Source organism: Pseudomonas sp. FA117 (genome assembly GCF_057370475.1).
This window is the reverse complement of sequence record NZ_CM170675.1, coordinates 2150682-2206807: the sequence shown is the minus strand read 5'-3', so window position 1 is coordinate 2206807 and position 56126 is coordinate 2150682. Positions and strand designations below refer to the sequence as shown.

At 64.5% G+C, this 56126-nt stretch carries 53 protein-coding genes and 2 tRNA genes (1 of these 55 only partly in view); 31 read left to right on the top strand and 24 right to left on the bottom strand.

Features of this window, described 5'->3' with window-relative positions:
• Positions 1 to 901 carry the 5' portion of a sugar ABC transporter ATP-binding protein gene (locus AC1TXO_RS10285; protein ID WP_486406825.1) on the bottom strand. Its footprint begins 653 nt before the window's first position, so 901 of the gene's 1554 nt are visible here — the first part of the coding sequence; the start codon lies at positions 899 to 901; its stop codon lies off the left edge, out of view.
• 116 nt (positions 902 to 1017) lie between these two features.
• Entirely contained in the window at positions 1018 to 1971 is a 954-nt protein-coding gene (locus AC1TXO_RS10280) for a substrate-binding domain-containing protein (protein ID WP_486406202.1), read from the bottom strand.
• Positions 1972 to 2363: 392 nt separating this feature from the next.
• On the opposite strand from AC1TXO_RS10280, the gene AC1TXO_RS10275 reads away from it, so the two are divergent.
• From AC1TXO_RS10275 to AC1TXO_RS10265, 3 genes are all read left to right on the top strand, one after another.
• Positions 2364 to 3452 (top strand): asparaginase, encoded by a 1089-nt coding sequence (locus AC1TXO_RS10275; RefSeq protein ID WP_486406201.1) that lies wholly within the window; start codon positions 2364 to 2366, stop codon positions 3450 to 3452.
• Between the two features lie 140 nt (positions 3453 to 3592).
• Positions 3593 to 3832, top strand: a complete 240-nt coding sequence (locus tag AC1TXO_RS10270; protein WP_486406200.1) for a DUF1654 domain-containing protein — start codon at positions 3593 to 3595, stop codon at positions 3830 to 3832.
• A 59-nt stretch (positions 3833 to 3891) separates the two neighbouring features.
• Positions 3892 to 4857: an endonuclease gene (locus AC1TXO_RS10265; RefSeq protein ID WP_486406199.1), complete on the top strand. Its 966-nt coding sequence runs from the start codon at positions 3892 to 3894 to the stop codon at positions 4855 to 4857.
• A 3-nt stretch (positions 4858 to 4860) separates the two neighbouring features.
• On the opposite strand, the gene AC1TXO_RS10260 is transcribed toward AC1TXO_RS10265, so the two are convergent.
• Positions 4861 to 5844, bottom strand: coding sequence for an aldo/keto reductase (locus tag AC1TXO_RS10260; protein ID WP_486406198.1), 984 nt, complete (start codon positions 5842 to 5844; stop codon positions 4861 to 4863).
• A 104-nt stretch (positions 5845 to 5948) separates the two neighbouring features.
• Between AC1TXO_RS10260 and AC1TXO_RS10255 the strand changes: the two genes are divergently transcribed.
• Positions 5949 to 6407, top strand: coding sequence for a MarR family winged helix-turn-helix transcriptional regulator (locus tag AC1TXO_RS10255; RefSeq protein WP_486406197.1), 459 nt, complete (start codon positions 5949 to 5951; stop codon positions 6405 to 6407).
• A 24-nt stretch (positions 6408 to 6431) separates the two neighbouring features.
• Here the strand turns inward: AC1TXO_RS10255 and AC1TXO_RS10250 are convergent, their stop codons facing one another.
• Complete coding sequence (locus AC1TXO_RS10250; protein WP_486406196.1) at positions 6432 to 6857, bottom strand: GTP pyrophosphokinase; 426 nt, start codon at positions 6855 to 6857, stop codon at positions 6432 to 6434.
• A gap of 246 nt (positions 6858 to 7103) precedes the next feature.
• Positions 7104 to 7673 (bottom strand): SPOR domain-containing protein, encoded by a 570-nt coding sequence (locus AC1TXO_RS10245; RefSeq protein ID WP_486406195.1) that lies wholly within the window; start codon positions 7671 to 7673, stop codon positions 7104 to 7106.
• Positions 7674 to 7862: 189 nt separating this feature from the next.
• Between AC1TXO_RS10245 and AC1TXO_RS10240 the strand changes: the two genes are divergently transcribed.
• Together AC1TXO_RS10240 and AC1TXO_RS10235 are read left to right on the top strand one after the other, a co-directional pair.
• Positions 7863 to 9182: an NAD(P)/FAD-dependent oxidoreductase gene (locus AC1TXO_RS10240; RefSeq protein WP_486406194.1), complete on the top strand. Its 1320-nt coding sequence runs from the start codon at positions 7863 to 7865 to the stop codon at positions 9180 to 9182.
• A 10-nt stretch (positions 9183 to 9192) separates the two neighbouring features.
• Positions 9193 to 9969, top strand: a complete 777-nt coding sequence (locus AC1TXO_RS10235) for an NAD(P)-binding domain-containing protein (RefSeq protein ID WP_486406193.1) — start codon at positions 9193 to 9195, stop codon at positions 9967 to 9969.
• Positions 9970 to 9984: 15 nt separating this feature from the next.
• Here AC1TXO_RS10235 and AC1TXO_RS10230 read toward each other — a convergent pair whose 3' ends face one another.
• The gene (locus AC1TXO_RS10230; protein WP_486406192.1) at positions 9985 to 11037 is read right to left on the bottom strand and encodes a proline racemase family protein; all 1053 of its coding nucleotides are present in this window, start codon (positions 11035 to 11037) and stop codon (positions 9985 to 9987) included.
• A 225-nt stretch (positions 11038 to 11262) separates the two neighbouring features.
• Between AC1TXO_RS10230 and AC1TXO_RS10225 the strand changes: the two genes are divergently transcribed.
• Genes AC1TXO_RS10225 through AC1TXO_RS10215 form a run of 3 tightly spaced genes read left to right on the top strand, consistent with a single transcriptional unit; the run spans position 11263 to position 13357 of the window.
• Positions 11263 to 12645, top strand: a complete 1383-nt coding sequence (locus AC1TXO_RS10225) for an MFS transporter (protein ID WP_486406191.1) — start codon at positions 11263 to 11265, stop codon at positions 12643 to 12645.
• A gap of 11 nt (positions 12646 to 12656) precedes the next feature.
• Complete coding sequence (locus AC1TXO_RS10220) at positions 12657 to 13007, top strand: cupin domain-containing protein (protein ID WP_486406190.1); 351 nt, start codon at positions 12657 to 12659, stop codon at positions 13005 to 13007.
• A gap of 11 nt (positions 13008 to 13018) precedes the next feature.
• The gene (locus AC1TXO_RS10215; protein ID WP_486406189.1) at positions 13019 to 13357 is read left to right on the top strand and encodes a RidA family protein; all 339 of its coding nucleotides are present in this window, start codon (positions 13019 to 13021) and stop codon (positions 13355 to 13357) included.
• Positions 13358 to 13375: 18 nt separating this feature from the next.
• Here AC1TXO_RS10215 and AC1TXO_RS10210 read toward each other — a convergent pair whose 3' ends face one another.
• Positions 13376 to 14437: a GlxA family transcriptional regulator gene (locus AC1TXO_RS10210; RefSeq protein WP_065862505.1), complete on the bottom strand. Its 1062-nt coding sequence runs from the start codon at positions 14435 to 14437 to the stop codon at positions 13376 to 13378.
• Positions 14438 to 14637: 200 nt separating this feature from the next.
• Between AC1TXO_RS10210 and AC1TXO_RS10205 the strand changes: the two genes are divergently transcribed.
• From AC1TXO_RS10205 to AC1TXO_RS10175, 7 genes are all read left to right on the top strand, one after another.
• Positions 14638 to 16029: an NAD(P)/FAD-dependent oxidoreductase gene (locus AC1TXO_RS10205; RefSeq protein ID WP_486406188.1), complete on the top strand. Its 1392-nt coding sequence runs from the start codon at positions 14638 to 14640 to the stop codon at positions 16027 to 16029.
• A 10-nt stretch (positions 16030 to 16039) separates the two neighbouring features.
• Positions 16040 to 17008 carry an NAD(P)-dependent oxidoreductase gene (locus tag AC1TXO_RS10200; RefSeq protein WP_486406187.1) on the top strand — a complete coding sequence of 323 codons (969 nt, stop codon included), beginning with the start codon at positions 16040 to 16042 and terminating at the stop codon, positions 17006 to 17008.
• A complete protein-coding gene (locus AC1TXO_RS10195; protein ID WP_486406186.1) occupies positions 17005 to 18450 on the top strand; it encodes an aldehyde dehydrogenase family protein in 1446 nt (481 codons plus the stop codon). Before AC1TXO_RS10200 ends, AC1TXO_RS10195 begins: the two co-directional genes overlap by 4 nt.
• 134 nt (positions 18451 to 18584) lie before the next feature.
• Entirely contained in the window at positions 18585 to 19466 is an 882-nt protein-coding gene (locus tag AC1TXO_RS10190; protein WP_486406185.1) for a LysR substrate-binding domain-containing protein, read from the top strand.
• A gap of 118 nt (positions 19467 to 19584) precedes the next feature.
• A complete protein-coding gene (locus AC1TXO_RS10185; RefSeq protein WP_486406184.1) occupies positions 19585 to 20841 on the top strand; it encodes an aromatic ring-hydroxylating oxygenase subunit alpha in 1257 nt (418 codons plus the stop codon).
• Positions 20842 to 20844: 3 nt separating this feature from the next.
• Positions 20845 to 21966, top strand: a complete 1122-nt coding sequence (locus tag AC1TXO_RS10180) for an FAD-binding oxidoreductase (protein WP_486406183.1) — start codon at positions 20845 to 20847, stop codon at positions 21964 to 21966.
• Positions 21967 to 22106: 140 nt separating this feature from the next.
• On the top strand, positions 22107 to 23738 hold the full coding sequence (locus AC1TXO_RS10175; protein ID WP_486406182.1) for a BCCT family transporter: 1632 nt from the start codon (positions 22107 to 22109) through the stop codon (positions 23736 to 23738).
• Between the two features lie 104 nt (positions 23739 to 23842).
• Here AC1TXO_RS10175 and AC1TXO_RS10170 read toward each other — a convergent pair.
• Positions 23843 to 23919 (bottom strand) — tRNA-Val (locus tag AC1TXO_RS10170).
• 137 nt (positions 23920 to 24056) lie between these two features.
• Positions 24057 to 24133 (bottom strand) — tRNA-Val (locus AC1TXO_RS10165).
• 202 nt (positions 24134 to 24335) lie between these two features.
• Here AC1TXO_RS10165 and AC1TXO_RS10160 point away from each other — a divergent pair.
• A complete protein-coding gene (locus AC1TXO_RS10160; protein WP_486406181.1) occupies positions 24336 to 25619 on the top strand; it encodes an NAD(P)/FAD-dependent oxidoreductase in 1284 nt (427 codons plus the stop codon).
• A gap of 100 nt (positions 25620 to 25719) precedes the next feature.
• On the opposite strand, the gene AC1TXO_RS10155 is transcribed toward AC1TXO_RS10160, so the two are convergent.
• Positions 25720 to 26457: a peptidase C39 family protein gene (locus tag AC1TXO_RS10155; protein ID WP_486406180.1), complete on the bottom strand. Its 738-nt coding sequence runs from the start codon at positions 26455 to 26457 to the stop codon at positions 25720 to 25722.
• A 157-nt stretch (positions 26458 to 26614) separates the two neighbouring features.
• Here AC1TXO_RS10155 and AC1TXO_RS10150 point away from each other — a divergent pair, with 157 nt between their 5' ends.
• Positions 26615 to 26794 (top strand): hypothetical protein, encoded by a 180-nt coding sequence (locus tag AC1TXO_RS10150; RefSeq protein WP_186669065.1) that lies wholly within the window; start codon positions 26615 to 26617, stop codon positions 26792 to 26794.
• Positions 26795 to 26856: 62 nt separating this feature from the next.
• On the opposite strand, the gene AC1TXO_RS10145 is transcribed toward AC1TXO_RS10150, so the two are convergent.
• Positions 26857 to 27609: a TerC family protein gene (locus tag AC1TXO_RS10145; protein WP_486406179.1), complete on the bottom strand. Its 753-nt coding sequence runs from the start codon at positions 27607 to 27609 to the stop codon at positions 26857 to 26859.
• Positions 27610 to 27624: 15 nt separating this feature from the next.
• Positions 27625 to 27873: a hypothetical protein gene (locus AC1TXO_RS10140; RefSeq protein WP_486406178.1), complete on the bottom strand. Its 249-nt coding sequence runs from the start codon at positions 27871 to 27873 to the stop codon at positions 27625 to 27627.
• 134 nt (positions 27874 to 28007) lie between these two features.
• On the opposite strand from AC1TXO_RS10140, the gene nhaR reads away from it, so the two are divergent.
• The 3 genes from nhaR (at position 28008) to AC1TXO_RS10125 (ending at position 30941) form a co-directional block, all read left to right on the top strand.
• Positions 28008 to 28901 (top strand): transcriptional activator NhaR, encoded by an 894-nt coding sequence (gene nhaR, locus AC1TXO_RS10135; RefSeq protein WP_486406177.1) that lies wholly within the window; start codon positions 28008 to 28010, stop codon positions 28899 to 28901.
• A gap of 96 nt (positions 28902 to 28997) precedes the next feature.
• Positions 28998 to 30209, top strand: a complete 1212-nt coding sequence (sstT, locus tag AC1TXO_RS10130; protein WP_486406176.1) for a serine/threonine transporter SstT — start codon at positions 28998 to 29000, stop codon at positions 30207 to 30209.
• An 84-nt stretch (positions 30210 to 30293) separates the two neighbouring features.
• Positions 30294 to 30941, top strand: a complete 648-nt coding sequence (locus AC1TXO_RS10125; RefSeq protein ID WP_486406175.1) for a YceH family protein — start codon at positions 30294 to 30296, stop codon at positions 30939 to 30941.
• Between the two features lies 1 nt (position 30942).
• Here the strand turns inward: AC1TXO_RS10125 and AC1TXO_RS10120 are convergent, their stop codons facing one another.
• The 9 genes from AC1TXO_RS10120 to AC1TXO_RS10080 all read right to left on the bottom strand — a co-directional run bounded on the left by AC1TXO_RS10120 (position 30943) and on the right by AC1TXO_RS10080 (position 39689).
• Entirely contained in the window at positions 30943 to 31134 is a 192-nt protein-coding gene (locus AC1TXO_RS10120; RefSeq protein WP_486406174.1) for a hypothetical protein, read from the bottom strand.
• A gap of 106 nt (positions 31135 to 31240) precedes the next feature.
• Complete coding sequence (gene ahpF / locus AC1TXO_RS10115) at positions 31241 to 32803, bottom strand: alkyl hydroperoxide reductase subunit F (protein ID WP_486406173.1); 1563 nt, start codon at positions 32801 to 32803, stop codon at positions 31241 to 31243.
• 125 nt (positions 32804 to 32928) lie between these two features.
• Positions 32929 to 33492: an alkyl hydroperoxide reductase subunit C gene (gene ahpC / locus AC1TXO_RS10110; protein WP_004375926.1), complete on the bottom strand. Its 564-nt coding sequence runs from the start codon at positions 33490 to 33492 to the stop codon at positions 32929 to 32931.
• Positions 33493 to 33820: 328 nt separating this feature from the next.
• The gene (gorA, locus tag AC1TXO_RS10105) at positions 33821 to 35176 is read right to left on the bottom strand and encodes a glutathione-disulfide reductase (RefSeq protein ID WP_486406172.1); all 1356 of its coding nucleotides are present in this window, start codon (positions 35174 to 35176) and stop codon (positions 33821 to 33823) included.
• 102 nt (positions 35177 to 35278) lie between these two features.
• Positions 35279 to 36118 carry a UTP--glucose-1-phosphate uridylyltransferase GalU gene (galU, locus tag AC1TXO_RS10100; RefSeq protein ID WP_486406171.1) on the bottom strand — a complete coding sequence of 280 codons (840 nt, stop codon included), beginning with the start codon at positions 36116 to 36118 and terminating at the stop codon, positions 35279 to 35281.
• A 48-nt stretch (positions 36119 to 36166) separates the two neighbouring features.
• Entirely contained in the window at positions 36167 to 37528 is a 1362-nt protein-coding gene (locus AC1TXO_RS10095) for a UDP-glucose dehydrogenase family protein (protein ID WP_486406170.1), read from the bottom strand.
• 96 nt (positions 37529 to 37624) lie between these two features.
• On the bottom strand, positions 37625 to 38536 hold the full coding sequence (locus AC1TXO_RS10090) for a c-type cytochrome (RefSeq protein ID WP_486406169.1): 912 nt from the start codon (positions 38534 to 38536) through the stop codon (positions 37625 to 37627).
• A complete protein-coding gene (locus tag AC1TXO_RS10085) occupies positions 38533 to 39183 on the bottom strand; it encodes a c-type cytochrome (protein WP_486406168.1) in 651 nt (216 codons plus the stop codon). The genes AC1TXO_RS10090 and AC1TXO_RS10085 overlap by 4 nt, the downstream gene beginning before the upstream one ends.
• A 146-nt stretch (positions 39184 to 39329) precedes the next feature.
• Positions 39330 to 39689, bottom strand: a complete 360-nt coding sequence (locus AC1TXO_RS10080; protein WP_486406167.1) for a hypothetical protein — start codon at positions 39687 to 39689, stop codon at positions 39330 to 39332.
• 161 nt (positions 39690 to 39850) lie between these two features.
• Between AC1TXO_RS10080 and AC1TXO_RS10075 the strand changes: the two genes are divergently transcribed.
• Genes AC1TXO_RS10075 through AC1TXO_RS10065 form a run of 3 tightly spaced genes read left to right on the top strand, consistent with a single transcriptional unit; the run spans position 39851 to position 41443 of the window.
• Positions 39851 to 40153: a DUF1883 domain-containing protein gene (locus tag AC1TXO_RS10075; RefSeq protein ID WP_486406166.1), complete on the top strand. Its 303-nt coding sequence runs from the start codon at positions 39851 to 39853 to the stop codon at positions 40151 to 40153.
• An 8-nt stretch (positions 40154 to 40161) separates the two neighbouring features.
• On the top strand, positions 40162 to 40332 hold the full coding sequence (locus AC1TXO_RS10070) for a hypothetical protein (RefSeq protein ID WP_486406165.1): 171 nt from the start codon (positions 40162 to 40164) through the stop codon (positions 40330 to 40332).
• A 34-nt stretch (positions 40333 to 40366) separates the two neighbouring features.
• A complete protein-coding gene (locus AC1TXO_RS10065) occupies positions 40367 to 41443 on the top strand; it encodes an NAD(P)H-dependent flavin oxidoreductase (RefSeq protein WP_486406164.1) in 1077 nt (358 codons plus the stop codon).
• A gap of 20 nt (positions 41444 to 41463) precedes the next feature.
• Here AC1TXO_RS10065 and AC1TXO_RS10060 read toward each other — a convergent pair whose 3' ends face one another.
• A complete protein-coding gene (locus AC1TXO_RS10060) occupies positions 41464 to 43314 on the bottom strand; it encodes a polyurethane esterase (RefSeq protein WP_486406163.1) in 1851 nt (616 codons plus the stop codon).
• Between the two features lie 245 nt (positions 43315 to 43559).
• Here AC1TXO_RS10060 and AC1TXO_RS10055 point away from each other — a divergent pair, with 245 nt between their 5' ends.
• Positions 43560 to 45533, top strand: coding sequence for a DNA topoisomerase III (locus tag AC1TXO_RS10055; protein ID WP_486406824.1), 1974 nt, complete (start codon positions 43560 to 43562; stop codon positions 45531 to 45533).
• A gap of 102 nt (positions 45534 to 45635) precedes the next feature.
• A complete protein-coding gene (glsB, locus tag AC1TXO_RS10050) occupies positions 45636 to 46556 on the top strand; it encodes a glutaminase B (protein ID WP_486406162.1) in 921 nt (306 codons plus the stop codon).
• A gap of 91 nt (positions 46557 to 46647) precedes the next feature.
• On the opposite strand, the gene AC1TXO_RS10045 is transcribed toward glsB, so the two are convergent.
• Positions 46648 to 47982, bottom strand: coding sequence for an OprD family porin (locus AC1TXO_RS10045; protein WP_486406161.1), 1335 nt, complete (start codon positions 47980 to 47982; stop codon positions 46648 to 46650).
• A gap of 262 nt (positions 47983 to 48244) precedes the next feature.
• Here AC1TXO_RS10045 and AC1TXO_RS10040 point away from each other — a divergent pair, with 262 nt between their 5' ends.
• Positions 48245 to 48868: a glutathione S-transferase family protein gene (locus AC1TXO_RS10040; protein WP_486406160.1), complete on the top strand. Its 624-nt coding sequence runs from the start codon at positions 48245 to 48247 to the stop codon at positions 48866 to 48868.
• A 15-nt stretch (positions 48869 to 48883) separates the two neighbouring features.
• On the opposite strand, the gene AC1TXO_RS10035 is transcribed toward AC1TXO_RS10040, so the two are convergent.
• Positions 48884 to 49798, bottom strand: a complete 915-nt coding sequence (locus AC1TXO_RS10035) for a LysR family transcriptional regulator (protein ID WP_486406159.1) — start codon at positions 49796 to 49798, stop codon at positions 48884 to 48886.
• Between the two features lie 189 nt (positions 49799 to 49987).
• Here AC1TXO_RS10035 and AC1TXO_RS10030 point away from each other — a divergent pair, with 189 nt between their 5' ends.
• The 4 genes from AC1TXO_RS10030 (at position 49988) to AC1TXO_RS10015 (ending at position 56028) form a co-directional block, all read left to right on the top strand.
• Positions 49988 to 50218, top strand: a complete 231-nt coding sequence (locus AC1TXO_RS10030) for a hypothetical protein (protein WP_486406158.1) — start codon at positions 49988 to 49990, stop codon at positions 50216 to 50218.
• Positions 50219 to 50291: 73 nt separating this feature from the next.
• Complete coding sequence (locus tag AC1TXO_RS10025) at positions 50292 to 51419, top strand: efflux RND transporter periplasmic adaptor subunit (RefSeq protein WP_486406157.1); 1128 nt, start codon at positions 50292 to 50294, stop codon at positions 51417 to 51419.
• 15 nt (positions 51420 to 51434) lie between these two features.
• A complete protein-coding gene (locus AC1TXO_RS10020) occupies positions 51435 to 54614 on the top strand; it encodes an efflux RND transporter permease subunit (RefSeq protein WP_486406156.1) in 3180 nt (1059 codons plus the stop codon).
• Positions 54607 to 56028 carry an efflux transporter outer membrane subunit gene (locus AC1TXO_RS10015; RefSeq protein WP_486406155.1) on the top strand — a complete coding sequence of 474 codons (1422 nt, stop codon included), beginning with the start codon at positions 54607 to 54609 and terminating at the stop codon, positions 56026 to 56028. Before AC1TXO_RS10020 ends, AC1TXO_RS10015 begins: the two co-directional genes overlap by 8 nt.
• Positions 56029 to 56126 lie beyond the last annotated feature (98 nt).

Below are 56126 nucleotides of genomic sequence, written 5' to 3'. Positions count from 1 at the left end.
GCAGCAGTTCGGTGCGCCCGGCGCCGATCAGGCCGGAAATACCGAAGATCTCCCCTGCCCTGACCTCGAACGAGACATCACGCACCTTGTCGCCGCGGGTCATGTGCTCGACCTTGAGCAACGGTGCGCCGATTTCACGGCGCCCCAGGTCGATATGCTCGCCAACTTCGCGGCCGACCATCAGGTTGACCAGCTCGTTGCTGCCGTAGCGCGCGATGGGCTCGGCACACACCAGCTTGCCGTCACGCAGCACGGCGATGCGCTGCGACACGCGCTGCAGCTCTTCGAGCCGGTGCGAGATGTAGACGATGGCCACGCCACGCTGACGCAGACGCTCGATCTGGGTGAACAGCAGTTCCACCTCACGCGCGGTGAGCATGGCCGTGGGTTCGTCGAAGATCAGCACATGACAGTCGCCGATCAGGTTGCGGGCGATCTCGACCATCTGCTGGTGACCGATGCCCAGTTCGCCCACGGGCGTATCCGGGTCGATGGCATCAAGGCCGACCTGGGCCATGGCGGCGCTGGCCAACTGGCGCAGGCGCTTCTGGCTGATCCAGCCAGCGCGGCTGGGCAGGTTGTCGAGAAACAGGTTTTCCGCCACGGTCAGCGTGGGCAGCAGGTTGAGTTCCTGCATCACCATGCGCACACCGAGGCGCTCGGCCTCGCTGCGGCTGCCGGGGCTATAAGGCTGGCCGCGGTAGGTCATCTGCCCGGCAGTAGGGATTTCCAGGCCGCTGATGAGCTTGGACAGGGTGCTCTTGCCGGCGCCGTTCTCGCCGGTCAGGGCGAGCACTTCGCCGCCACGCAGTTCCAGCGTGACATCGCCAAGCACGGGCTGGGCGTAGGTCTTGCCCAGGCCGGTGACGCTGAGCACGGATTCTTGGGCCGACATGGCCACCTCTCTCATGGAACACACCACGACTTGCCGACAGACCGATGCCTTGCACCGCGGTGCCTGCTTCGCGGGCAAATCCCGCACGCGCATGGATCAGTCTTGCCAGCGAAGCCTGGCGATCATTGGGTGATCAGTTCTACCGGGGTCTGGATGACGTTGTCTGCGTCAACGTCGGGCTTCTCGCCCTTGACCATCTTCAGCGCCGCCTGGATACCGAACACCGCCTGCTGGCTGGCGGCCTGGTCGAGGGTGGCGAGCACGCGGCCATCCTTGAGCATCGGCTTGATGGCATTGATGTTGTCGTAGCCGACCACCTGCACCTGGCCGGTCTTGCCGGCGGCGCGCACGGCCGAGACCGCGCCCAGGGCCATGCTGTCGTTGCCGGCCAGCAGCGCCTTCAGGTCAGGGTATTCATTGAGCATGGAGGCTGCGACGGCGTTGCCCTTGTCGATCTCCCAGTTACCCGACTGCACCGAGACGATCTTCATCTGCGCCGCGTCCATCGCATCCTTGAAGCCGGCGGTGCGCTGCTGGGCGTTGGTGGTGGTCGGTACACCTTCGATGATGCCGACCTGATCACCGGCCTTGAGCTTCTCCTTCACCAGGTAGTCGCCCACCAGGCGGGCGCCCTTGCGGTTGTCGGGGCCGACGAAGGGCACGCTGATGCCTTTGCTCTTGAGCACATCGGGGTCGAGGCGGTTGTCGATGTTGACCACGGTGATGCCGGCGTCCATGGCCTTCTTGATCACCGGGACCAGGGCCTTGGAGTCGGCCGGGGCGATGATCAGGGCATTGGCGCCGGTGGCGATCATCTGCTCGACGATGCGGATCTGGTTGCCGGTGTCGGTCTCGTCCTTGATGCCGTTGGCGACCAGGTCGAATTCGTTCGGGTGCTCTTTCTGGTAGGCCTTGGCGCCATCTTCCATGGTGCGGAAGAATTCGTTGGCCAGCGATTTCATGACCAGCGCGACCTTGGGCTTGTCCTCGGCATGGGCCTGGGACAGCGGAACGGCAAGAGAGAGGGTGGAGAGAACGGCGACAGCCAGCAGACGACCGGGGAACGGCAGTTTCATGGGATTAACTCCGAATCTTGTGATTTTTATCGGACCGCAAACGTTTGCGCTGACTTACTATGGGAACAGGAACGGGTTTTGTCAAATGTCTTTCCGGGGTTCCTGGACCGGTCGTGCAGGCTGGAGATTATCCGGTATCCGGTCGGAAAACCGAATAGCTTTTACAAGAATTGTTCGGATTTCCGAATGAGCGGATTCACTGAATCGTCTCACTGACAAAGCCCGCTCCCTTACTACCGGGTACGCCACGCGCCCGCAGAAACGGGCTTGCCCGCGACGTATCCGACACGCCCACACCTGACACCTTACCGTCCTCGCAGGCTTGGTACGGAACCTGCCTACCACCCAGTGCGAAAAAACAAACATCTCATCTGGAAGAGAGAAGAAAACAAATGAACACCGCACTGAAAACCTTCACCCCGGCAGCCCTCGCCCTGCTGCTGGCACTGCCCCTCAGCCTTTCGGCCAAGGAAGCCGAGCAGCAACAGAAGCTCGCCAACGTGGTCATCCTCGCCACCGGCGGCACCATTGCCGGCGCCGGTGCCAGCGCTGCCAACAGCGCCACCTACCAGGCCGCCAAGCTGGGCATCGACAAGCTGATCGCCGGTGTGCCGGAACTGGCCGACATCGCCAACGTGCGCGGTGAGCAGGTGATGCAGATCGCCTCCGAAAGCATCAGCAACGACGACCTGCTCAAGCTGGCCAAGCGCGTCGCCGAGCTTGCCGACAGCAAGGACGTCGACGGCATCGTCATCACCCACGGCACCGACACCCTGGAAGAGACCGCCTACTTCCTCAACCTGGTCGAGAAGACCGACAAACCAATCGTGGTGGTGGGGTCGATGCGCCCGGGTACCGCGATGTCTGCCGACGGCATGCTCAACCTGTACAACGCCGTGGCCGTGGCTGGCGACAAGCAGTCGCGCGGCAAGGGTGTGCTGGTGACCATGAACGACGAGATCCAGTCCGGTCGTGACGTCAGCAAGTCGGTGAACATCAAGACCGAAGCCTTCAAGAGCGCGTGGGGCCCGATGGGCATGGTCGTGGAAGGCAAGTCGTACTGGTTCCGCCTGCCGGCCAAGCGCCACACCGTCAATTCCGAGTTCGACATCAAGCAGATCAGCAGCCTGCCCCAGGTGGACATCGCCTACGGCTACGGCAACGTGACCGATACCGCCTACAAGGCCCTGGCCCAGGGTGGCGCCAAGGCGATCATCCACGCCGGCACCGGCAACGGCTCGGTATCGTCGCGCGTGGTGCCGGCGCTGCAGGAACTGCGCAAGGAAGGTGTGCAAGTCATTCGCTCCTCGCACGTCAACCAAGGCGGTTTCGTGCTGCGTAACGCCGAGCAGCCTGACGACAAGAACGACTGGATCGTGGCCCATGACCTGAACCCGCAGAAAGCCCGGATCCTGGCGATGGTCGCCATGACCAGGACCCAGGACAGCAAGGAGCTGCAGCGGATCTTCTGGGAATATTGAGTCAAGCTTGAGTTGGAGCGGCCTCGTGCCGCTCCTGCTAGAAGCGCACTAGCCTTTGACTGCTTTTTGCCTGACATGCTGTTGCGAAAAAACTGACAGTGAAATACTGTACGCGCATACAGCAAAACAAGGAAAAGCCGATGGCCAGCCCCGCCGCAGCGCCCAGCAGCTATGAACAACTGGGCGTACGCATCCAGAAGATCATCAACAGCCCGACCGCCCAGCGCAGCCGCGCGGCCCTGATCTTCCGCCTGGAGCACGAGTCGCCCGACGACTGGGAAACCCTGCTCGAGGAAATCGCCGAGAACGACAACGTCACCCTCGCCCACCGCGACGATGGCGGCATCCAGATCTTCTGGACCGTATCCAAGGAAGACTGACCTTCCCCTCCCCCGCAAGCCCCCCGCCTCTTCCACCGAAAGATGATTTGCGCTCGCCCATGAAAAAGCTGCTGTCTGCCGTTGCCCTGCTTCTTTGCATCGCCTCCCCGGCGTTCGCCAACCCTCCCGCCACCTTCGCCGAAGCCAAGGTCGTGGCCAAACAGAAGATCTACCTCGACCAGGCCAGCAGTGCCATGGGCGAACTCTACTGTGGCTGCAAATGGACCTGGGTCGGCAAGTCGGGCGGGCGCATCGACCCCGCCTCCTGCGGCCTGCAGGCGCGCAAGCAACAGACGCGCGCCGACCGTACCGAGTGGGAACACATCGTGCCGGCCTGGACCCTGGGGCACCAGCGTCAATGCTGGAAGAACGGCGGGCGCGAGCACTGTGCCGACGACGATCCGGTGTTCCGCGCCATGGAAGCCGACCTGTTCAACCTGTACCCGGCCGTGGGCGAGGTGAATGGCGATCGCAGCAACTTCAACTACGGCATGGCCTCCGGCGTGGAACAGCAGTACGGCCAGTGCAAGACCCGCGTCGATTTCAACCAGCGCGCTGCCGAGCCGCGTGACGAGGTCAAAGGGTTGGTGGCGCGCACCACCTTCTATATGTTCGACCGCTACGGCCTGAGCATGTCGCGCCAGCAACAGCAACTGCTGATGGCCTGGGACAAGCAGTACCCGGTCAGTGCCTGGGAGCGTGAGCGCGACCGCCGTATCGCGGCCGTGATGGGGCATGCCAACCCGTTCGTCAGTGGCGAGCGGCGCTGGACCGCGAACTACAAGACCGTCGGTGACGGCGTGGTCAGCAGCATCGCCGACAAGCCTGGCAAGACCGCACCCCGACCAACCCTGGCCAAGGCCGATGCGGCGGGCGCGATCATCGGCAACCAGAACAGCCACGTCTACCACTTGCCCAGCGGCTGCCCGAGCTACAACCAGGTATCGGCGAAAAACCAGGTCACCTTCGCCTCCGAGTCGCAGGCCCAGGCAGCCGGTTACCGCAAGGCGGGCAACTGCCGCTGAGGCTCAGGCCACCGGTGTGTGTGCGCTGCGCTCCACCGGCAGCGACACCGCCTGGCTGACGTCATCGAGCCGCTGCAACTGCTCGCCGCTCAACTGCAGCGACAGAGCCGCCAGGTTCGACTGCAACTGGGCCAGCGAACGCGGCCCGATCAGCGGCAGCGAGTCATGGCTGGCGGCCCAGGCGATCGCCACCTGGTCCGCTGGCACACCGTGTTCCTGTGCCACCTCCAGCAGCGTGTCGAGAATCGCCGAGCGCTGCGGCGAGTTCTCCGGTTGGAACACCTTGCCACCCAGGCCCTGCGCCCGCCCTGCCTCGCCCTGCCGGTACTTGCCGGTGAGCATGCCGCCACCCAATGGCGAGAAGGTCATCATCCCCAGCCCCAAGGCCCGGCAGGTCGGGAACAGGTCCAGCTCGCATTCGCGGCGCACCAGGCTGTGCTCGAACTGCGCTGCCGCGACGGGTACGCTGCGCGTCAACTGCGCATAGGTAGCGGCGTGCGCCACTCGCCATGCCGGGAAATTGGACAGGCCGACGTACAGGATCTTGCCCGCGCGCGACAGATCTTCCAGGCCGCGCAGCAGCTCCTCGGTCGGGGTCACGTGGTCGGGGAAATGCACCCAGTAGAGGTCGATGCGGTCGGTGTTCAAGCGCTTGAGGCTGGCCTCCAGGGAGGTCACCATCGCCTTGCGGCTGTTGCCGGTGGCCAGCACCCCCGCAGTGGGTGATGCCCCACGGGTGAACTTGCTCGACAGCACGATCTCGTCGCGACGCCCTGCCAACAGGCGACCCAGATGGGATTCGGACTCACCGAACTGATAGACGTCGGCGGTATCGACGAGATTGCCCCCGGCCTCCAGATAAGTGTCGAGCATGGCCTGACAGGCCTGCGGCTCGGCGCCATGGCCCCAGGCGGTGCCGAAGTTGCCGGTGCCCAGCGCCAGTTGGGAAAGTTGCAGTCCGGTCTTGCCAAAGGATGTGTAACGCATGAATGCTCCTGAACACTAGATACCGTTCCAACCGGCGACAGGGTCTGCTCACCCTCGCCGACAGAACATTTGCATATACAAATGTTGTAGGTACAATATTCCACATGAACACACCAATCAAGCCCCAGGGCTGCACCAACCTGAAACTGCGCCAACTGACCCGCATGGTCACCCGCCGTTACGACCAGCACCTGGCGAGCGTGGGCCTGAAGAACACCCAGTACGCCCTGCTTTCCTATGTGCTGCGGCTGGGCCCGGTGCGTCCGGGCGAGCTGGCCAAGGCCATGCAGATGGAGCCGTCGACCCTGACCCGCAACATGCAACCGCTGGTGGCACAAGGCTGGCTGACGATTTCGGCGGGCGGGGACGCGCGCAGCCGTGCGGTGCAGATCACCGAGGCGGGGATGGCAAAGCGCGAGGAAGGCAATCAGGCATGGCAAGCCGCGCAGGACACGCTGCACGAAGAGTTGGGGCCGGAGCGCATCGCGGCCCTGCACCTGCTGATGGACACGTGCATGGATGCCCTCAACGATCCCGAAGAGGGAGCAGCGACCGCTGTGTAGCCAGCTCGTGGCGCGGCAGAGGCCTCAGGCCAGCGCCTGCAGGTAGGCACTGGCTTCACGATAGCGCCCCAGGCGGGCGATGTCGGCCGGCCCCGGGCAGGCGATCCGCGAGATGTCGCTGTTGTCGGCAAGGTCGGCGAGCTTCACCTGACGCGCCAGCGGGTCGCTGCCCAGGCGCACGACGAAGTCTTCGTAACGCTCGCCTTCACGCCGGCTCAGGGCAAGCAGCGCGGCGAGGATCTTCAGGGTAAAACCCTCGCGGGCAAGGTCCGACAGCGTCAGCGGCGTATCCTCCAGCACATCGTGGAGCACCGCGACGATCCGCTGCTCGGGTGTCGAAACCCGCTCCATCACCCGCAGCGGGTGCAGAATGTAAGCGGCTCCACCCTTGTCGATCTGCCCTTCATGGGCTCTGGTCGCCACCACGATCGCTCGTTCCAGGCTAGACATGACCCCCTCCTTTCACCCCTCGCATCACTGCAGACACGCCTTGGCGACAGCCCCATCCAGGCGCCATCAAGCAAAGCATAGTCCAGTAAATGTCCTTCCACTTCAAAGCCATGGCACTCGTGCACCATCAGCGCCGGTTCGTTGTCGTTTTCGACCCGGCAAAGGCCCGTTCGGTTTCCGGAAAAGTCGGCGTGGGGGAGAAGATTTGCGGCGAACCTGGAGAGCCAGGCGCACCGCAGGGATGGATCAGCGCTTGGCGCCGTGCTGGATGACGATCGAATCGGTGCCCAGGCGCGCCATGACGTCGGCCTTGCGTGCATCGGCCTCATCTTTGGTGGGGAATGGCCCCATCAGCACCACAGGCTTGCCGTCGCGGTATTCGACCCAGGAGGGGATACCCTTTTCGATCAGGCGCGCGGTCATGTCGGTGAGTGCACCCATGTTGGGGCCCTGTACCACTTCGACATCCCAGCCCTCGGGTGCCGGCTCGCCAGCGAGAGCATCGGCACGGCGCTGCAGTTCGGCGCCACCGCAGATCTCGCGAATGCGCAGGTTGTTGCCACTGTCGTCGACGAGGATTTCGTACTGGCCATCGTGCTTGATCGCCACATAGCTGCGGTAGGCTTCGTACTGGCCGGCGTCGTCCTTGCCGCGCACCTGGCCGCAGATCGAGCCCTGGGTGTCGATCCGAACGTTGGCGAACTTGGCCGTCTTGGGGTTGTGCAGATGTTCGGCCACCTGCTTGTGCACACCCTCGACCTCGTTCTCACAGCCGGCCAGGGCCAGCACCGCCATTACCACCGCCAGTTTGCGCACGCGCCTATCTCCTGATTCGAAGGGGCGCGATTCTAGCACGCCGACACGGGGGCGCCGACGGGCAAGCTGTCGCAGGTGATGTCCGTGGCCCTCCTGCGCTCGCACCTTCCATTACTCGTCCCGGGTGTTATATGCCCTGCCCGGGGCGAATGGGATAGTGCTTCGAACAACACCTACAAGAAGACCCCCATGTACAGAAGCACCTCCACCCCCGCCGACGACAACGGCTGCGGCTGGTTCCACCTGAGCCCTGCACGCACGCCGCGCCCAGGCCACAGCGGACGCAGCCAGGCGCGCTGGGCCGTTCTCGGCGCAGGCTTCACCGGCCTTGCGGCCGCCCGGCAACTGGCACTGCGCTATCCAGACGACCAGGTGCTGCTGATCGACGCCCAGCAAGTCGGTTATGGCGCGTCCGGACGCAACTCAGGCTTTGCCATCGACCTGCCGCACGATATCGGCGCTGCCGACTATATTGGCGACCTGCCCACCGCCCGCATGAACCTCAAGCTCAACCTGCGCGCCCAGACGATCCTCAAGCGCCTGATCGCCGAGCACCGCATCGACTGCCAGTTGCGCGCCGACGGCAAGTACCAGGCGGCGGTCGAGGGCAAAGGCCTGGCGGTGCTCGAAGCCTATCGCAGTGGCCTGGACAAGCTCGACCAGCCCTACGAGATGATCGACGCACAAGACCTGCCGGAACACCTGGGCACCGACTTCTACCGCAAGGCGCTCTACACCCCCGGCACCCTGCTGCTGCAACCGGCAGCGTTGGCCAAGGGCTTGGCCGGGAGCCTGCCGAGCAACGTCACCCTGCATGAACACACGGTAATCACCCACCTTGAACAAGGCCAGCGCATCAGCCTCAAGCACCAGGACGGCGAGATCATCGCCGACCAGTTGCTGCTGACCAACAACGCCTTCGCCAGCTACTTCGGTTTTCTGCCCGGGCGTCTGCTGCCGATCTTCACCTACGCCAGCATGACCCGCCCGCTGAGCGAACAGGAGCAAGCGCGTCTGGGCGGCAAGGCACGCTGGGGCGTGATTCCTGCCGACCCATTCGGCAGTACCTTGCGCCGTACCCCGGACCAGCGCCTGCTGGTGCGCAACAGTTTCAGCTTCAACGCCGATGGCCGTGCCCACAAGCGCTATCTGGAACGCGCCGCACGCCAGCATCGCCAATCGTTCGAGCGGCGCTTCCCGATGCTTTCGGGCACGGCGTTCGAATATACCTGGGGTGGCTCGATGTGCCTGTCGCGCAATCACCAATCGCACTTTGGCAGCCTGGCGCCGAATGTTCATGCCGCCCTGTGTTGCAATGGCCTGGGCATCACCCGTGGGACGGCGACCGGTACCTTGCTGGCTGATTGGCTGGCCGGGGAGCGTGACGAACTGATCGACTTCATGCTGGCTGCCGAAGGCCCGAACCGCAACCCGCCGGAACCGCTGCTGAGCCTGGGGGTCAATCTGAACCTGCGTTGGGGCCAGCACAAGGCTGGCCTGGAAAGCTGAAGGAGATGTTATGCAAAGCCTGGGATTTCTCGGCGTAGGCGAGCTGAGCGAGAAAATCGTGATCGGCCTGCGCCAAGGCGGCTACAGCGGCACCCTCCTGCTGTCGCCACGTAACGCCGAACGCGCCGCGATGCTGGCCCGCGAATACCAGTGCCAGGTCCTGGCAAGCAATCAGGCAGTGGTCGATCAGGCCGACGCCGTGGTGCTCGGCGTACGCCCAGGTGCACTGCACGAAGTGGCCAGTCAGGTGTGTCTGCGCCCTGGCCAGCGCCTGCTGTCGCTGGCCGCAGGCATCGGTCTCGGGCAACTGGCCCAGGCCTTTCCTGGCGCACACTGCGTGCGAGTGATGCTGTCGTACGCGGCGCAGTTCAACCAGTCCACGGTAGTCATTTGCCCGCCGGATCCACCCACCCAGCACTGCCTGGAAACGCTCGGCTCCCAAGTGGTGCTGGAGGATGAAGCGGCGTTCGAGCTGGCCACCGTGGCCGGCTGCATGAACGGCTGGTTCTATTTTCTGCTGCACGACCTGCAGCAGTGGCTCAGCGACAAGGGCCTGCCGGCCGAGCAGGCCCGCGCACTGGTGCTGGGTAACCTGCACGACTGCGTGGCCAGCGCGCAACGCCAGCCTGGGCAGAGCCTCAAGGCGCTGGGCGAGGCCATCGCCACGCCCGGCACCTTTACCGCCGATGGACTGGCGGTGCTGATGCACCAGCCAGTCAGTGCCACCTGGGGTGCAGCCTGCGAGGTGGTGCTCGATGGGCTGCTGACGCGGTCACGGATGCAATGACCGCGCAGCGCAAACTCAAGCCCAGATATCGTTGACCACATACCCTTCGGTAAACGGATCATCCTGGTCCAGCACATAGGTATTGATGCCGTAGATCCAACTGGTGCCGGTGATGGTTGGCACCACGGCGCGATGCTCGCCGACACGGGTTTCCTCGACCAGGCGCCCAGTGAAGACGTTGCCCAGAATGCCTTGGTGGCGAAAATCCTGGTTCAGCCCCAGTTGCCCCTTGGCATGCAGGATCGCCATCTTGGCGCAGGTCCCGGTACCGCAAGGACAGCGGTCGAGGGCGCCGGTCCAGGTCGAGGGGCGATCCCAATCCAACTCACCGGATGCCACGGTGACAGCGTTCTTCCAATCCGCATTCGGGCTGCTGGTAGGTCCTGAAAGCTGGGAAATGGTGATGCCGACCCCAGGGTACTCGGGGTGAGCCACCGGCAACTGCTCTGCTGCGGCCTGGCGGATCATCGCGCTGATACGGGCGATCTCGCCGCCGTTTTCGGGGGTGAGCTCAAGCCCTGGGAACTGGCGCACATCGGCGATGGCGTAGAACATCCCGCCCCACCCCACATCGACGGTAACCTCGCCCAGATGCGGCACCTGGATCCTGGCATCCAGATGCGCGGCGAAGGCTGGAACGTTCCTGAAGGTCACGCTCTTGACCTTGCCGTCGCGGCATTCGGCACGAATCCCGATCAGGCCGGCTGGGGCCTCGAGCACCAGTTCGGTGACCGGCTCCTGCATCGGCAGCATGCCCATCTCCAGCAACACCGTGACTACCGAAATGGTGTTGCCGCCAGACATCATCGGGTATTCGACCTGCTCCATGATGATGTACCCGGCATCGGCCTCGGGATGGGACGGCGGCACGATGAGGTTGCAGCACAGCGGTGGATAGCCGCGCGGCTCGCGCAGCATCAGCTTGCGCAACTGGTCGTCGTTGTCGCGCAGCCACTCCATCTTTTCCCGCACGCTGTTGCCGGGGATGTGCGGAACACCTCCGGTGATGACACGCATCGGCTCGCCGGCGTGGGTATCGACGGCATGAAAGGTGCGCTTGAACGCCATGGTGGGTCTCCTTCGTTGTTGTAGTTCAGCCACACGATAGATAGACCGACAGCCCAGGTCCTAGGACGTCCATGACAGCTTGTATAAAGCACGGGCCAAGGCTTGGAAGGCCTGCAGCCGTGTCCGGCAAAGCATCCCATGACTCGTCCGAGCTGTTATAGGGGCGCCGCCCGGGCCGGTGCGATAGTGCCCGCGACATGCCCACACAAGAACAAGAGGTTCCCCATGTCCAGGTCCAAACGCTCCGTTGAAGACGCCCCACTCAATGCCTTCCACCGCAAGTTGGCGGTGTACTCGGCAGGCGGCCCGTTCCTCGATGGCTATGTGCTGAGCATCATCGGCGTAGCCATGCTGCAGATCACCAATGCCTTGCACCTCAGTGCGTTCTGGGAGGGGCTGATAGCCGCCTCGGCGCTGATCGGTGTGTTCCTCGGCGGCTTCCTCGGTGGCTGGTTCACCGACAAGTACGGGCGCAAGGTCCTGTACCTGGTCGATTTGATCGCCATCATCGCTTTCTCCGTCGCGCAATTCTGGGTCGAGTCGGCGCTGGCGCTGTTCATCTGGCGCCTGCTGATCGGCATCGCGGTCGGCGCCGACTATCCGATCGCCACCTCGCTGCTGGCCGAGTTCCTGCCGCGCAAACAGCGCGGTCCGCTGCTGGCGGCGATGGTGTTGATGTGGTTCGCCGGAGCGGCGGTAGCCTATTTCGTCGGGGAGGTGCTACTGCGCGTCGCCGGTGAGGACGGCTGGCGGTGGGTGCTGGCCAGCGCCCTGGTGCCGGGTGTGTTGTTCCTCATTGCCCGCAGTGGCACGCCAGAATCGCCGCGCTGGTTGCTGAGCAAAGGCCGTGTCGAGGAAGCGGATGCGGTGATCAAGAAGGTCTACGGCAACGACTACGCCATCAGCGACCTGCCCGAACCCAGTCAGCAGAACCCGGTGTCGGTGTGGTCGCTGTTCCACTCCGGCTACGGCAGGCGCATGGCGTTCATCACGCTGTTCTGGACCTGCGCCATCGTGCCGTTGTTCGCCATCTACGCCTTCGCGCCAAAGGTGCTGCAGGCCCTGAAGCTGACCGACGACTGGGCGGCCTACGGCTCGATTGCCATCACTGTCCTGTTCACCCTGGGCTGCCTGCTGGCGACGCGGCTGATCAACCGTTTGGGCCGGCGCAAGATGCTGATCCACAGCTTCCTCTGGTCGGGCATGGCCTTGCTGTTGCTGGGGCTGTTCCCGGACGCCTCGCCCACCACCGTGCTGGTGCTGTTCGGCGCCTACGCCGTGCTGATCGGTGGCGCCCAGGTGCTGGAATATGTGTACCCCAACGAACTGTTCCCCACCGAAATCCGCGCGTCAGCGGTCGGTCTTGCCACGTCGCTGTCGCGCATCGGGGCAGCCGTCGGCACCTACCTGGTGCCCATTTCCCTGGCGTCGCTAGGCGTGGCCAACACCATGTTCGCCGCCGCCCTGGTGTCGTTGTTCGGCGCCCTGATTTCCTGGTGGCTGGCGCCGGAGACCAGCAGGCTCGACCTGCAACAAGCCGCAGCCCTGGCCCCGCATCGCCCGGCCAAACGTCCGGCCAGCCACCCTTCACCTGCACGCAAAGCCTGAGGAGACTCTCCATGAGCCAGAGATTGACCGTTGTCCGCAATGCCCCCGCCTCGCCACTGGGCACCTCTGCCCCTGCCCGTCTGCCGATCGGCGAACCAGTCGCCCAGGCGGCCACGGCCCAGGACCAGACCGATGACGCCGTCGGCGCCAGCATCGGCGTCTGGGAGAGCAGCCCGGGCACCTTTCGTCGCCATCTGAAGAACCGCGAATTCAGCCATATCGTCAGCGGTAGCTGCGTGTTCACACCCGATGGCGGCGAACCGGTCGAGCTGCGGGCCGGCGATGCGGTGCTATTCCCGGAAAACTGCGAGGGGGTGTGGGAAATCCGCGAGACCTTGCGCAAGACCTACGTGCTGTTCTGAAGGGGAAGAGGATGATCGAACGGATCAATATCGGCCCACGGGCCAGCCAGATGGTACTGGTCGATGGGCGTTTCGAGACCTCGGGCATCGTCGCCCGCGCTGTCGGTGACATCGGCGAGCAGACGCGCTGTGTATTGGCGCAACTGGAGGCGTGGCTGGGCGAGGTCGGCGCCGGCAAGGCCAACCTCACCCGGATGCAGATCTGGCTGGCGGACATGGGCGAGTTCGCGGCGATGAATACCGTGTACGACGCCTGGGTCGGTGACCAGCCGCCGGTACGGGCCTGCGTTGGCGCGGCGCTGGCGGCTGAGGAGTACCGGATCGAAATTCAGGCGTTTGGCCAGTTGTGAGTTTTTGGCAGGGGCTTGCTACAGGTCGGGATCAAGCCCGACCTTGTCCCCATGCCAGTCGAAGCGCTCCACTTCATGCCGGCGCTTCCTGAAGCTGTACGGCGTCTCGCCATACTGCTTGCGGAACCAGAGAATGAAGTGCGAGGCATCGGAGAAGCCGCAGGCCAGGGCGATGGTGGTGATGTTCTGGCTGGTGTTGACCAGCAGGCGCCGCGCATGGTCCAGGCGCAACTTGCGCCAATAGTTGGCCGGCGGCTCCTGGGTGTTGGCGACGAACTCACGGTGCAGTTGCCGCGGATGGGTCCCCACTGCGGCAGCGACTTCCTTGAGGGTCATCGCCGCATCGAGGTGCGCCCGCATGAAGGCGATTGCCCGCTGCACCCGGTCATTCTGGTAGAGACCTTCACCAGCCGGGCTTTCATCCTGCGCCGGCTGCGGCTCATCGACCAGCAGGTACTCGAGCCCTTTCTGTGCCCTTACCGCCCCGCAGTGACGGCGGATCAGGCTGGCCGCCAAATCGATGGCCGTGCCGCCCGGGCAAGTGATGATGCCGCGGTCGTCCACATAGCTTTTGTCGATCACCGCCGTGGCGTGGGGGAAGCGCTCCTTGAACTCGTCGCGCAGAGTGAAGTGCAGTGCGCAACGGCGGCCGTCGAGCAGGCCGGCCTTGCCCAGCACGAAGGAACCCGAACACAGCGCGATCAACGGGACGTTGGCGGCGTGCAGGTCGCGCAGGGCATCGAGCAGCCATTCGGGCGGGTTGCGGGTCTGCTCCAGCAGTCCACCGGCCAGCACGATGTAGTCGTACTGGGCCCACAGGTTCAGCGGCTTGGTCGGTGCGATCGGCATGCCGCAGCTGGCGGTGATCGGCTGGTCGTCGAGGGTCATCCAGTCCCATTGGCAGTACACCTGCTGGCTGCGAAACGACTTGTCGGCAGCAAAGCGCAGCGAGTCCACCAGCCCGGCCACGGGCACCAGGGTGAACTGGTTCATCAGCACGAACCCCACGCGCAGTTCAGGCTTGACCACCTGCTGGGCGTGCGGGGCATGTGGCGGTTGTAGTTGTTGTTCGACCACCATGGACGCAGACCTCCGGACCTCCGCTATGACGCCATTCTAAGGTGCGCCGTGGAGCCGGAATATCATAGTTTGCCGCACAAATAGAAGCTCCAGGACAAACGGCGCGGCCGTACCATCAATTGTCCCGCCTGTAATATCGGGCGCACGCCAGCGCTGAGCATGATGTGCCGACAAGACCAACATGCTCAGAGGCACCCCTTATGTACCGTGGATTCTGGTATGCCCAGGCACTCGACCTGGACAGTGACCTGGCCCCTGCCCTGCAGGACGGCATCCAGGCCGACGTCTGTATCGTCGGCGGCGGATTCCTTGGCCTGTGGTCGGCCATTCGGCTGAAACAGGCACATCCCGAAAAGACCATCGTCATCGTCGAACGCGACCGCTGTGGCTCAGGTGCCAGCGGACGCAACGGTGGGATCGCCACCAACTGGTGGGGCAAGTACCTGTCGGTGCGCACCATCTGCGGTGACGTCGAGGCCCGGCGTATCTGCGAGGCGGCCGAATCGGCCATCGACGAAATCGGCAGCTTCTGCCAGGAGCACGGCATCAACGCCCAGTACCGCAAGGATGGCTGGCTGTGGACCGCGACCAACCCAAGGCAGATGAATTCCTGGCGCGTGCTCACCGATGGCCTGCAGAAACTCGACGTCAACCCGTTTCAGGAGCTGGATCGCCAGACCATGCGCAGCCGCGTCGGCTCGCCACTGGTGCTGGGCGGCATCTTCGACCCCAATGCCGCCACCGTGCAGCCAGCCATGCTCGCCCGAGGCCTGCGCCAGGTGGCGCTGAAACTGGGTGTGCAGATCTTCGAGAAGTCGCCGTTCACCCATCTGGAGCGCGGCAAGCATCCGGTGGTGCACACCGCCCAGGGCCATGTGAAGGCCGATCATGTGGTGCTCGCGCTCAACGCCTGGGGCGCGCAGTTCCCCGAGCTGCGGCGCATGATCGCGATCATGTCCAGCGACATGGTCGCCACCGCCCCGGTCAAGGCCAGGCTCGATGCCATCGGCTTCAGCCGTGGCGAATGCATGACCGACTCGCGCACCGTGCTCAACTACTGGCGCAACACCCCGGATGGCCGTGTGGTGTTCGGCAAGCCGCTGGGCCAGTTCGCCTTCGCCGGGCGCATCGGCGAGCTGTATGAAAAGCCCTCGCCCGCCGCCGACAAGGTGGCGGCCGAATTGCGCCGCCTGTACCCCCAGCTCGAAGACGTGCCGGTGGTCAGCAGTTGGACCGGGCCGATCGACCGAGCCATGAAGGGCCTGCCGAACTTCGGCTATCTCGACCATCACCAGACCGTCAGTTATGGCATCGGCTTTTCCGGCAACGGCGTGGCCACCACGGTATTCGCCAGTCGCATCATCAAGTCGCTGGCCACCCATGCCAACGACGAGTGGGCCAACTGCGGGCTGGTCGAGCAGAAGATGAAACTGCTGCCGCCGGAGCCCTTGCGCTTCTTCGGCGCGCATCTGGTACGCGATGCGCTGGTGCGCAAGGAATCGCTCGAGGACCACGACCGCGACGCAGGCTTCATCACCCGCCAACTGGTCGGCATGGCACCGGCCGGGTATGTCCCGGCGCAAAAGAAATAAGGATTGCAACGTGAGCGAACACATCGTCTTTCTCGACGACGAGGGGCTGGCCGCCTCGACTCGTCTCAAGCGCCCCGACTGCCCGCACACCTGGCGTCAATTTGCCTACACCCACCCCGACCAGGTAGTCGAGCACCTGCAGGACGCCACCGTGGCCCTGACTTGCAGCGTGCCCTTGCGCGAGGAGCATCTGCGCCAGTTGCCCAGGCTCAAGATGATCTCGCTGGCGCTTACCGGGCGCGACATCGTCGATGTCGACTACTGCGAGGCGCACGGTATAGAGGTGGCCAGCGTGCCCGGTTATGCCGCCAACACCGTGGCCGAACACAGCCTGGCGATGATCCTGGAACTGTTTCGGCGCCCGTCCGCATTCACCCGCCTGATGCGTCAGGTGCATGCCGGTCAAAAGCCGCACCAGAACATCTACTTCAACCACCGCATCCGCGACGTACGCGACAAGCAACTGGCAATCATCGGCAGCGGCCCGATCGCCCAGCGCCTGGCGCACCTGGCACGCGCGCTGGGCATGCAAGTGCTGTTCGAGGACCGCGGCGGCACGCGCAATGGCGCGGACTGCCGGCCGCTTGCGCAGTTGCTCGCCAGTTGCGACGTGCTGTCGATCAACTGCCCACTGACGCCCCAGACCTATAACCTGATCGATGCCCCGCAACTGGCGCTGATGAAGCCCGATGCCGTCGTGGTCAACACCGGCCGCGGCGGCGTGGTGAACGAGGCAGCGCTGATCGACGCCCTGAGCAACGATCGGCTCGGCGGCGTGGCATTGGATGTAGTGGAAGTCGAGCCGCTGCATCCGAGCAACCCGCTGTTCCAACTCATCGAACGCGACGACTTCCTGCTCAACCCTCATATCGCCTGGAGCAGCGAGGACGCCATGCAGCAGCTGATGGACAGCGCCGTGGACAACATCAGCGATTTCGCCGCCCGCCGGGGCGCAGAGCAAAGGATCCGTACCGCATGATCACCAAGAGCAGCTACGTCGATGGCGCCTTCGTTGCCCTGGACAGCAACAGCGATCTGCTGGAAAACCGCAACCCGTCGAACCCCAACGAAGTGATCGAGCGCTTCGTGCGCGCCGATCAGGCGCTGACCGAACAAGCGCTCGCCGCCGCCCGCCGTGCCCAGCCCGCCTGGGCGCGCAGCAACCCGCAACAGCGTGCCGATGCGCTGGACTTCATCGGCAGCGAGATCCTTGCCCGCCGCCAGGAACTGGCCGAACTGCTGGCCCGCGAAGAAGGCAAGATCGTTCGTGAAGCCCTGGGCGAAGTGGACCGTGCCGGCCGCTCGTTCAAGTTCTACGCCCAGGAAGCACTGCGCGCCGAGGGCGAGAAATACCAGTCGGTGCGCCAGGACGTAGGCATCGATGTGCTCACTCAACCGCTGGGGGTGATCGGCATCATTGCGCCGTGGAATTTCCCCATCGCCATCCCCGCCTGGAAGATCGCCCCAGCCCTGTGCTTCGGCAATTGCGTGGTGTTCAAGCCGGCAGAACTGGTGCCCTCCTCAGCCTGGGCGCTGGCCGAGATCATTTCCCGTGCCGGGTTGCCGGCGGGAGTGTTCAACCTGCTGATCGGCCCGGGGCGAAGTGTCGGTGACACCTTGATCCGCTCACCGCTGGTCGATGGCATCAGCTTCACCGGCTCCGAGCATACCGGCCGGCAGATCGCCAGGCTGGCCGCCGAAGGCATGAAGAAAGTCCAGCTCGAGATGGGCGGCAAGAACCCCTTGGTGGTGCTCGATGATGCCGACCTCGAGCAGGCGGTAGACGTGGCCCTGAACGGCTCGTTCTTCAGCACCGGCCAGCGCTGCACCGCAAGCTCGCGTGTGATCGTCACCGCAGGCATTCACGACGCCTTCGTCGCCCGCCTTGCCGAGCGCACCCGTGCGCTCAAGGTCGGCGACGCCCTGCAGGCGGCCACCGATATCGGCCCGGTGGTGGACGCGCGCCAACTCGAGCAGAACCTGGCCTATGTCGCCAGCGGGCGCGAGCAGGGGGCGACGCTGGTGTGTGGCGGCGAGCGGATCGACATCCCGAGCGGAGCCTATCTGTTCACCCCGGCGCTGTTCACCGAGGTGACGCCGGCGATGCGCATCTACCGCGAAGAGATCTTCGGCCCAGTGCTGAGTGTACTGAAGGTGGCCGACTACGAAGCCGCGTTTGCCGCGGCCGAGGACACCGCGTTCGGGCTGTCGGCCGGTATCGTGACCACCTCGTTGCGCCATGCCGAACACTTCAAGCGCAACAGCTCGGCCGGAATGGTCATGGTCAACCTGCCAACGGCTGGTGTGGACTACCACGTCCCCTTCGGCGGCAACGGCGCCTCGAGCCTCGGCTCGCGTGAACAAGGCACCCACGCACGGCAGTTTTTCACCCGCGTGAAGACCACTTACCAGCTGGCCTGACCGGCTGCCGGGGAGGCAGGTTCCAGCCCCTCCCCGCTCTGGCATAATCCGTCGCCCCGAGCGCCCCTGGAACAACAATGACAACCCAAGACGGCCTGCATAAGCACAAGGGTTACCGACGCATCATCCCCTCCATGACCGCCCTGCTGCAGTTTGAATCGGTGGCGCGCCTGAACAGTTTCACGGTCGCGGCCAAGGAACTGGGCGTGACCCAGGCTGCAGTGAGCAAGCAGATCAAGGGTCTGGAAGAAAACATCGGCACGTTGTTATTTCAGCGCGGGCATCGAAACATACGGCTCACCGACAGTGGCGAGTTGCTCTTCGCTATTATTTCCGATGCCTTGCAACGGGTCGCCAGTGCCTTCGATCAAATAACCCAAGGTGTCGGGCGACAAGAACTGGTATTAGGCTCGACCGCGCCGTTTTCACAACTTCGCATCATGCCGCGCATCCATAAGCTCAATGAACTGCTGCCGCATATCCAATTGCGTCTGGCCACCCAGATGTTCATGGGCGACTTGCGCGCCCGCGACTATGACTTGGATATTCGTTTCGGTGATGGTCACTGGGAAGACGGCACTTCACTCCTGCTGTTCGAAGAGGAAGTCTTTCCGGTGTGTTCGCCTGCGTGGCTGGCATGCAACCAGGCGCCGGTCACGCTTGAGGAACTGGCGGTCGCCGGGCTGCTCGACGCCGCCTCGACCTCCGAGGGCTGGTACACCTGGCCGAGCTGGTTCAAGAGCCTGGGCTTCGTGCCGCCCGCTTTGCGCGTCAATCTGCGCTGCAGCCTGTACACCGACTCGATCAACGCAGCGCTGCAAGGCTACGGGATCTCGCTGGGCTGGGGCAGGCTGGTGGAGCATCTGCTCGACAGCGGCGAACTGGTACGCCTGGAGCCATTCGTGGTGCGTCCGAGCGAGGCTTATCACGTGATCGTGCCCCATGGTCGCAGCATCGACGCGCAGACGTGGAGCATCGTGCAGTGGTTGCAAGGCAGGGCGCAGGACATCGAATAACTTGAGGTAATGCGAAACGGAAAATTAACCGCATTGACGCTCCCACAGGGCACTTTGATAATCGAGGCCATATAAAAAGCCTTTGCATATCCAATAATAAAAGTGCCTGAGGATAACAATGATCATTGCCTCCCTGCGTTCCCATCGGGAACTGATCGCTGCGCGTCAACCGGGTGTCGGCATGGCCGGTGAACTGTACAGTCGCCAGGACATCTTCGATACCGACCTGGATATATTCTTTTATAAGCACTGGATTCAAGTGGCGGTGACGGCCGACGTCGAAGAAGCCGGTGATGTCTTCACCGTGGATATCGGCAAGGCGTCGGTACTGATCGTGCGCGATGACGATGAACAAGTACGCGCCTATCGCAATGTCTGCCGCCATCGCGGCGCACGCCTCAAAGCACCTGGCAAGTCCACCGTCGGCATGCTGGTCTGCCCCTATCATCAGTGGACCTATGATCTCGATGGCAGCCTGCGGCACGCCAAGAACATGGGCAAGGATTTCGACCCCAAGTGCCGCAGCCTGATCCCGGTCCATTGCAAGGTCATTGGCGCCCATGTGCTGATCTGCCTGGGCGTTGAGCCACCCGAAGATATCCGCGACCTGGAAGCGGTCATGGGCCCGCGCTTCGCCCCGTTCGACCTTGCCAACACCCGCATCGCCCACGAACTGGACTACGTCGAGGACGGCAACTGGAAGCTGGTGATGGAGAACAATCGCGAGTGCTATCACTGCGAAGGGACTCATCCGGAGCTGATCGTTTCCTACCAGTCCGAAGACCTGGGCGTAAGCTTCGAGGAAATGAGCGAAGAGGCCCGTGCCTCCTATGACGCCTATCAGATTCGCAAGGCCGACATCGAGGCCGACTGGGAACGTTCGGGCCTTTTGTGGCAGACCGTGGAGCACCTGGACGACAACGCCCCTACCCAGTTCCGCACCCAACGCATGATCATTGCCGGCAGCGGCGAGTCGCAGACGCTCGATACCAAGGTTGCCTGCACCCGGCTGCTGGGCAACCTGACCCGGCGAGATCTGGGCGACACCCACCTCTGGGGCAACAACGCGTGGTGCCACGTGATGAGCGACCACGCGATGATCAGCTGGATCATTCCGCTGTCGCCGGAACGCACCCTGGTCCGCACCAAATGGCTGGTGCACAAGGAGGCGGTCGAGGGCGTCGATTACGACCTCAAGCGCCTGACCGAAGTCTGGGTCGCCACTACCCAGCAGGACGCCGCGCTGGTGGCCATCACCCACAGCGGTACGCAGGACCCGGCCTTCGTGCCTGGGGCGTACTCGCAATTCACCGAACCCTATGTCGACCAGTTCGCCCGCTGGTACGCCTCGCGCCTTGCTGCCCACGGAGTCTGAGCCATGAGCCTGTACCAGAGCATCAACGGCACGCGTGAGCTGCGCTTCGCCGACAGCGATCACTGGACCGTGTTCGGCGCCCAGTGGAACAGTGGTGAGAGCAAGCGTATCGAATGCCTGGCGGTGATCGATGAGACCCACGACGTCAAGACCTTCGTCTTTCACTGCCCCGATTACCACGCCCTGGCCTACGAGCCAGGGCAGTTCCTCACGGTTTCGCCGTTGATCGACGGCCAGAGCGTTTCGCGCTGCTACACCCTCTCGTCGACGCCGACCCGGCCGTTCAGTTTCTCGATCACCGTCAAGCGCGTACCGGGCGGGACAGTGTCGAACTGGCTGCATGACCACCTGCACGTCGGCTCGACGCTCCAGGCTTCGGGGCCGGCCGGAGTATTCACCCCGGTCGCGGGGCCTGCGCGCAAGCTGCTGTACCTGTCGGCCGGCTCCGGGATCACCCCGCTCATGGCCATGACGCGCGCCGCAGCCGATCTGCATGCCGAGCTCGACATCGTTTTCGTGCACAGCGCGCGCACGCCGGCCGACATCATCTTCCGTGATGAACTGGCGCAGCTTGCCGGCCGTTTGCCGGGGCTGCGCACCCTGTTCTTCTGCGAAGCGCTGGGCGACGAACCACAGTGGAGCGGCCCGATCGGGCGCTTGTCGCTAGATCAACTACAACGCCAGATTCCGGACTTTCGCGAGCGTGAAGTGTTCACCTGCGGACCGAAGGGTTACATGGATGCAACCCGCGCCCTGCTCGCCGACGGCGGCCTGGACCTGGCGCGCTATCACCAGGAAAGCTTCGACATCAGCGCGGAACCGAGCATCCAGGCACCGCCCTGCAATCCACAGCAGGCGCAGGACACCTTCACCGTGCACCTGGCGCGCTCGGGCAGGACCTTCACCATGCGCGCCAACCAGACCGTACTGGCTGCGGCGAAACAAGCCGGGGCGGTAGTGCCCTCCTCCTGCAGCCAGGGCGTGTGTGGCACCTGCAAGAGCGCGGTGCTCGAAGGCAGCGTAGAGATGCAGCACAACGGCGGCATCCGCCAACGCGAGATCGACAAAGGGCTGCGCCTGCTGTGCTGCAGCCGGCCAACCTCGGACCTGGTCATCGACCTCTGACACGGCGCCTTCGGGCGCCGTTGTCGCTTCTATCCACCACCCGGCGCTCGACGCCGAATGTTCTGCCATTCCCAATCAGCGAAGAAGCCAAGCCCGAGGCCCCGCGCCCACGGTTTGCAACAATAAAAAGGATCTAGCCGATGCGTGCAAAACATGGCCTGTTCAAAGGCCTCAACCCCACGGTGACCATTTGGTCACTGCTGATCGTCATGGCCTTCGTGGCCCTTTGCGCTTCCCAGGGCGAGCAAGCTGCCGCGGTCTTCAAGAGCGCCTCCGATGCCATTCTGGCCAACCTCAAGTGGTTCTACATCGCGCTGGTCAGCGGTGTGTTGTGCCTGCTGCTGGTCCTGGCGTTCAGCCGCTATGGCACCTTGCGTCTGGGGCGTGAGGATGAGCGTCCGGAGTTCAGCTTCCCGGCCTGGATCGCCATGCTGTTCAGCGCCGGCATGGGTGTCGGCCTGATCTTCTGGTCGGTCGCGGAACCCGTGCTGCACTATGCCAACAACCCCTTTACGCCAGGGCTCAGCGATGCCTCGGCGTCCATGGCGATGCGCCTGACTCTGTTCCACTGGGGCCTGCATCCCTGGGCGATCTTCACTGTGATCGGCCTGGGCCTGGCCTACTTCGCCTACCGCGAAGGCTTGCCACTGGCGCTGCGCTCGGTGCTGTACCCACTGATCGGGCAGCGTATCTACGGGCCCATCGGGCATGCCGTGGATATCATCGGTGCGGCGGTGACTGCCTTCGGGGTGTCGCAGTCGCTGGGCATGGGCGTCGAGCAGATCAACGCCGGGCTGCATGATGTGTTCGCAGTGCCGGTGAGCCTGTCGTTCAAGCTAGGGATCATCGCCGTGGTCACGGTGATCGCCTCGATTTCACTGGTGGCCGGGTTGTCCAAGGGCATGAAGCGCCTGTGCACGGTCAACATGTGGATTTCCATCGGCCTGATGCTGGTGGTGCTGCTGCTGGGCCCGACCAACTACCTGCTCAACCTGTTCCTCGAGTCGCTGGGCGACTACGTGCAGAACATCGTCGGGCTGAGCTTCTGGACCGACAGCCAGCACGACAGCGGCTGGCAGAACAGCTGGACGGCGTTCTACTGGCCATGGTGGATGACCTGGGGGCCGTTCGTGGGGCTGTTCATCGCGCGCATCTCGCGCGGGCGAACCATTCGCGAACTGGTGTTCGGTGCGCTGCTGGTGCCGACCCTGGTGACGATCATCTGGATGGCAGTGTTCGGCGGCTCGGCACTCAAGGACGAGCAGCAGGCACGTCACGCCCATGCAGCGCTGCCCGTCGCCGAGCAGACGGCGGCCGGTGCATTTGCCGGGGGCCCGATCCTGGAGGCGACCCGTCATGACACCACGACGGCGATGTTCACCCTGCTTGCACGCCTTGACGGCCCGGTCATCGGCGGCATTCTCAGTATCGTCGTCTGCCTGTTGCTGGCCGTGCATTTCGTTACCGCCGCCGATGCCGGGACGCAGGTACTGTGCATGCTCAACTCGCTTGGCAGCATCGATCCGCCGAATTGGCTGAGGGTGATGTGGTGCGTGCTGGAGGGGGCTATCGCGGCCAGCCTGATCGTGGCGGGCGGGTTGGTCGCCATTCAGATGGCCAGTATCGTGGTGGGGCTGCCGATTGCGCTGTACATGCTGGTGACCGGCTACAGCCTGGCCCGCAGCCTGCGGGCGCAGGAAGGGTCGGTGACGTTGGGCACCCCGCCGAGGGTTACCGTGGAACCGGTACGGGTAGCGGCTGTGGTCGAGTAATCGGGCGACAGAGTGGGCCGTGCCGTTGCACGGCCCTTGGCTATATTCTCAAATCGCGCGCAAACAAAAAGGGCGATCCTTGCGGATCGCCCTTTTCATCGATTTGGTAGGCACAATTGGACTCGAACCAACGACCCCCACCATGTCAAGGTGGTGCTCTAACCAACTGAGCTATGTGCCTGTCGTGTGGTGCGCATATTAGTGATCATATACGTACCTGTAAAGCGTTTTTTTCAAAAAAATCAAAAACTTTGCGACCCGATCCGAAAGCCGGACGCAAAAAAGGGCGACCCTTGCGGATCGCCCCTTTCTTCGATTTGGTAGGCACAATTGGACTCGAACCAACGACCCCCACCATGTCAAGGTGGTGCTCTAACCAACTGAGCTATGTGCCTGTCGATGAGGGCGCATTCTACGCGTTAGAAAATCGCTGTCAACAGTTTTTTTCGAGCTAAGCTACTGATTCTAAAAATGTTTGCCCGGTTAACCTGCGCCACACCGCTGTAAAGGATTTTCACCGTACGACTAGCGGGTGTTTATTATTATTGATAGCATCGGTACATTCGTTAAAAATATAAAACACGAGGTTTTCCGAGCATGGCCAACACCCCCTACCCCCAGTCCTACTACGCCGCCTCGGCCAACCCGGTGCCGCCACGTCCGGCGCTGCAGGGTGAGGTGGAAACCGATGTGTGCATCATCGGCGCCGGCTACACCGGCCTGTCCAGCGCGCTGTTCCTGCTGGAGAACGGCTTCAAGGTGACTGTCGTCGAAGCCGCCAAGGTCGGTTTCGGCGCATCGGGCCGCAACGGCGGGCAGATCGTCAACAGCTACAGCCGCGACATTGATGTCATCGAACGCACCGTCGGCCCCAAGGAAGCGCAACTACTGGGCCAGATGGCCTTCGAGGGCGGGCGCATCATCCGTGAACGCGTGGCCAAGTACAACATCCAGTGCGACCTGAAGGACGGCGGCGTATTCGCGGCCCTGACCAGCAAGCAGATGGGCCACCTGGAATCGCAGAAACGCCTGTGGGAACGCTTCGGCCATACCCAGCTGGAGCTGATGGACCAGAAGCGCATCCGTGAAGTGGTCGCCTGCGACAACTACATCGGCGGCATGCTCGACATGAGCGGTGGCCACATCCACCCGCTGAACCTGGCCCTGGGCGAAGCCGCGGCGGTCGAGTCGCTGGGCGGCGTCATCTATGAGCAGACCCCAGCCGTGCGCATCGAGCGTGGCGCCAACCCGGTGGTGCACACCCCACAGGGCAAGGTGCGCGCCAAGTTCGTCATCGTCGCGGGCAATGCCTATCTGGGCAACCTGGTACCGGAACTGGCAGCCAAGTCCATGCCCTGCGGCACCCAGGTCATCACCACCGAACCGCTGGGCGAGGAACTGGCCCGCACCCTGCTGCCGCAGGACTACTGCGTCGAGGACTGCAACTACCTGCTCGACTACTACCGCCTGACCAGCGACAAGCGCCTGATCTTCGGCGGTGGCGTGGTCTACGGTGCACGCGATCCGGCGAACATCGAGGCGATCATCCGGCCGAAGATGCTCAAGGCCTTCCCGCAGCTCAAGGACGTGAAGATCGACTACGCCTGGACCGGCAACTTCCTGCTGACCCTGTCGCGCCTGCCGCAGGTCGGTCGTATCGGCGACAACATCTACTACTCCCAGGGTTGCTCGGGTCATGGCGTGACCTACACCCACCTGGCAGGCAAGGTTCTGGCCGAAGCCCTGCGTGGCCAGGCCGAGCGTTTCGACGCCTTCGCCGGCCTGCCGCACTACCCGTTCCCGGGTGGCCAGATGCTGCGCGTGCCGTTCAGCGCCATTGGCGCCTGGTACTACAGCCTGCGCGATCGCCTGGGGTTCTGATGTAGCACCGTATTGTTCTTTTCGCGGGTAAACCCGCTCCCACAAACGTGCATCTGTGGGAGCGGGTTTACCCGCGAAATGGAATCAATACCGTCAGCAATTACTGCCCGAGACTGCGCACCGCCTGTCTGGCTGCAATCTCCTGGCCGTCGCGCGCCAACTCGTCGGCGGCCTTCAGCCAGCGCTGGCGGTCGACCTGGGCCGGCAGGCGCTGCGGCGGCTGCACCAGCACCGCCCAACTCCCCTCCTTGGCCCAGGCGCTCTCGAAGGTGTCGAAGTCCAGCAGATGCCGCCGCGCCATCCCCGAGCGCAGTAGCACCCGCTGCTTGTAGCGGTCATAGCCGATCAGCACCGCATAGCGGGGCTCGCCCCACAGTGCCGAGCCGTCGTGATAGCGCAGCAGCACCGGATGGCCGGCCGCCACCTGGGTGAGCAAGGCATCCAGGCGCTTGTCCAGCGGATAGACCACCATGCCGTACTCGCGGGCCACCCGGGGAATGCCGGTTTCCAGCGACGCCACGCCCTGCGGCAGGTTCAGCGACTTGTCCAGCAGGCCTGGGGTGATCGGTGCGCCCTGCTGCGAAAGCACCGCGGCCAGGGCCATGGAGCCGCTCAGGTTGGCATTGCCGCGATAGAACGGCACGCTGCTGATCTCGACCCGCTGCGGCAGTTTGTCGAGCGCCGCTGGTGGAGCAGTGGCGCAACCGGCAAGGCTGGCGGCCACCAGGCAGGCCGCCAGCAGGCGGCGTGGACTCAGGGAGGTGAGGAAATGCTGCGACATGGACACTCGCTTGTTCCGACGCCCGGCAGACAGCGCCCGGCACTGGGCTCCGATCATAGGCGCCTGCGCGGCCCGGGTATAGCCCGCCTCGGGCTTGGAACGAAACGACCCAAGCAATAGACCTTCGGTCAATGGAACGTCACACACCTGCGGCTAGACTAAGTAAGTGTCTGGAGGGAACAGCCCACAGCTGCCCCGAGAGAAGGAGGCACACATGAGCCTGACAATGGCAATCTTCATGCTGGTCGCGATGTGGTTGAGCGTCGCCGCCGCCATGCTCTGGGGGGTACTGCGCATCGCAAGGCGCCATGCCCGACCGCACCACACCCAGGCCGCCACCGCGCCCAAGCCGCAGCCGCTGCATCGCACCCGCCGGCACGCCGGGGCACATTGACCTGATCCGCAAAAGAACAAGGGGCTGCCTGGCAGCCCCTTCTCTATTGCCTCAGCCCGGTGTCAGCCTTCAGCCGCCTCGCGCTTCAGGCGTGCCCGGCGGACCATGATGTTGAGGATCTCGATCACAGTGGAGAAGGCCATCGCGGCGTACACATAGCCTTTCGGTACGTGGGCACCGAAACCTTCGGCGATCAGCGTCATGCCGATCATGATCAGGAAGCCCAGCGCCAGCATCACCACCGTCGGGTTGTCGTTGATGAACTTGGCCAGCGGATCGGCAGCCACCAGCATCACGATCACGGCACTGATCACGGCGATGATCATGATCGGCAGGTGCTCGGTCATGCCTACGGCGGTGATGATGCTGTCCACCGAGAACACGATGTCGAGCAACAGGATCTGGCCGATCGCCGCGGCGAAGCCCAGGGTCACCGTGCCACCGGCCTTGGATTCTTCCTTGGCGCCGTGCGGGTCGACGCTCTCGTGGATCTCCTTGGTCGCCTTCCACAGCAGGAACAGGCCACCGGCGATCAGGATCATGTCCTTCCAGGAGAAGGCGTGGCCGAACACTTCGATCACCGGCTCCGTCAGCTGGACGATCCAGGCCACGGTCGAGAGCAGTGCCAGGCGCATGATCAGCGCCATGCTGATCCCGATGCGCCGCGCCTTGGAGCGATAGGCCTCAGGCAGCTTGTTGGTGAGGATCGAGATGAAGATCAGGTTGTCGATGCCCAGCACGATCTCCATCGCCACCAGTGTGGCCAGGGCAACCCAGGCGGTCGGGCTCGCGGCAAGTTCCAGCAGGTATTCCATTTAGTGTTCCTTCGCTCAGATGTCCTGGGTGTCGTGCTTGTCTTGCTTGTCCTGCTGGCTCTCGGGCTTTTGCCCTTCGCCGCCGAGGGTGTCGTTCAGCGCTTGCTGGGCAGCCTCGTTGGTCTTGTCGATTGCCTGCTTGGCCGACTCGGCTGCCTGGTTCAACACCTGCTGCGCGGATTTCTCGGCCTGGTCGCACCCGGCCGTGGCCAGCAGCGCCAAGGCCAGTACCAACGGGGTGCCGATGGATTTCAGTTGTAGCATGGTGTCCTCGCTTGTCGATATTCGACGGCGCATGCGGCGCCTGATGGACTGGGATTCTAGAGCGCGTGATAGTTCAGGAAAATTCGTATTTTCAGCTGTTATACTTCGGTTTTTACGAATCCAGACGAGATAGCATGCTCAACTATCGTCAGCTTCATTATTTCTGGGTGGTCGCCCGCACCGGCAGCATCACCCGCGCCAGCGAGCAATTGAACCTCACGCCACAGACCATCAGCGGACAGATCAGCCTGTTCGAGCAGACCTACAACCTTGAGCTGTTCCAGCGCGTGGGCCGGCAACTGGAACTGACCGAAACCGGTCGCCAGACACTGGCCTACGCCGAGCAGATGTTCCAGATCGGCAGCGAGCTGGAGACCTTGCTGCGCGCAGGGCCCGAGGAACAGATCCTGTTTCGCGTGGGAGTGGCCGATGTGGTGCCCAAGTCCATCGTCTACCGCTTGCTGGCACCGACCATGGAGCTGGACGAGGTGCTGCGCATCAACTGCCGCGAAGACAAGCTCGAACGTCTGCTCGCGGACCTGGCGATCCAGCGCCTTGACCTGGTGATCTCCGACAGCCCCATGCCCAGTCACCTGGACATCAAGGGTTACAGCCAGAAACTGGGTGAGTGCGGCCTGAGCTTTTTCGCTACCTCCACGCTGGCCAAGCGCTTGCAACTGCCCTTCCCCGCCTGCCTGAACGATGCGCCGCTGCTGATTCCAGGGCAGGAAACCGTGGTCCGCAGCCGTCTGCTGCGCTGGCTGGCCGAGCAGCAGGTGCAGCCGCGTATCGTCGGCGAATTCGACGACAGCGCCTTGATGCAAGCGTTTGGCCAATCCGGCAGTGGAATCTTCGTGGCACCCAGCGTGATTGCCGATGAGGTGTGCCGCCAGTACGGGGTCGAGCTGATCGGCCAGACCGAGGCGGTGCATGAATCGTTCTACGCGATTTCGGTGGAGCGCAAGGTCAAGCATCCGGGGATCGTCGCGATCACCGAGGGGGCGCGGCGGGAGCTGTTCAACTGGTGAGCGCGGCCAGGCTTTGGCCGGCGCGCCGACGTCGGCCATGTCCTACAGATGCTGTGCTACAGTTCGCGGTTCGTTCAAACCCGAGACACGCTGCACATGACCCCTGTTTTTCGTTTTCTCAGCCGCACCAGCCTGGTGACACAGATCATCATCGGCCTGGCTGCCGGTATCGCCCTGGCGCTGGTCGCCCCGAGCCTGGCCCGAGATCTTGGATTCCTCGGCAAGGTATTCGTCTCGGCGCTCAAGGCCGTGGCGCCAATCCTGGTGTTCGTGCTGGTCATCGCCTCCATCGCCAACCATCAACAGGGCCAGCAGACCCATATCCGTCCGATCCTCTGGCTCTACCTGCTGAGCACCTTCGGTGCAGCGGTGGTGGCCGTGGTGGCGAGCATGACGTTCCCTTCAATGCTGGTACTGAGCTCCGGGCAGGCCACGCTGGCGGCTCCCGGTGGCATCAGCGAAGTGCTGCAGGGCCTGCTGCTGAGCGCGGTGGACAACCCGGTCAGCGCGCTGGTAAATGCCAACTTCATCGGCATCCTGACCTGGGCCATCGGCCTGGGCGTGGTATTGCGCCGGGCCGGCAAGGCCACCCGCGGGGTGATCGACGACCTGTCCAACGGCGTGACGCAACTGGTGCGCGTGGTGATCCGCTTCGCGCCGCTGGGGATCTTCGGCCTGGTCAGCTCGACCCTGGCCGAATCGGGCCTGGACGCCTTGCTGGGCTACTTGCACCTGCTGAGCGTGCTGATCGGTTGCATGCTGTTCGTGGCACTGGTGATGAACCCGCTGATCGTGTTCTGGCAGATTCGCCGCAACCCTTACCCGCTGACCTTGCTGTGCCTGCGTGAAAGCGGCATCACCGCGTTCTTCACCCGCAGCTCGGCGGCCAACATCCCGGTGAACCTGGCGCTGGCCCAGCGCCTGGGCGTGCATGAAGATACCTATTCGGTGTCGATTCCGCTGGGCGCGACCATCAACATGGCCGGCGCGGCGATCACCATCACCGTACTGACCCTGGCTGCGGTGCATACCCTGGGGATTGCCATCGACCTGCCCACTGCCGTGCTGCTCAGCGTGGTGGCGGCGGTTTGCGCCTGCGGCGCCTCGGGCGTGGCCGGCGGTTCGCTGCTGCTGATCCCCCTGGCCTGCAGCCTGTTCGGCATCCCCAGCGAGATCGCCATGCAGGTGGTGGCTGTCGGCTTCATCATCGGCGTGCTGCAGGATTCGGCGGAAACCGCATTGAATTCCTCGACCGACGTGCTGTTCACCGCAGCTGCGTGCGAGGCCATCGAGCGCCGGACCGCCTGAGGCGGGCGACATCGATGGCAGCAATTGCCTAAGCCCGGCGCAGGGCCTAGGCTAGTGGCCTTTTCCTAGCAACGAGAAAGGGCCATGTCAGAACACGAAACCGCAGGCGAAGGCCGCTTCAACAGCGTCGAGATCCGTATCCTCGGCGCACTGATCGAGAAGCAGGCCACCAGCCCGGAAAGTTATCCGCTGACCCTCAATGCCCTGGTCCTGGCCTGCAACCAGAAGACCAGCCGGGAACCGGTGATGAACCTCTCCCCCGGCCAGGTCGGCCAGGCGCTGCGCGCGCTGGAAGGCCAGGACATGACCCGCCTGCAGATGGGCAGCCGCGCCGACCGCTGGGAGCAGCGGGTGGACAAGGCACTGGAACTGGTGCCCGCGCAACTGGTGCTGATGGGGCTGATGTTCCTGCGCGGTCCGCAGACCCTCAACGAATTGCTGACCCGCAGCAATCGCCTGCACGACTTCGAAGACGTCGACCAGGTCCAGCATCAGCTGGAGCGCCTGGTTTCGCGTGAACTGGCCCTGCACCTGCCGCGCCAGCCTGGCCAGCGCGAAGACCGCTACACCCATGCCCTGGGCGATCCGGCAGAGATCGAGGCGATCCTCGCCGCCCGCCAGCAGGAAGGCGGCTCACGGGGTGCGGCCGGCAGTGCTTCGGACGAGCGAATCGAAGCGCTGGAAGCCCGGGTTGCGGCACTGGAAGCGCGGCTGGCCGAGCTCGGAGGCTGAGTCAGGGCTGGTCAGGTTCGGGGAAATTGCGGCAGCTCTTGCGTTCGGCCAGTTCCTGGTCGCTAGGGCGCTGGTCTACGAACACGGTACGGCCGTCGGGGTAGATTTCCAGATAGCCCCAGTGCAGGTCCTGCTCCAGCTGACCGGGCTTGGGTGGCACCAGCCACCAGGGTTCTCGGCTGATCGGGATCATGGCGCGATTCCTGAGAGAGTCTGCGTCAAGCATAGACACCCTCGGAGAATGCTTTGTTTCTGCGGGCCTCATCGCGGGACAAGCCCGCGATGAGGCCCCCGCTGACTTACGCCGGCGCCGAAGTACGGATCAGGTGATCGAAGGCTGCCAGCGACGCCTTGGCGCCCTCGCCTACAGCAATGACGATCTGCTTGTAAGGCACCGTGGTCACGTCACCGGCGGCGAACACACCAGGGATGCTGGTCTGGCCCTTGGCGTCGACGATGATCTCGCCACGCGGCGACAGCTCGACTGTGCCCTTGAGCCAATCGGTGTTCGGCAGCAGGCCGATCTGCACGAAGATGCCCTCGAGCGCCAGCTCGTGGATCTCGTTGCTGGTGCGGTCCTCGTAGCGCAGGCCGGTGACCTTCTCGCCGTTACCCAGCACTTCCTTGGTCAGGGCGCTGGTGATCACCTTGACGTTCGGCAGGCTGTGCAGCTTGCGTTGCAGCACCGCATCGGCGCGCAGCTGGCTGTCGAACTCGATCAGCGTCACCTGGGCGACGATACCGGCCAGGTCGATGGCCGCTTCCACACCCGAGTTGCCGCCGCCGATCACCGCCACACGCTTGCCCTTGAACAGCGGGCCGTCGCAGTGCGGGCAGTAGGCCACGCCACGGGCGCGGTATTCCTGCTCGCCGGGCACGTTCATCTCGCGCCAGCGGGCACCGGTGGCGAGGATCACGGTCTTGGCCTTGAGCGAGGCGCCGCTGGCCAGGCGCACTTCGTGCAGGCCGCCAGCGCTGGCTGGAATCAGCGCCTCACCGCGCTGCAGGTTCATGATGTCGACGTCGTACTGCTTGACGTGTTCTTCCAGTGCAGTGGCCAGCTTCGGCCCTTCTGTCTCCTGCACGGAGATGAAGTTCTCGATCGCCAGGGTGTCGAGCACCTGGCCACCGAAGCGCTCGGCTGCGACACCGGTACGGATGCCTTTGCGTGCCGCATAGATGGCTGCCGCAGCGCCCGCAGGCCCACCGCCGACCACCAGTACGTCGAAGGCGTCCTTGGCGTTGATCTTCTCGGCCTGGCGGCTGCCGGCGCTGGTGTCGATCTTGCCGAGGATTTCTTCCAGGCCCATGCGGCCCTGGCCGAACAGCTCACCATTGAGGTAGATGCTCGGGACCGCCATGATCTTGCGCGACTCGACTTCTGCCTGGAACAGCGCACCGTCGATGGCGACGTGGCGGATGCCGGGGTTGAGCACCGCCATCAGGTTCAGAGCCTGGACCACGTCCGGGCAGTTCTGGCACGACAGCGAGAAGTAGGTCTCGAAGGTGAACTCGCCTTCCAGCGCCTGGATCTGCTCGATCACTTCGGCGCTGGCCTTGGACGGATGGCCACCGACTTGCAGCAGCGCCAGTACCAGGGAGGTGAATTCGTGACCCATGGGGATGCCGGCGAAGCGCAGGCTGATATCGCCCCCGGGACGGTTGAGCGAGAACGAAGGGCGACGCGCGTCGCTGCCGTCCTCGCGCAGGGTAATGAGGTTCGACAGGCCGGCGATTTCCACCAGCAGGTCGTGCATTTCACGGGACTTCGCGCCGTCGTCGAGGGAAGCAACGATCTCGATCGGCTGGGTGACCCGCTCCAGGTAGGTTTTCAGTTGCGATTTAAGCGTGGCGTCCAACATACGGGGCGATTCCTTTTACAAAACTCGGATACAAAAACGCCCAGGCGAGGTCGCCCGGGCGCTTGACGGGGCAGTGAGTACTTCAGCTGTGGCGGCTGCTCACCGCCCTCGGTTGCTGCATGACCTTAGATCTTGCCGACCAGGTCCAGCGACGGCGCCAGAGTGGCTTCGCCTTCTTTCCACTTGGCCGGGCAGACTTCGCCTGGGTGAGCGGCAACGTACTGGGCAGCCTTGACCTTGCGCAGCAGCTCGGCGGCATCACGACCTACACCACCGTCGTTCAGTTCGACGATCTTGATCTGGCCTTCCGGGTTGATCACGAAGGTACCGCGATCGGCCAGGCCGGCTTCTTCGATCAGCACGTCGAAGTTGCGCGAGATGACGTGGGTCGGGTCACCGATCAGCGGGTACTGGATCTTGCCGATGGTGTCCGAGGTGTCGTGCCAGGCTTTGTGGGTGAAGTGGGTGTCGGTGGACACGCCGTAGATCTCGACGCCCAGCTTCTGGAACTCGGCGTAGTTGTCAGCGAGGTCACCCAGTTCGGTCGGGCAGACGAAGGTGAAGTCGGCCGGGTAGAAGAACACTACCGACCATTTGCCTTTCAGGTCGGCTTCGCTGACCTGGACGAACTCGCCTTTGTGGTAGGCAGTGGCGTTGAACGGTTTGACCTGGCTGTTGATGATTGGCATCGGAAACGCTCCTTCGAGGTGGGTTAACTTGGGGTGAGTAACTTTCGATGGAGTAATCCTATCCAATGACATGGGCAATGGCTCATTGGCAAACCTCATGTTGGTGATTGGTTTTGGCTATAAGCTGCCCGGGCGATAGATTTTTTCATTCCTATGCTTCATCAGCCTGCAGCGACCTGTACGTCGAGGCGGCGTCTGGGGGGCTCTGTCGGTGAGTGGTTGATCCGGCAAATGAAACAACCATGACAGTGGTAGGGATCACTGCCTGAGGCAGCAGGAAACACGCTGCGGGCCCCACTGTCCGAGGCCCGCAGAAAACCGTGAATTTTCAGCGAGTTACAGTACGCATCGTGACGAACTCTTCTGCGGCAGTCGGATGCACGCCGATGGTCTCGTCGAATTGCTGCTTGGTGGCACCAGCCTTCACCGCGATCCCCAGGCCCTGGATGATCTCGCCGGCGTCCGGCCCGACCATGTGGCAGCCCAGGACCTTGTCGGTCTCGGCATCGACCACCAGTTTCATCAGGGTCTTTTCCTGCAGGTCGGTGAGAGTGAGCTTCATGGCACGGAAACGGCTTTCGAACACCTGGATCTTGTGCCCGGCAGCCAGCGCCTGCTCTTCGGTCAGGCCGACGGTGCCGATCGGCGGCTGGCTGAAGACGGCCGTGGGGATGTTCTGGTAGTCCACCGGCCGGTATTGCTCGGGCTTGAACAGGTGGCGGGCCACGGCCATGCCTTCGGCGAGGGCGACCGGTGTGAGTTGCACGCGACCGATCACATCGCCCAGGGCGTAGACCGAGGGCTCGGTGGTGCGGTACAGGTCGTCGACACGGATGTAGCCGCGCTCGTCGAGCTCGACGCCGGTGTTTTCCAGGCCCAGGTTGTCCAGCATCGGACGCCGGCCAGTGGCGTAGAACACACAGTCGGCGATCAGCTCGCGACCGTCCTTGAGCGTGGCCTTGAGGCTGCCATCGGCCTGCTTGTCGATGCGCTGGATGTCGGCATTGAACTGCAGGTCGAGCCCGCGCTTTTCCAGCTCTTCCTTCAGATGAGTGCGCACCGAGCCATCGAAGCCGCGCAGGAACAGGTCGCCGCGGTACAGCAAGGTGGTGTCGGCGCCCAGGCCCTGGAAGATGCCCGCGAACTCGACGGCGATGTAGCCGCCACCGACCACCAGCACCCGCCGTGGCAGCGCCTTGAGGTAGAACGCCTCGTTCGAGGTGATCGCCAGTTCCTTGCCGGGGATGTCCGGCACCTGCGGCCAGCCGCCGGTGGCGATGAGGATGTTGGCGGCGCTGTAGCGCCGGCCCTCGACCTCGACCTCGTGGGCACCGGTCATGCGTGCGTGACCTTCGAGCAGCGTCACCCCGCTGTTGACCAGCAGGTTGCGGTAGATACCGTTGAGGCGCTCGATCTCGCGGTTCTTGTTGCCGATCAGGGTGCCCCAGTCGAAGTGCCCTTCCTCGAGCGTCCAGCCGTAGCCGGCGGCCTGCTCCAGTTCATCGGCGACGTGTGCGCCGAACACCAGCAGTTTTTTCGGCACGCAGCCGACGTTGACGCAGGTGCCTCCCAGGTAACGGCTCTCGGCCACCGCCACCTTCGCACCGAAACCCGCAGCGAAGCGCGCGGCCCGTACACCGCCGGAACCGGCGCCAATCACGAACAGATCAAAATCGTAGGCCACTTTCCACACTCCACAAAAAAAGCCACCCGAGGGTGGCTCTTTTCGTGGCGCGCTGCAAGCGTCAGGCAGCAAGAAAAATCACGCTACAGCACAGGCTCGGACTCAGTAGGCCTTGCCGGTCTTGTAGTAGTTCTCGAAGCAGAAGTTGGTGGCGTCGATGTAGCCTTCGGCGCCGCCGCAGTCGAAACGCTTGCCCTTGAACTTGTAGGCGATGACGCAGCCGTTCTGCGCCTGCTGCATCAGGGCGTCGGTGATCTGGATCTCGCCACCCTTGCCCGGCTCGGTGCTGGCGATGATGTCGAAGATGTCCGGGGTCAGGATGTAGCGGCCGATGATCGCCAGGTTCGACGGCGCGTCTTCAGGCTTGGGTTTCTCGACCATGTTGGTCACGCGGAAGATGTCGTCGCGGATCATGTCGCCGGCGATCACGCCGTACTTGTTGGTTTCCTGCGGGTCGACTTCCTGGATGGCGACGATCGAGCAGCGGAACTGGTTGTACAGCTTGACCATCTGGGTCAGTACGCCGTCACCTTCCGGGTTGACGCACAGGTCGTCGGCCAGCACCACGGCGAACGGTTCGTCACCGATCAGCGGGCGGCCGGTGAGGATGGCGTGGCCCAGGCCTTTCATTTCGGTCTGGCGGGTGTAGGAGAACGAGCACTCGTCGAGCAGGCGACGGATACCGACCAGGTATTTTTCCTTGTCGGTGCCCTTGATCTGGTTTTCCAGCTCGTAGCTGATGTCGAAGTGGTCTTCCAGGGCGCGCTTGCCGCGACCGGTGACGATCGAGATCTCGCTGAGGCCAGCGTCCAGCGCTTCCTCAACGCCGTACTGGATCAGTGGCTTGTTGACCACCGGCAGCATTTCCTTGGGCATGGCTTTGGTAGCGGGCAGGAAGCGGGTGCCGTAGCCGGCTGCCGGGAACAAGCATTTTTTGATCATATACATCCTTAAACAAGGGCTGGGCCTGTGGTATTCGGCGCAGTCTAATCAGGCGGCAGTCACCTTACAATGCCCTACCTGCGGCCGACCGATGCCATGATAGAGATAACCCAGTGTAGATAGTTCCGACGGATCGTAAATATTGCGGCCGTCGAACAGCACCGGCATGCGCATCAGGCCTCTGATGCGGCGGAAGTCCGGCTGGCGGAACTGCTTCCATTCGGTCACCAGCACCAGCGCGTCCGTACCCTCCACACAGGCGTAGGGATCATCGAGCAGCCGCAGCTGACCACTGGCCACGGCCTGCGCATGGATCGCCGCCACACCGGCCAGCGCCGCAGGATCACAGGCCTGGACCCGCACCCCGGCCGCCAGCAGCGCATCCAGCAAGACCAGGCTCGGCGCCTCGCGCAGGTCATCGGTGCCCGGCTTGAAGGACAGCCCCCACAGCGCCACGCAGCGGCCACGTATGAAACCGCCGAAATGCTGTTGCAGCGCCTGGAACAGCAAGGTCTTCTGCTGCGCATTGCGCGCCTGCACCGCACGCAGGATGGCCGGGGCGTAGCCATGCTGCTCGGCGGTATGGATCAGCGCGCGGACATCCTTGGGGAAGCACGAGCCGCCATAGCCACAACCGGCATAGATGAAATCGCTGCCGATACGCCGGTCGCTGCCAATGCCGCGACGCACCTGTTCGATGTCCACGTCCAGCTCGGCGCACAGGCCGGCCAGTTCGTTGACGAAGGAAATCTTGGTGGCCAGGAAGGCGTTGGCCGCGTACTTGCTGAACTCGGCCGCACGCGGACGCATCAGCAGCACCCGCTCGCGGTTGCGCACGAAGGGTGCGTAGAGGCGCTGCAGGCATTGACCGGCGGTATCGCTGTCGGTGCCGATGATGATCCGGTCAGGACGCATGAAGTCCTCGACGGCGCTGCCCTCCTTGAGAAACTCAGGATTGCTCGCCACTTCCACGGCAAACCCCGCACCACGCTCGCGCAGGCCGATCCCGACCTGGCGGGCGACCCGCTCGGCGGTGCCCACGGGCACGGTGGACTTGTTGACCACCAGGCACGGGCGCATCAGGTGCCGCCCCAGGCTGTCGGCCACCGCCAGCACATGCTGCAGGTCGGCAGAGCCGTCCTCGTGACTGGGCGTGCCCACGGCAATGAACACCACCTCGGCCCGCGCCAGGGCCTGGTCCCATTGCTCGGTGAAGCTGAGGAGGCCGCTGTGCAGCCCTTCCTGCAGCAACGCGGCAAGCCCCGGCTCGTAGATCGGGCACTGGCCCTGGCGCAACTGCGCCAGGCGGCTGCGGTCACGCTCCAGGCAAACCACGCGGTTGCCCATTTCGGCGAAACAGGCCGCGGTGACCAGCCCCACATACCCCGCCCCGATCACACAGAGTTCCATGGCCGCACTCCTTGAGGAAGATACGGCCATTGCACCCTGCCGACGGTTGCAGGGCCGTGACAGCCCTGCGGCGCGAAGATGACAGCGGGTTGGGGATCAACCGCCGATACCCTGCCCGACCAGCACGCCATCGACCTTCTGCCCGTAAAGGTTGACGCCGTCGTTGGCATGGAACTTCAGCCGGGTCTTCTCGATGGAGCCCTCGACCAGCCGCGGATCCTGCGGTCGCTCATGGCGGTTGATCCATGCCGCGACGTCCCATGCCTGCTGGTCGCTCAGGCTGCCCGGCTTGCCCAGCGGCATGTTGTACTTGATGAAGGACGCGGCGGTGTTGATCCGGTGCATGCCCGCCCCCCAGTTGTAGGCGTCGCGCCCCCACAACGGTGGCATGACGTACTCACCGGCGACCTTCTGCCCCTGGCCCTGGTCGCCGTGGCAGATCGCGCACTGCTCGCGGTACACCTGCTGGCCACGCTTGAAGTCGTAGCCGTCCTTGGGTTGCGGCACCTCGGGATAGCCGCGACCCGGTGTTTCCACGCCAGTGCGGGTACCGGTGGCCAGCCAGTAGGCATACACGCTCAAGGCCGTCATCTGCGGGCTGTCGGCGGCAGGCGGCTTGCCATTCATGCTGAACTGGAAGCAACCCTGAATGCGCTCGGCATAGGTGTTGACCTTGTCGTTCTTCTTGCGATAGGCCGGATACATCGGATAGGCGCCCCACAATGGCGCGGAATGGGCCATGCGCCCCTGGTCGAGGTGGCAATTGCTGCAGTTCATGCCGTTGCCGACCGCCTCGGGCATCAGGCGCCGGGTGTCGACGAACAGGGCATGGCCCTCACGGACCATCTGACCGAAGGCATTGTCCGGCAGCGTGGTTTCCGCCGGTGGCACGAACAGCGGGGTGTCCTGGCTGGCGGGCACCTTGAGCTGCGATTGATCCTCCATGGCGATCGGCGCGGCATGGGCAGCGCCGGAGCTCAGCAACAGGCTGGCGATCAGGATCCTCATGGCTTCACCTCCGGGCTGGCAGCATGGGCAAAGTAGTCGGCGACCGCCGTCACCTCGGCATCGGTCATGGCCTTGGCCACACCGACCATCAGCTGGTTGGGATCGTTGCTGCGCGAGCCGTCGCGCCAGGCGTTGAGCTGGGCGACCAGGTAGGCCGCCGGCTGCCCGGCCAGTGGCGGGAAGTGCTCGCCCACTCCTGCCCCGCCCGGCCCGTGGCATTGCACGCAGCCTGGGATGTGCCGGCTCCAGTCACCGTACAGGGCCAGGCGAACGGTGCTGTCGGTGGCTATCTGCTGGCGACGCAGGTCAGGCACCGGGTCGGATGGCTGCGCCGCCAGCCAGGTACTGACCGCAGCGATTTCCTCATCGCCCAGCGCCTTGGCCAACGGCTCCATGACCGGTTGCTTGCGGCTGCCAGTGCGAAAGTCTTCGAGCTGCTTGCGCAGGTAACCGGCAGGCAGGCCGGAAAGGCGGGGAAAGCCGGCGGCGGCGATGCCTTTGCCGTCAGGACCATGACAGCCCAGGCAGGCCATGGCGGCGGGGTTCTGCCCGCCCTGGGTGAAGATCTTCTGGCCGTCGGCGGCATGCGCCGTGGGCCAGGCCAGGATCAGCAAGCTGCCGATCACGACGCGACTCATCGGGTTCATCAGGGACACTCCATTTCCTTGTTATAAGCTTAGTCTTAAAAGACATAAGGGAAATGGATACTAGCCCTGACCGGCAAACCGGAACATTGTCCCTACAGGCCACAAGGCCTTGGCCGGACGATTAACGGCTCAACGCTTGAGCTGGATCAAGAACCGGAGATGCACTGGGTGGCCGCCGTGCGCACATCGCCCAGGCGCAGCGGGAAGTTGTTCAAGCGCTCGTGCAGCTTGATGGCGCTGCCGCTGCCGCGCTTGTCGATATCGAACAGCGCTGCAGGGCCTGCCCCGGAAGTGAGCTTCTGCGGCACGATCAGGCGCAGGCCGTCGCCACGGGCTTCCTCGACCAGCGGATCACGGCTGTCGTCGAGCTTGTGCTTGACGCAATCGGCGTACTCGCGCGGGGTCTTGCCGGAAATCACATCCAGCGTTTCGCGCGACTGCTCCAGCTCCGAAACACTGACACAACCGCCCAGTACCAGCGTTGCCGCGGCCATCAACCACTTCATTCGTCACACCTCTGCCAATCAAAGAAATCGTTCGACAATGTCCGGGCGGTTTTGCTCCCTGCTTTGGCAGAATTATCCCTGGCCCGGGCGTCGAGCCCGCCAGTATATCCCGACATCGTGGTATCTTGACGGTTTGCAGAACCAACCTCGCGGAGCCCCACATGAAATTCGTCCACCAGCGCGAGCACCTCAACGAGGACGACATCGTCGTCATCGAGTGCTCCCAGCGCTGCAACATCCGCCTGATGAACGACGCCAACTTCCGCAGCTTCAAGAATGGCGGCCGTCACACCTACCACGGCGGCCTGTTCGATCGCTTCCCGGCCAAGATCAACGTGCCCAGCACCGGTTTCTGGAACATCACCCTCGATGCCGTGACCACGCGCCCGATCTCGGTGACACGCAAGCCGGCCTTCACCCACAAGATCAAGATCATCCGTCGCTCGTCGTCGAAACTCGGATAACGCCTGCCATGACCCAAAACCTCAAATACGTGATCAAGTACAAGCTCGACGGTCAGCGCCGCTGGGACTTCGCGGTGCTGCCCGACGCCTCCCACGAGCAGGCACTCGAGGCCCTGCGCAAGATCCATGGCGATGACGCCGACAAGGTCAGCGACATCCAAGTCAGCAAGGCCCTGTAACGCCCGCCCAGGCACTTTCGCCGAGGATCCGCCCATGAGCACCTGGAAAGACCGCCGCATTCTCGACCTGCTGGGTATCGAGTTGCCCATTCTCCAGGCGCCCATGGCCGGCGCCGGTGGCTCGGCCCTGGCCATTGCCGTGGGTAACGCCGGAGGCCTGGGCGCCCTGCCCTGCGCCATGCTCACGCGGGAGCAGGTGCACGCTGAAATCACCGCGTTTCGCGCCGCCTGCAACGGCCCGCTGAACCTGAATTTCTTCTGCCACCCGGTGCCGACCGCGGATGCCGAGCGCGATGCCCGCTGGAAACAGGCGCTCAAGCCTTACTACGATGAGGTGGGTGCCGACTTCGAGGCGCCGACGCCGCTGTCCAACCGCGCGCCCTTCGACGAACAGGGCTGCCGGCTGGTCGAGGCGGTGCGTCCAGAGGTGGTGAGCTTCCACTTCGGGCTGCCGGCCCAGGACCTGCTGCAACGGGTCAAGGCCAGCGGCGCACGGGTGCTGTCCAGCGCCACCACGGTCGTGGAAGCGCTGTGGCTGGAGCGCCACGGCTGCGATGCGATCATTGCCATGGGCTACGAAGCCGGCGGCCATCGCGCAATGTTCCTCAGCGATGACATCACCAGCCAGATCGGCACCTTCGCCCTGGTTCCGCAGATTGCCGACGCGGTGCGCGTACCGGTGATCGCGGCCGGCGGCATCGGTGACCATCGCGGCCTGGTTGCCGCCCTCGCCCTGGGCGCCTCGGCCGTGCAGATCGGTACCGCCTACCTGTTCAGCCCGCAGGCCAAGGTGTCTGCCGCGCACCGCCGGGCGCTGGACAACGCGCCGGCCAGCGACACGGCATTGACCAACCTGTTCACCGGCCGCCCGGCGCGCGGCATCAACAACCGGATCATGCGCGAACTCGGCCCCATGAGCCCACTGGCTCCACGCTTCCCGCTGGCCGGTGGAGCACTGATGCCATTGCGCGCCATCACCGACCCGCAGGGCAATAGCGACTTCAGCAACCTGTGGGCCGGCCAGGCGCTGCGCCTGGGGCGGCACATCGATGCCGCAGCACTGACCCAGGACATCGCGCAGCAGGCCCTGGCACAGCTCGGTCGCTGCTAGCCTGCTGCGCGATACGCGGCTCAGGCCAGCACCACCTGCCCGTCCGCCAGCCCCTGGCCCGCTATGCCCACCAGGGTCACGCTGTCGCCACCAAAGCTGAGCACCAGGTCATTCCCGGCCTGGCTCAGGTGATCGCGCCAGTCGGGCGCTGCAGTGCCACCTTCCACCCCGATGAACAGCAGACGGTCCTGGCTGCCGAAGTCGAGCACCCGGTCCTGCCCGAAATGCCCGCTGAACAGGAAGGTGTCCTGACCGCCGCCGCCGCTGAGCACATCGTTGCCTGCGCCCCCGACCAGCACGTCGTTGCCCGCCCCGCCCACCAGGCGGTCGTCGCCCTCCAGCCCGAACAGCCAATACCCCTGGTTGCCTGCCACCAGTTGGTCGCCGCCCTGCCCGCCGCTGAGCGACAAGGCATAGGGGTCGAGCTTGCCGCTGCTCAGCAGCCCCTCGGCCGTGATGCTGTGACTGACCTCCTTGCTGAAGAACACCAGGCTGCTTTCCTTGCTGACCAGCGTCTCGACATTGCGCACCAGGCTGATTCCACCTGCATCATCGCGCACGTAGACCGTGCCTTCGCCGTCACGGGCGATGGAGAAACGCGCCAGCGCCTGGTCGAGCTTGAGGGTGTCGTGGCCGCTACCGCCATCGATCAGGTTGAAGCCGCCGTCGTCGCGCAAGGTGTCGTTGCCGGCACCACCGTATAGATAGTCGTTACCTCGCCCGCCACGGATCAGATCGTCCTGGGCCGAGCCGACGATGAAGGTGCTGCCGGTATGCGGCTCGGCATTGCGGTTGAGGTCCTGCACCCAGGTCGAGCCTCGGGTGGCATCGGACAGGTTGCTGACCACGACGGTGGAGTCGCGGCTGGTCCAGGGGTAGAACGGCGAATCCAGCACCCGCCCCAGGCCCTCGGCATAGGCGGCCGGCAGGTGCGAGAGCCAGGTGGCGATGTTGCCGATGGAGAACGGCAGCAGGTTCCAGGCATCGGAGGCGTAGTGGTCGTTGAAGTTGACGATGTTGTCGGTGGTCGAGGGCTTGGCGGCGTCGTGCACGCCCAGGGTGGCCCAGGTCGTGGAGGTGCCGTCGAGCACCCGGAACACCGGGTCGTTCTCGTAGCCGATGTTGAGCACCTTGTCGGGGTCGCTGGCCTGGGTGGGCGAGGCGAAGGCGACATAGCGCGCATCCTGGTAGAAACCGCCCCAGCGCGACGCACTGAGGTCGGCCAGGCTGTTGACCGCCAGCCCGCCGAGGCTGTGGCCGCTGACGGTGATGTCGGCGCCCGACAGGCCATGCGCCGAGGCATACGCCGCAACATCCTCCAGCAGACGGCCGAAGGCATTGCCCGCATAGTCGCGCGCATAGCCCGCAGGGCCGATTGCTGCGAGCAGATCGTTGATGGCATCGCCCAGGGTGTCGCCGATCAGGTTCTCCCGCGGGCCGCTGGTGCCGCGAAAGGCGATGCCGATGCCGGTGAGCTGGCCGTTGTCGGCGTAGCGGCCGAGGATCTCGACCTGGGCGCTGGTGTAGCCCGGCGCCTCGCCATGAAAGGTGCCGCGGGCATCGGTCTTGCCGTGGTAGCCCAGTTGCGCGGCGCTGATCGGCGTCCAGCCCGCAGCCTTGACCTGGGCCAGCGCCCTGGCTTCGGAGTCCGGGTTCCACGGGATGCCGGGAATCACGCCCTGGCTGTCGGTGCCGCCGATCAAGGCCTTGACCAGGGTGGCCGGCAGGCCGAGGCCGAAGCCGTGTTGCTGGTAACCGGCGGCAAAGCCGTCGTCGATGCCATGGTAGGCGTACACGGCCAGGGCCATGGCATCCTTGTAGAGCGCAGAAGAGGCAGCAGCGTCGAGCTGACGGTAAGCGAAGAGTGGCATGGTCTGACTTCCCTGTTGTTGTCGGTTCAAGCCCCAGCGACATCGTCCGGTGACACATCTGGCAGGCAACGACCACGCTTGCACGGAACCGGGCAGTCATCCAAATCGCAATGCCTGGGCATTCGCGCCAAAAGTGCAGACATATTTCCTGGCAAAAAGCTGTACATGCATACAGATAACGCTTGCCTGCGCCGCCCGGCTTGCGCATCCTGTCACCCGACACCCTCGATGAAGCGTTCCTGGCCATGCGCCTGTTTCTCTGCGAAAAGCCCTCCCAGGCAAAAGACATCGCCAAGGTCCTTGGCGCCCACCGCAAGGCCGACGGCTGCTGGCAAGGCAGCGATGTCTGCGTGACCTGGTGCATCGGCCACCTGCTCGAGACCGCCCCTCCCGACAGCTATGACGCACGCTACAAGCGCTGGTCGCTGGATGACCTGCCGATCATCCCGGAAAAATGGAAGATGCTGGTCAAGCCCAGGACCGCCAGCCAGTTCAAGGCAGTCAAGCGCCTGCTCGGCGAAGCGCGGGAACTGGTGATCGCCACCGATGCCGACCGTGAAGGTGAAATGATCGCCCGCGAACTGGTCGAGCACTGCCGCTATCGCGGCCCCATCCAGCGCCTGTGGCTGTCGGCGCTGGACGACGCCTCGATCCGCAAGGCCCTGGCCCGCCTGCGCCCCGGCGACGAAACCTTCAGCCTCTACCATTCGGCGCTTGGCCGCTCGCGCGCCGACTGGCTGATCGGCATGAACATGAGCCGCCTGTTCACCCTGCTCGGGCGCCAGTCCGGCTACCAGGGCGTGTTGCCGGTAGGCCGGGTGCAGACGCCGACCTTGCGCCTGGTGGTCGATCGCGACCGCAGCATTGCCGATTTCGTGCCCGTGCCGTTCTGGGCCATCGAGGTACAGCTGGCACACGCGGGCAGCCTGTTCACCGCCCAGTGGCGCGCAGCGCAAGACGCCTGCGACGACCAGGGCCGCTGCCTGAACCAGGCGCTCGCCCGGGAGGCGGCCAGCCAGATGCAGGCCGCCGCCAGCGCCCGGGTGCTCAAGGTGCAGACCGAGCGGGTGCGCGAAGCCGCGCCCCTGCCCTTCGACCTCGGTACCCTGCAGGAACTGTGCTCGAAGAAGTTCGGCCTCGGTGCCCAGGAAACCCTCGACATCGCCCAGGCGCTCTACGAAACCCACAAGCTGATCACCTACCCGCGCAGCGACTGCGGCTACCTGCCGCTCAGCCAGCACGCCGAGGCACCGGCGATTCTGGCAGCGCTGCAGCGCGCCGACGCCAGCCTCGCGCCCCTGCAGCCGCACCTCGAGCCGCAGCGCCGCTCGCGGGCCTGGAACGACGCCAAGGTCAGTGCCCACCACGGCATCATCCCCACCGCCGCCGCCAGCGACCCGGCGCGCCTGCCGCCCAAGTACAAGGCGGTCTACAGCCTGATTCGCGCGCGCTACCTGGCGCAGTTCCTGCCCAACCACGAGTACGACCGCACCCAGGTCGAACTGACCTGTGCCGGCCATGCCCTGCGCGCAGTGGGCAAGCAGATCGTCGAGCCCGGCTGGCGCCGCGCCCTGCCCGAGGCGCTCACCCCCACCAAGGGCCGCGAAGCGGCGCCGGCGCAAGTCCTGCCGGTGTTGCGCGAAGGCGACGACTGCAGGGTGCAGGAGGTGCAGCTCAAAGACCTCTGGACCCAACCGCCCAAGCCCTTCACCGAAGGCGACCTGATCAAGGCGATGAAGAATGTCGCCAGGCTGGTGGACGACCCCAAGCTCAAGCAGAAGCTCAAGGAAACCACCGGCATCGGCACCGAAGCGACCCGCGCCAGCATCATCCAGGGCCTGCTCGAGCGCGGCTATCTGGTCAAGAACGGCAAGGCGCTGTCCGCCACTGCGGCAGCGTTCAGCCTGATCGACGCGGTTCCGCGGGCCATCGCCGACCCTGGCACCACCGCGATCTGGGAACAGGCGCTGGACATGGTGCAGAGCGGTGAGATGAGCCTTGAAGAATTCGTCACCCGGCAATCGGCCTGGATGGGCAAGCTGGTCCAACGCTGCGCCGGCATGCGCCTGACCATCAGCGGCCCGCCCGTGCCTGCCGGCGGCAAGGGCGCGCCCTGGAAGAAGAAACGCCGCAGCGCCGCCAAGAGCAAACCCAGCGCCAGCAAGGCTGCGAGCGGGTCAGGCAAGCCTGCACGCCGTCGGCCGGCAAAGGCCACCTGACGACGCCACCACGATCACACCACGGCGTGTGTCGCCGCTGCGGCGGCGCTCGTCTTGTACTGAACACTCCAGAGCACCCCCACCCGCTTTTCGCAGGCCCCCATGCAAGCACTACTGCAAGAGATCCTCGACCAGGTCCGCCCGCTGCTCAGCCAGGGCCAGGTCGCCCAGTACATCCCCGCCCTCGCCCAGGTCGACCCGCACCAGCTCGGCATTGCCGTGCAGAGCCTGGACGGCCAGTTGCACTGCGCGGGCGATGCGCGCACGCCCTTTTCGATCCAGAGCATTTCCAAGGTCTTCAGCCTGGTCCAGGCAATCAACCACAGCGGCGAGGACATCTGGTCACGGCTGGGTTATGAACCCTCCGGCCAGGCTTTCAATTCGCTGGTGCAGCTGGAGGTGGAGAAAGGCCGCCCGCGCAATCCGTTCATCAACGCCGGGGCCCTGGTGATCTGCGACATCAACCAGTCCCGCTATGCCACGCCGCCCTTGTCGATGCGCGACTTCGTCCGGCGCCTGGCCGCCAACCCGCGCATCGTCAGCGACCCGGTGGTGGCCGAGTCGGAATACCAGCACCGCGCCCGCAACGCGGCGATGGCCTACCTGATGCAGGCCTTCGGCAACTTCCACAACGACGTCGATGCCGTGCTGCGCAGTTACTTCCACCACTGCGCGCTGTCGATGAACTGCATCGACGTGGCCCGTGGCTTTGCCTTCCTGGCCAACAGCGGCTATTGCCCGCACAGTCGCGAGCAGGTGCTCAGCCCGCGCCAGGCGCAGCAGGTGAATGCGATCATGGCCACCAGCGGGCTGTACGACGAAGCCGGCAACTTCGCCTACCGCGTGGGCCTGCCCGGCAAGAGCGGGGTCGGTGGCGGTATCGTCGCAGTGGTGCCGGGACGCTACAGCATCTGCGTGTGGTCGCCTGCGCTGAACGCCTCGGGCAACTCGCTGGCGGGCTTGCGCGCCCTGGAACTGCTCAGCGAACGGATCACCGGCTCGGTGTTTTCGGCAGTACCCTGAAGGGCCAGACACCTCACAAACGATTCCCCAGGCATGAAAAAACCCCGCCAGGGCAGCCCGGGCGGGGTTTCTTTGCTCAACCGACCGAGGGTCAGAAGAAGCTGTAGGTGTAGCTCACGATCAGGCGGTTCTCGTCCTGGTCGCGCTGGCCCGACACGTCGGTGCGCAGTGCAGCGTTACGCCATTGCACGCCCAGGCCCTTGAAGGTGCCTTCCTGAACGACGTAGGCGAGGCTGAAGTCACGTTCCCACTCCGAGCGGTCGGAACCGGCCGAGTTGACGTTGGTGCCCTTCAGGTAGATGGCGTTGGCGGTCAGGCCAGGCACGCCCAGAGCAGCGAAGTCGTAGGCGTACTGGGCCAGCCAGGTACGCTCGCCGGCGCGCTGGAACTTGCCGATCTGCACGTCGGTGATCAGGTACGCGGTGGAGCCATCGCCCTGGTTGAGGAACGGGAAGTCGCTGGTGCCGTTGACGCGCTGGTAACCGGCGCTCAGCGCGTGGCTGCCCAGCGAGTAGGTGAACTTGGCGCTCCAGGTGCGGTTGTCCACTTCGCCGTTGTTCTGGTAGCCCGAGGCGCGGTAGCCGGCCAGGCGGCCTTCGGTGCTGGCGTTCTTGCCGTCGGAATCGCTGTAGAAGTAACGCAGGTCGGACTTCAACGAGCCTACCGGCAGCGCCAGGTTGTGGGTCAGGCCCAGGAAGTGCTGCTTGTAGAAGTCGTCCAGGTTGCCGTAGTAGTACTGCAGCAACAGGTCTTTGCTCAGCTTGTAGTCGGCACCGGCGTAGTAGAAGGCATTGCTGCGACGGTTGGAGGTCGCGGTGGCCGGGTTGCCGTTGGAGCCGGCGATGGTCAGCGACTCCATGTTGGTGCTGTTACGGCCCTTGGCGTGCTCGAGCTTGCCGCCGATCAGGGTCAGGTTGTCGATCTCGTTGGAGGTGATCTGGCCACCCTCAAACGTTTGCGGCAACAGGCGACCGTCGTTGTAGGTCACGACCGGCAGCTTGGGCTGCAGTACGCCCAGCTTGGCTTCGGTCTTGGAGATCTTCACCTTGCCGGTCAGGCCCAGGCTGCTGAAATCGTCCACGGCACGGCCGCCGGAGTCGGTCGGGAACACGGTGCCGCCCTTGGCGACGCTGGTCGGGTTGTAGTGGGTACCCTTGCCCGAGTCCAGACGGAAACCGGTCAGGCCGATGGCGTCGACGCCGAAGCCCACAGTGCCCTGGGTGTAGCCGGAGGTGAAGTTGAAGATGAAGCCTTGGCCCCACTCTTCCTGCTTCGACGGGTTGGCAGTGCCGTTGCGGTTGTCGGAGTTGATGTAGAAGTTACGGGCAGTGACCGAAGCCTTGCTGTCTTCCACGAAACCTGCAGCCTGCGCCCCCAGCGACAGGCTGGCCAGGGCTACGGCCACTGGCAGTTTGATCTTATCCATGAATGCTCCTTCTGACTTTTTTTATAGGCCTCTCGCTGAGCACGAGGGCCGGGTACCGATACGCTGAATGTCGCGTGTTATTACTTTACCAATAACCGTGACGAAATTTTTATTCGATTATGCTATAGCGACCAAATGGTAGCAAAAAAGCACTATTCGGAGGGAGAAACCTTTCAGTTGCCTGACCCGGCGCAGGGTTTTGCAGGTAGGCTGGAGCTCCGGCGCACCGCAGCGCCGGACAGCCGACTACAAGGATGAATACATGCTGCGAATACTCGGCAAGGCCAGCTCCATCAACGTGCGCAAGGTGCTGTGGACGTGCGCAGAGCTCGACCTGCCCTTCGAACGTGAAGACTGGGGTTCGGGCTTCAGATCCACCCAGTCCCCGGAATTTCTCGCACTCAACCCCAACGCCCTGGTCCCGGTGATCCAGGATGGCGACCTGACGTTGTGGGAGTCCAACACCATCATCCGCTACCTCGCCAACCGCTATGGCCAGCCTGCGCTCTACCCCAGCGAAGCGGTGGCCAGAGCGCGTGTCGACCAATGGCTCGACTGGCAGGCCACCGACCTCAACCGCTCCTGGAGCTACGCCTTCATGTCGCGGGTCAGGCAGTGCACCGCACACCAGGACCCACAAGCGCTGCAAGCCAGCATCGAGCAGTGGTCGCGGCACATGCAGATGCTCGAACGGCAACTGCAAGGCACCGGCGCCTATGTTGCCGGCGCCTCGTTCAGCCTGGCAGACATCGCCATCGGACTGTCGGTGAACCGCTGGTTCGAGACGCCAATCGACCATCCGCCCCTGCCCGCCGTGGCGCTGTACCGTGAGCGTCTGAGCGAACGCGCCGGATACCGCCTGTATGGCCGCAATGGCACCCCCTGAACAACGTCACCGCCCTCAAGGCGCCCACACCGGGTCCTTGGCCATCAGCGCCGTCACCCAGTCGGCAAAGGCCCGGACCCGTGCCGACAGCGCCCGGGTCGGCGGGTAGACGAACGACATCGGCATGGTGCCCATCTGCCACTCGCCCAGCACCTCGACCAGGTGCCCGCGGCGGATGTGCACCTCGGCCTCGGCCCGGGGCAGGAAGGCCACGCCAAGCCCGGCCAGTACCGCCGCCGCCGTGGCACTGCCGCTGTTGAAGTACAGCGCCGGGGCGTGGTCGAGGGTGATCTGTTCACCCCCCCGGCTGAGCACGGGCGTGTAGCGGCGGTCGGTGGCGGGAAACTTGAAGCCCAGATGACGGTGCAAGGGCAGGTCGGCCGGCACCTCCAACGGTGGTGCCGAGGCCAGGTAGGACGGCGCCGCGCACAGGCAGAAGCGCATCACCCCGATCGGACGGCTGACCAGGTCCTGATCGACCACGGGTCCACCGCGAATGGCGCAATCCACGCCCTCCTGTACCAGGTCGACCACCCGCTCGCTGCAACGCACGTCGAGCACGATATCCGGGAACCTGGCGACGAAATCCGGCAGCGCCGGCACCACCAGCAGGATCCCCACCGGCGACGGCATCTCCACCTTGACCCGCCCGCGCACCGCGCTGCAGCTGTGCGACGCCGAGGCCTCCAGTTCGTACACATCCTCGAGGATGGAGCGGGCACGTTGGTAGTAGGCCGCGCCTTCGGTGGTGGTCGACACCTTGCGCGTGGTGCGGTGCAGCAGCTTGATCCCCAGCAGGTTCTCGAGCGCCTGGACCTGCCCCGAGACGGTGGTCTTGGCCAGGTTCAGCGACTCTGCCGCACGGCTGAAACTGCCCACCTCGACGATGCGGCAGAACGCACGCATCGCTTCCAGTCGATCAAATGCCATTGTCCGAGATTCCGTAAGAATAAAACGAATAGAGCTAGTTTATCCGTGAAACACCTTCTCTTAAAGTGCGCTCGTCCCCGTGGCAGATGACTGACCGGGCCACCCCCGCCCTCATCGCCCTCCCTGCCCCCTGCTTTCTTACTGAATCCGATTTAGCGCCTCACTGTGCGCGTCATTTGAGAGAACGCCATGAAAAACAGCCTCAAGATCCTCGTCCTGCTGACCGCGACCCTGCCCTTCTTCGCCCACGCCTCCGATGGCGGCGAAGCGCTGGAGCGCTTCCACGAGCGCCTGCGCGCCACCTTTGCCGAACAGGCCAAGGATATCGAGAAACGCAAGCAACAGACCTTGCAGGCCGCCGAGCAGCAGAAGCAGCCGTCGGCCGACGACAGCAAGCCACACCCGCAGCCGGCGTGCTGAACGCCCGTCCCATCCACCTCGTGTTCTTGTAAAGGATGATCCTGTGCGTGTCCGATTAGTCGCAGTTACCGGAATGATCACCACCGCCCTGCTGATCAGCGGGTGCAACCCAGCCGCCAGCCAGACCCCGGCCCCTGGCGCCCCCGACGTCGAAGTGACCCGCGTGGTCAGCCAGACGATCAAGACCTGGGACAGCTTCAATGGCCGGGTCAGCGCCACCGACACGGTGGCGATCCTGCCGCGTGTCGGTGGCTACATCACCCAGGTCGCCTACCGCGAAGGCGCCGAGGTGAAAAAGGGCGACCTGCTGTTCGTCATCGACCAGCGCCCCTACCGCAACGCCCTCGATAGCGCCCGCGCCCAGTTGCAACGCGCCCGGGCGTCGCTGGCGTTCGCCAGCCAGCAGGATCAACGCGCCCAGCAGCTGCTCAAGAGCAGCGCCGTCTCGCGCGAAGAAGCCGAACAGAAAAGCTCGGCCCGCGAGCAGGGCCTGGCCGAGGTGCGTGCCGCCGAGTCGGCGGTGGCCATCGCCGCGCTGAACCTGGAGTTCACCGAGGTCCGTGCGCCGATCGACGGGCGCACCAGCCGCGCCCAGCTGACCCTGGGCAACCTCGCCGTCGCCGACCAGTCGGTGCTGACCTCGGTGGTGTCCCAGGACCCGGTGCATGTCTATTTCGACCCCGACGAGCACAGCGTGCTCAAGTACCGCAAGGCCCTCGGCCAGGCGGGCAACACCGAGGTACGTATCGGCCTGGCGGACGACCAGGACTTCCCCTACACCGGCGAACTGAGCTTCATCGACAACCAGGTGAACCCCAGCACCGGCACCCTGCGCGCCAGGGCCACGGTGCACAACGCCGACCGCCTGCTGACCCCCGGGCTGTACGCCCGGGTCAGGCTCTCGGTAGGTTCGCCCGCACCGGCGACCCTGGTCCCGGACAGGGCCATCCTGACCGACCAGGACAAGCAGTACGTGTACGTGCTCGGCAACGACAACAAGGCCGAACGCCGCTACATCCAGACCGGGCAACGGCTCGAGCACCTGCGCGTGGTCACCGAAGGGCTCGGGGACAGCGACCAGGTCATCGTTTCCGGCGTGCAGAACATCCATGCCGGCGGCACTGCGGTCACCCCTCACGTCCTTCCTGGCGGCACTGCGGAACTCAAGGTCTCCAGCGCCGCGCAACACGCCCCGCAATAGCCAAAGGTTCCCGTCATGGACTTCTCCAAGTTCTTCATCGACCGGCCGATCTTCGCCATCGTCCTGTCGATCATCATCTTCGCCGCGGGCCTGGTGGCGATTCCGCTGCTGCCGGTGGGCGAGTACCCCGAGGTGGTACCCGCCACCGTGGTGGTCAAGGCCACCTACCCCGGCGCCAACCCCAAGGAAATCGCCGACTCGGTCGCCGTCCCGCTGGAAGAGGCGATCAACGGCGTCGAGGACATGATCTACCTCAAGTCGGTGGCCAGTTCCGATGGCACCCTGCAGGTGGTGGTGACCTTCAACGCCAAGGTCGATCCGGACACCGCTGCGGTGCGCGTGCAGAACCGGGTCAGCCAGGCCCTGTCGCGCCTGCCTGAGTCGGTGCGCCAGTACGGCGTCACCACGCAGAAGCAGTCGCCGACCCCGTTGATGTTCGTCGACATGTTCTCCAACAACGACCAGTTCGACGCCCTGTACCTGCGCAACTACCTGCGCCTGCACGTCAAGGACGAGCTTTCGCGCATTCCCGGTATCGGTGACGTGATCCTCTACGGATCGGGTGACTATGCCATGCGCATCTGGCTGGACCCGGACAAGCTCGCCGCGCGCAACCTCACCGCGCAGGACGCCATCAGCGCCATCCGCCAGCAGAACGTGCAGGTCTCGGCTGGCCAGCTGGGCGCCGAGCCCTCGCCGCAGGACAACGAGTTCCTCATCTCGATCAACGTCCAGGGCCGCCTGAAGACCGAACGTGAATTCGCCGACATCGTGCTCAAGAGCGGCGCCGACGGCCAGGTCACCCGCCTGGCCGACGTCGCGCGGGTGCAACTCGACTCCGGCGACTACACCCTGCGCGTGTTCCGCGGCAAGAACCAGGAAGTGGCGGTGGGCATCTTCCTCACCCCCGGGGCCAACGCCATCGAGGTGGCCAACGCGGTGTACGCCAAGCTCGACACCCTGTCCAAGGACTTCCCCGAAGGCGTGAGCTACCTCAGCGTGTGGGACCCGACGGTGTTCGTGCGCGAATCGATCAGCGCGGTGCAGCACACCCTGTTCGAGGCCATGGTGCTGATCGTGCTGGTAGTGGTGCTGTTCCTGCAGACGTGGCGTGCCTCGATCATTCCGCTGATCGCCGTGCCGGTGTCGATCGTCGGCACCTTCGCCTTCCTCTACCTGCTGGGCTACTCGGTCAACACCCTGACCCTGTTCGGCCTGGTGCTGGCGATCGGTATCGTGGTCGACGACGCCATCGTCGTGGTGGAGAACGTCGAGCGCAACATCGAGCTGGGGCTGACACCGCTACAGGCCGCCCACCAGGCGATGCGCGAGGTCTCGGGGCCGATCCTGGCCATCGGCCTGGTGCTGTGCGCGGTGTTCGTGCCGATGGCATTCATGAGCGGCGTCACCGGGCAGTTCTACAAGCAGTTCGCCGTCACCATCGCCATCTCCACGGTGATCTCGACGATCAACTCGCTGACCCTGTCACCGGCCCTGGCAGCCAAGCTGCTGCGCCACCACGACACCCCGCCCGATCGCCTGACGCGACTGATGAACGCGATGCTGGGCTGGCTGCTGCGCCCGTTCAACCGCTTCTTCAACCGCAGTTCGCAGCGCTATGAAGGCAGCATCGCGCGGATCCTGCCGCGCCGCGGCCTGGTGTTCGGCGTCTATGCCCTGTTGCTGGCCGTCACCGGCCTGCTGTTCAACACCATCCCCAGCGGTTTCATCCCCAACCAGGACAAGCTCTACCTGTTCGCCGGCGCCACCCTGCCGCCGGGCGCCTCGCTGGCCCGCTCCGATGCGGTGGCGCGGCAGATGTCGGCGATTGCCTCGAGCATCGAAGGGGTGGCCGACGCCAACTCCTACGTCGGCTCCAACGCCCTGCAGAACACCACCACGCCCAACCTGGTGACCTCCTACGTGCTGCTCAAACCGTTCTCGGAGCGTACCCGCAGCGCCGCCGACATCAACGCCGAACTCAACCGCAAGTTCGCCGCGATCAAGGATGGCACCGCCTATGCCCTGCTGCCGCCACCGATCCAGGGGCTGGGCAACGGGTCGGGTTACTCGCTGTTTCTCACCGACCGCGGCGGGCTGGGCTATGCCGCCTTGCAGAAAGCGCTCAACCGCTTCCAGGCCGAGGTGGCCAACACGCCGGGCATGACCTTCCCGGTCAGTTCCTACCAGTCGGACATCCCGCAACTGGAAGTCAAGGTCGATCGCATCAAGGCCCAGGCTCAGGGTGTGGAGTTGCCGGCGATCTTCGACACCCTGCAGATCTACCTGGGCTCGGTGTACGTCAACGACTTCAACATGCTCGGCCGTGTGTACCGGGTCATGGCCCAGGCCGACTCGCGCTCGCGCCAGAACGCCAGCGACATCGGCAACCTGCGGGTGCGCAACGTGCGTGGCGAGATGGTGCCGATCAGCGCCATGGTCGATATCGTGCCGACCTTCGGCCCGGATCCGGTGATGCGCTACAACGGCTACCCCGCCGCCGACCTGATCGGCGACGCCGATCCACGGGTGCTGTCCTCGGGCGAAGTCATCGGCAAGCTTCAGGAGATCGCTGCACGCACCCTGCCGCGGGGCATCGAACTGGAGTGGACCGACCTGAGCTACCAGCAGGTGACCCAGAGCAATACCGCAGCGATCGTCTTCCCGATTGCCGTGATGCTGGCGTTCCTGGTGCTGGCGGCGCTGTACGAGAGCTGGACCCTGCCGCTGGCGGTGATCCTGATCGTGCCGATCTGCATGTTCGCGGCGCTGACCGGCGTATGGCTGGCCGGGGGCGACAACAACGTGTTCGTCCAGGTGGGCCTGGTGGTGCTGATGGGCCTGGCGTGCAAGAACGCCATCCTGATCGTGGAGTTCGCCCGTGAACTGGAAATGCAGGGCCAGGGCACCGTCGAGGCGGCGCTGCAAGCCTGCCGCCTGCGCCTGCGGCCCATCGTCATGACTTCGGTAGCCTTCATTGCCGGTGCAGTGCCGCTGCTGGTCGGTACCGGTGCCGGCAGCGAAGTACGTCACGCCACGGGCGTCACGGTGTTCTGCGGCATGCTCGGGGTGACCTTCTTCGGCCTGTTCCTGACGCCGGTGTTCTACGTGGTGCTGCGAAAGCTTGGCGCAACCATTCCCAAACATCCGTCGCACATGACGCCCAACCCCACGGAGGGCCTGACCCATGAGTAAACCGGCAAGCTGGTCGCTGGCAGCATTGCTGGCGGTGCTGCAGGGCTGCACGGTGGGGCCGGACCATCACCGGCCGCAGGCCCCACAGATACCCGAGGCATTCTCCCAGGCCGGCGTGCAGGCCGACACTGGGGCCAACGCTGCGCACGACGCCTTCTGGAAGCGCTTCGACGACCCGCAGCTGACCGCGCTGGTGAATGCAACGCTGGCCAGCAACCATGACCTGCGCACGGCCCTGGCCAACTACGATGCCGCCAACGCCCTGCTGCGCCTGGCACGCTTCGACCAGATCCCCACCGTCACCCTGTCGGGTGAGGCCGGGCATCAGCGCCTGGCCAGCGACGAGGCCAACGGTGCTGCGCGCAGTCACGACCTGTACGGCAACAAGGTCTCGCTGGGCTGGGAGCTGGACTTCTTTGGCCGGGTGCGGCGTGCAGTGGAGTCGCAACAGGCCGAGACCGCCGCCCGGGCCAGCGACCTGCAGGCGTTGCAGGTCGCTGTGGTCAGCCAGGTGGCGACCACCTATATCGACCTGCGGGCCGCGCAGCGCATGCTGGAGCTGACCGAGGCCAACGCCGACAGCCAGCGCCAGACCCTGGCGATCGTGCAGGGCCGCCTGGACGGCGGCCGTGGCTCCAGCTACGACCTGTCCAGGACGCAGGCACAGCTCGACACCACCCTGTCGCGCGTCCCTCGCCTGCAGGCGCGTATCGCCGTGGACAAGCATCGCCTGGCAGTGCTGGCCGGCCTTGCACCGGCGGCGCTGGATGCCCAGCTGCAGCACTCGACCGGGCTGCCACGGTTACCGGACGCCATCGCCCCCGGCACACCGGCGCAGATCGTTCGCCGCCGCCCGGACGTCGCAGCGGCCGAGCAACGGCTGCACGCCGCGACCGCCCGCGTCGGGGTCGCCACTGCCGACCTGTTCCCGCGCCTGAGCCTGGGCGCAGCGCTGGGCAGCTATGCGTTCAATGGCTCGGGCCTGTACTCGGCGGCCAGCGAGTCGAACCTGGCCGTGCTGGGTATCGACTGGTCGTTCCTCGACGTCGGGCGGGTAAAGAGTCGCATTGCCGCGGCCGACGCCGAGGCAGCCGGGCGCCTGGCCAGCTATCAGCAGACCGTGCTGGTGGCGCTGGAGGATGTCGAGAACGCGCTGGTACGGTTGGCTCGCAGCAAGGAGGAAAGTACCCGGCTGGGCAGTGCGGCCGACGGCCTGCAGAACGCCGCCAACCTTTCCAGCGCGCGCTACCAGGCCGGGGCCATCGAGCTGTTCGAACTGCTCGATGTGCAGCGCTCGCTCTACGAAGCCCAGCTCGCCCAGGCCGACAGCCAGGCTGCCAGCAGCAGCCGCGCCGTCGACCTGTATGTCGCGCTGGCAGGTGGCTGGCCGCAGTATCCGCTACAGGTGCAGTAGCGATACGTTGCTGGCCGCCCCGCCTCGCCTGCCGCTGCTCGCACCAGCGGCAGGCCGTTCCCTTCCCCATCGCGCCCACAGCCATAGGTGTGATGCGC

Coding starts and splice junctions, on each gene's coding strand:
- AC1TXO_RS10225 (WP_486406191.1), top strand. CDS start 11,263: ATGTCCAGGTCCAAACGCTCCGTTGAAGACGCCCCACTCAATGCCTTC.
- nhaR (WP_486406177.1), top strand. CDS start 28,008: ATGCTCAACTATCGTCAGCTTCATTATTTCTGGGTGGTCGCCCGCACC.
- AC1TXO_RS10075 (WP_486406166.1), top strand. CDS start 39,851: ATGAAATTCGTCCACCAGCGCGAGCACCTCAACGAGGACGACATCGTC.
- AC1TXO_RS10205 (WP_486406188.1), top strand. CDS start 14,638: ATGTACCGTGGATTCTGGTATGCCCAGGCACTCGACCTGGACAGTGAC.
- AC1TXO_RS10125 (WP_486406175.1), top strand. CDS start 30,294: ATGTCAGAACACGAAACCGCAGGCGAAGGCCGCTTCAACAGCGTCGAG.
- AC1TXO_RS10250 (WP_486406196.1), bottom strand. CDS start 6,857: ATGTCTAGCCTGGAACGAGCGATCGTGGTGGCGACCAGAGCCCATGAA.
- AC1TXO_RS10215 (WP_486406189.1), top strand. CDS start 13,019: ATGATCGAACGGATCAATATCGGCCCACGGGCCAGCCAGATGGTACTG.
- AC1TXO_RS10145 (WP_486406179.1), bottom strand. CDS start 27,609: ATGGAATACCTGCTGGAACTTGCCGCGAGCCCGACCGCCTGGGTTGCC.
- AC1TXO_RS10155 (WP_486406180.1), bottom strand. CDS start 26,457: ATGATCGGAGCCCAGTGCCGGGCGCTGTCTGCCGGGCGTCGGAACAAG.
- AC1TXO_RS10140 (WP_486406178.1), bottom strand. CDS start 27,873: ATGCTACAACTGAAATCCATCGGCACCCCGTTGGTACTGGCCTTGGCG.
- AC1TXO_RS10220 (WP_486406190.1), top strand. CDS start 12,657: ATGAGCCAGAGATTGACCGTTGTCCGCAATGCCCCCGCCTCGCCACTG.
- AC1TXO_RS10120 (WP_486406174.1), bottom strand. CDS start 31,134: ATGATCCCGATCAGCCGAGAACCCTGGTGGCTGGTGCCACCCAAGCCC.
- sstT (WP_486406176.1), top strand. CDS start 28,998: ATGACCCCTGTTTTTCGTTTTCTCAGCCGCACCAGCCTGGTGACACAG.
- AC1TXO_RS10185 (WP_486406184.1), top strand. CDS start 19,585: ATGATCATTGCCTCCCTGCGTTCCCATCGGGAACTGATCGCTGCGCGT.
- AC1TXO_RS10270 (WP_486406200.1), top strand. CDS start 3,593: ATGGCCAGCCCCGCCGCAGCGCCCAGCAGCTATGAACAACTGGGCGTA.
- AC1TXO_RS10175 (WP_486406182.1), top strand. CDS start 22,107: ATGCGTGCAAAACATGGCCTGTTCAAAGGCCTCAACCCCACGGTGACC.
- ahpC (WP_004375926.1), bottom strand. CDS start 33,492: ATGCCAATCATCAACAGCCAGGTCAAACCGTTCAACGCCACTGCCTAC.
- AC1TXO_RS10025 (WP_486406157.1), top strand. CDS start 50,292: ATGATCACCACCGCCCTGCTGATCAGCGGGTGCAACCCAGCCGCCAGC.
- glsB (WP_486406162.1), top strand. CDS start 45,636: ATGCAAGCACTACTGCAAGAGATCCTCGACCAGGTCCGCCCGCTGCTC.
- AC1TXO_RS10020 (WP_486406156.1), top strand. CDS start 51,435: ATGGACTTCTCCAAGTTCTTCATCGACCGGCCGATCTTCGCCATCGTC.
- AC1TXO_RS10080 (WP_486406167.1), bottom strand. CDS start 39,689: ATGAAGTGGTTGATGGCCGCGGCAACGCTGGTACTGGGCGGTTGTGTC.
- AC1TXO_RS10195 (WP_486406186.1), top strand. CDS start 17,005: ATGATCACCAAGAGCAGCTACGTCGATGGCGCCTTCGTTGCCCTGGAC.
- AC1TXO_RS10265 (WP_486406199.1), top strand. CDS start 3,892: ATGAAAAAGCTGCTGTCTGCCGTTGCCCTGCTTCTTTGCATCGCCTCC.
- AC1TXO_RS10070 (WP_486406165.1), top strand. CDS start 40,162: ATGACCCAAAACCTCAAATACGTGATCAAGTACAAGCTCGACGGTCAG.
- AC1TXO_RS10235 (WP_486406193.1), top strand. CDS start 9,193: ATGCAAAGCCTGGGATTTCTCGGCGTAGGCGAGCTGAGCGAGAAAATC.
- AC1TXO_RS10210 (WP_065862505.1), bottom strand. CDS start 14,437: ATGGTGGTCGAACAACAACTACAACCGCCACATGCCCCGCACGCCCAG.
- AC1TXO_RS10240 (WP_486406194.1), top strand. CDS start 7,863: ATGTACAGAAGCACCTCCACCCCCGCCGACGACAACGGCTGCGGCTGG.
- AC1TXO_RS10060 (WP_486406163.1), bottom strand. CDS start 43,314: ATGCCACTCTTCGCTTACCGTCAGCTCGACGCTGCTGCCTCTTCTGCG.
- galU (WP_486406171.1), bottom strand. CDS start 36,118: ATGATCAAAAAATGCTTGTTCCCGGCAGCCGGCTACGGCACCCGCTTC.
- AC1TXO_RS10040 (WP_486406160.1), top strand. CDS start 48,245: ATGCTGCGAATACTCGGCAAGGCCAGCTCCATCAACGTGCGCAAGGTG.
- ahpF (WP_486406173.1), bottom strand. CDS start 32,803: ATGTTGGACGCCACGCTTAAATCGCAACTGAAAACCTACCTGGAGCGG.
- AC1TXO_RS10035 (WP_486406159.1), bottom strand. CDS start 49,798: ATGGCATTTGATCGACTGGAAGCGATGCGTGCGTTCTGCCGCATCGTC.
- AC1TXO_RS10095 (WP_486406170.1), bottom strand. CDS start 37,528: ATGGAACTCTGTGTGATCGGGGCGGGGTATGTGGGGCTGGTCACCGCG.
- AC1TXO_RS10275 (WP_486406201.1), top strand. CDS start 2,364: ATGAACACCGCACTGAAAACCTTCACCCCGGCAGCCCTCGCCCTGCTG.
- AC1TXO_RS10045 (WP_486406161.1), bottom strand. CDS start 47,982: ATGGATAAGATCAAACTGCCAGTGGCCGTAGCCCTGGCCAGCCTGTCG.
- AC1TXO_RS10150 (WP_186669065.1), top strand. CDS start 26,615: ATGAGCCTGACAATGGCAATCTTCATGCTGGTCGCGATGTGGTTGAGC.
- AC1TXO_RS10015 (WP_486406155.1), top strand. CDS start 54,607: ATGAGTAAACCGGCAAGCTGGTCGCTGGCAGCATTGCTGGCGGTGCTG.
- AC1TXO_RS10190 (WP_486406185.1), top strand. CDS start 18,585: ATGACCGCCCTGCTGCAGTTTGAATCGGTGGCGCGCCTGAACAGTTTC.
- AC1TXO_RS10260 (WP_486406198.1), bottom strand. CDS start 5,844: ATGCGTTACACATCCTTTGGCAAGACCGGACTGCAACTTTCCCAACTG.
- AC1TXO_RS10085 (WP_486406168.1), bottom strand. CDS start 39,183: ATGAACCCGATGAGTCGCGTCGTGATCGGCAGCTTGCTGATCCTGGCC.
- AC1TXO_RS10160 (WP_486406181.1), top strand. CDS start 24,336: ATGGCCAACACCCCCTACCCCCAGTCCTACTACGCCGCCTCGGCCAAC.
- AC1TXO_RS10255 (WP_486406197.1), top strand. CDS start 5,949: ATGAACACACCAATCAAGCCCCAGGGCTGCACCAACCTGAAACTGCGC.
- AC1TXO_RS10280 (WP_486406202.1), bottom strand. CDS start 1,971: ATGAAACTGCCGTTCCCCGGTCGTCTGCTGGCTGTCGCCGTTCTCTCC.
- AC1TXO_RS10090 (WP_486406169.1), bottom strand. CDS start 38,536: ATGAGGATCCTGATCGCCAGCCTGTTGCTGAGCTCCGGCGCTGCCCAT.
- AC1TXO_RS10180 (WP_486406183.1), top strand. CDS start 20,845: ATGAGCCTGTACCAGAGCATCAACGGCACGCGTGAGCTGCGCTTCGCC.
- AC1TXO_RS10065 (WP_486406164.1), top strand. CDS start 40,367: ATGAGCACCTGGAAAGACCGCCGCATTCTCGACCTGCTGGGTATCGAG.
- AC1TXO_RS10030 (WP_486406158.1), top strand. CDS start 49,988: ATGAAAAACAGCCTCAAGATCCTCGTCCTGCTGACCGCGACCCTGCCC.
- AC1TXO_RS10230 (WP_486406192.1), bottom strand. CDS start 11,037: ATGGCGTTCAAGCGCACCTTTCATGCCGTCGATACCCACGCCGGCGAG.
- AC1TXO_RS10055 (WP_486406824.1), top strand. CDS start 43,560: ATGCGCCTGTTTCTCTGCGAAAAGCCCTCCCAGGCAAAAGACATCGCC.